Genomic DNA, 55,451 nt, shown 5'->3' on the forward strand with positions numbered 1-55,451 from the left:
CCCATACCGAACACGACCGTTAAGCCCTCCAGCGCCGATGGTACTTAGACCGCAGGGTCTTGGGAGAGTAGGACGTCGCCAAGCACAGAAGACCTGTCACAATTTACTGTGACAGGTTTTTTCTGTATGTATGGCGACTTCTACCTCTCCTTGTTGGGAGAGTGTCTGAACCTTCCGATCGAAGCAACTCGACGAAGGTGGCCGTCCTTAGAGGTTCAGACGCCGACCTCGAAGCGTTCGCCAAGAAGCTTATCCGTCCGGTGCGGAAAGGCCATCGCCAAGCACGAGGAACCTACCGCATGCATGCGGTAGGTTTTTTGTTGTTTATGCGAAGAAGAAGGCGACTTCATCCCTCGTGGTTCGGCAAGACAAGGTTCGATAACGATCCATCCTAAGGTACGAGCGACCTCGGAGAGGGGCATTTTTTCATACGGGCAAAAGGCCAGGCTCATGTATAAACGGCTTCCCGCCGCACCAAGCTATTATAAAAAGGTTTGTCCGATGCACTTGACCTTTTGAACATTTTGCATATAATATAAATCAAAGTCAAAGAAAGTCAAAGTCAGTTATCAGAATATTTCGCATATGTCGATAACGGCTAACGACCTTTTTGATTTGAAGGCTCAATTTTGGTTTACCGGTTTATAGCAGGGAGGTTGGTTGTTTGCGTAACATATCCGATCTCATCGAACAGTATTTGAAGCACATGCTCCAGGACAGTCCGGAAGGCGCGGTCGAAATTCAGCGCAACGATTTGGCTGACAAATTTTCTTGCGTGCCGTCGCAGATCAATTACGTCATCAGTACCCGATTCACTTTGGAGAAGGGGTACATGGTCGAAAGCAAGCGCGGCGGCGGCGGATACATCCGCATCCAGCGGATCGATCTTCCGGCATTGAAATCGATTCAATCCCATATCGAGCAGACGATTGGCGAACGCGTCGATCAAGGCGCGGCGGAAGGATTGATCTACCAGCTTGAGGAAGCGGAGCTCATCACGAGGCGGGAGGCGGGCTTGCTGCGTGCGGCCGTGCATCGGGAGACGATCGCGCTGAAGCTGCCGCTAAGGGACGAGATCAGAGCGAGGCTGCTTCGCTCGATGCTCATTTCATTGCTGGTGAAATAACGGCGAGGTCCGTTGCGACCGGAAGGAGGGATCCAGGCTTGTATTGCCAAGAATGCGGTAAGAAGCCGGCCACGCTTCATTTTACGAAAATCGTTAACGGTGAGAAGACCGAATTCCATATTTGCGAAAGCTGCGCCCGCGAGAAGGGTGAAGGCATTCCCGGAGCTCCCAATAGCTTCTCCATCCATAGCTTATTGTCCGGGCTTCTGGATTTCGAGCAGCTCGGCAATGCCGGAATCGGCGGAGGCATGAAGCAGCAGCCGGCCCAGCGATGCGAGGAATGCGGCCTCACCTACGCCCAGTTCAGCAAGATCGGGCGCTTCGGCTGCAGTAATTGCTATCAGGCCTTTGCCGATAAGCTCGATCCTCTGCTCAAGCGGGTACACAGCGGCACCGTTCATACCGGCAAAATTCCAAAGCGCTCCGGCGGCCAAATCAAGTGCAAGCGGGAAATCGAGCAGCTTAGACGGGATTTGCAGGCGAAGATCGAGAACGAAGAATTCGAGAACGCGGCTCAGCTTCGGGATCGGATTCGCGAGCTGGAGCGCAAAATAGCGGATTTGTAGATGGGGAAGGAAGGAGTGACCAGGTGTTTTGACGAATCATCGATTTACGCAGCATGCGCTTAGCGAATGGATGAAGGATGAAGGTCCGGAATCCGAAATCGTCATCAGCAGCCGTATTCGCATCGCCCGCAACTTGCGCCATCAGCCGTTCCCGATGCTGTCCACGAACCAGCAGGCGAAGGAAGTAATGGAGCAGCTGACGGAGGTTAGCCGGTCAGGCAAGCTGACGCCGATCATCGGCGAGTTCGAGACGATCCCGTTGTCCGAGCTTACGGAGCTCGATAAGCGGGTGCTCGTCGAAAAGCATCTGATCAGCCCGAGCCTCGCGAACGAGTCGCGCAGCGGAGCGGTTATCCTGAGCGAGAACGAATCGGTCAGCATTATGATTAACGAAGAAGACCATTTGCGCATCCAATGTTTGTACCCGGGTTTTCAAATCCAGGAGGCTTGGGCGTTGGCCAGCGGCATTGACGATATTTTCGAAGAAGAAGCCGATTACGCCTTCGACGAGAGGCGCGGTTACTTGACGACTTGTCCGACGAATGTCGGAACGGGCATCCGGGCGTCGGTCATGATGCATTTGCCGGCTCTCGTGCTCACAAGTCAAATCAACCGCATTTTGTCGGCGGTTACGCAAGTCGGATTGGCGGTTAGAGGCTTGTACGGGGAAGGCAGCGAAGCGCTCGGCAACCTGTTCCAGGTGTCGAACCAAGTGACGCTGGGCCAATCCGAGAATGAAATCATCGATAACCTGTACGGCGTTGCCCGGCAAATTATCGAGCATGAGAAGGCGGCTCGCAAGCGCTTGATGCAAGATTCGCGGCTGCGGATCGAGGATCGCATCAGACGGTCGTTCGGGATTTTGTCCTATGCGTCCGTCATGGATTCCAAAGAAGCGGCGCAGCGGCTGTCCGACGTGCGGCTTGGCGCGGATCTCGGTCTTTTGCCGGTGGCGGGCACGCAGGTTCTTAACGAACTGCTCGTCATGACGCAGCCCGGCTTCCTGCAGCAAACCTTCCAGGAGAAGTTGAGCGCGGAGCAGCGGGACGTGCGCAGAGCAGAGCTCATTCGCAAAAAATTAAGCGGTGAATCCGATCATGGGGGTGCATGAATATGATGTTTGGACGTTTTACAGAACGGGCGCAGAAGGTGCTCGCATTGGCGCAGGAGGAAGCGGTTCGGCTCGGACATAACAATATCGGCACGGAGCATATTTTGCTTGGCTTGATACGCGAAGGGGAAGGCATCGCGGCGAAAGCGCTAATCGGACTCGGGCTGGGTCTCGAGAAAATCCAGGACGAGGTCGAGGCGCTGATCGGACGCGGCCAAGAGCAGCCGAACAATATCGCCTATACGCCTCGCGCCAAAAAAGTCATCGAGCTGTCCATGGATGAAGCAAGGAAGCTCGGCCATACGTACGTCGGCACGGAGCATATCCTGCTCGGGCTGATTCGTGAAGGGGAAGGCGTGGCGGCGCGCGTGCTGAACAACCTCGGCATCAGCCTGAACAAGGCACGCCAGCAAGTGCTGCAGCTGCTCGGAAGCAGCGAGGCGGTATCGAGCAACCACGGCTCGCAAGCGAACGTGAGCACGCCGACGCTTGACGGTCTGGCGAGGGACCTTACCGCGTTCGCGAAAGAAGGCAACCTCGATCCGGTTATCGGCCGCAGCAAGGAAATCGAGCGCGTCATCCAGGTGCTGAGCCGCCGGACGAAGAACAATCCGGTCCTTATCGGGGAACCGGGCGTCGGCAAGACGGCGATCGCCGAAGGTTTGGCGCAGAAGATCATCGCCAACGAAATTCCGGAGACGCTGCGCGACAAGCGCGTCATGACGCTCGATATGGGTTCCGTCGTCGCGGGAACGAAGTACCGCGGCGAATTCGAGGACCGGCTGAAGAAGATCATGGATGAAATCCGTCAAGCGGGCAACATCATTCTGTTCATCGACGAGCTGCATACGCTGATCGGCGCGGGCGGCGCGGAAGGCGCGATCGACGCTTCGAATATTTTGAAGCCGGCGCTGGCGCGCGGCGAGCTGCAGTGCATTGGCGCCACGACGCTCGACGAATACCGGAAATATATCGAGAAGGACGCGGCCCTCGAGCGCCGGTTCCAGCCGATTACGGTGGATCAGCCTTCGACGGACGAGGCGATTCAAATTTTGTACGGCCTGCGCGACCGTTACGAAGCGCATCACCGAGTGAAAATTACGGACGACGCGATCGTGCAAGCGGTGAAGCTGTCGGACCGTTATATACCGGACCGGTTCCTGCCGGACAAAGCGATCGACCTGATCGACGAGGCCGGATCGAAGGTACGGCTCAATTCCTATACGATCCCGCCGAACTTGAAGCAGCTGGAAAGCCGCCTGGAGGACATCCGCAAGGAGAAGGACGCGGCGGTTCAGAGCCAGGAATTCGAGAAGGCGGCGGCGCTTCGCGATACCGAGCAGAAGATTCGCGAAGAGCTGGACGTTACGAAAAACCAATGGAAAGAAAAGCAGGGCCGCACCGATTCCGAGGTTACGCCTGAAGATATCGCGCAGGTCGTGGCAAGCTGGACCGGAATTCCGGTCAGCAAGCTGGCCGAAGAAGAAACCGAGCGCCTGCTGAAGATGGAGTCGATTCTCCACGACCGCGTCATCGGCCAGGACGACGCCGTGAAGTCGGTCGCCCGCGCCATCCGCCGCGCCCGCGCCGGCCTTAAGGATCCGAAACGTCCGATCGGCTCGTTCATCTTCCTCGGACCGACCGGCGTCGGGAAGACGGAGCTCGCCAGAGCGCTGGCCGAATCGATGTTCGGCGACGAGAACGCGGTGATCCGCATCGATATGTCGGAGTACATGGAGAAGCATTCGACCTCGCGTCTGGTCGGAGCGCCTCCGGGCTACGTCGGATATGAAGAAGGCGGACAGCTGACGGAGAAGGTTCGCCGCAAGCCATATTCGGTCGTGCTGCTCGACGAAATCGAGAAGGCGCATCCGGAAGTGTTCAACATCCTGCTGCAAGTGCTCGAGGATGGCCGCTTGACCGACTCGAAAGGCCGGGTCGTCGACTTCCGCAACACGCTGATCATCATGACGTCCAACGTCGGCGCCGATCAAATCAAGCGCAATTCTTCGCTCGGCTTTACGGCGACGCAGGATGCGGGACGCGATTTCGCCGTCATGAAGGACAAAGTAATGGCGGAGCTTAAGAAGAGCTTCCGTCCGGAGTTCCTGAACCGGATCGACGAGACGATCGTATTCCACTCGCTCGGCGAGGAGCATATCGCTCAAATCGTCACGCTGATGTCGGAGGAGCTGCGCAAGCGGCTGCGCGAGCAGGAAGTGGACTTCGCGCTCACCGATTCGGCGAAAGCGTTCCTGGCGAAGGAAGGCTTCGATCCGGCATACGGAGCGCGTCCGCTGCGCCGGGCGATCCAGAAGCATATCGAGGACCGCATCTCCGAGGAGCTGCTGATGGGCAATATCCGCAAGGGCGATTCGTTCGTCATCGACGAGAAGGACGGCGCGCTCGTCGTCACGAAGGCGCAAGCCGAGCCCGCTTCCGAAGAGCCGGCGACGAAATAACCGAAATTAGCGAAGAACCCGTTATCCACTTGTGGATAACGGGTTCTTTTTCTGCCCTGTTATCCCGATTGGGGGCAAGTCTACAGTATGTGGATAAAGTGTATAAAATGTTAATAATTCTGTGGATAAATCCGATATTAAACGATGAGGAACGAGTCGAATGTGAATATCGAAACCGTTCTTGCCGCGCAGGAGCAAATTCGTGCACAAGGTGGGTTTATACGATGAAGATTAAATGGTAAACTTTATATATTGTCAATGGTAAGGAGCATATCATGGCCAAAATCAAATCGAAATTCGTCTGCACGGAATGCGGCACCGAATCGGCGAAGTGGCTCGGCAAATGCCCGGGCTGCCATGCATGGAATTCCATGGTGGAAGAAAAGGAGACGGTCGTCAAGACGAAGGGCGTCGGATTATCGTCGATTCATGCGAAAGAAAAGCCGCAATCCATCATACATATAGAGAGCGGGCAGGAGCCGCGCATAGAAACGAAGATGCTGGAGCTGAACCGGGTGCTCGGCGGAGGCGTCGTGCCCGGCTCGCTCATATTGGTCGGCGGGGATCCGGGCATCGGGAAATCGACGCTCCTGCTGCAAACCTCCCACGCCCTCGCGGTCAAAGGGCTGCGGGTGCTTTATATTTCCGGGGAGGAGTCGGTGCGCCAGACGAAGCTTCGGGCAGACCGTCTCGGCGCGCTGACGGAAACTCTTTATGTATTATGCGAGACCAATATGGAGCAAATTAACGAGGCGGTCGAATCGGTGCAGCCGGATTTCCTCGTCATCGACTCGATTCAGACCGTATACGATCCGAACGTGCAATCCGCGCCCGGAAGCGTGTCCCAGGTTCGCGAATGCACGGCGCATTTCATGCGGGTCGCCAAAATCAAAGGCATCGCGACGGTGCTTGTCGGACACGTGACCAAGGAAGGGGCGATCGCGGGGCCGAGATTGCTCGAGCATATGGTGGATTGCGTCCTCTATTTCGAAGGGGAGCGGCATCATACATACCGGCTGCTGAGAGCGGTCAAGAACCGGTTCGGTTCAACGAACGAAATCGGCATTTTCGAAATGGGCGAGGACGGGCTGCGCGAAGTATCCAATCCGTCCGAGCTGTTCCTCTCCGAGCGCCCGCTCGGCGTATCGGGCTCGACGGTCGTCGCGAGCATGGAGGGCACGAGGCCGATTCTGGTCGAGCTGCAGGCGCTCGTCGCGACGACGAACTTCCCGTCGCCGAGAAGGATGGCGGCCGGAATCGACCATCACCGGATGGCGCTCATCATCGCGGTGCTGGAGAAACGCAACGGCATGTTCCTTCAGACGCAGGACGCCTATCTTAACGTCGCAGGCGGGGTCAAGCTGGATGAGCCGGCCGTCGATCTGGCGGCGGCGGTCAGCCTGGCTTCCAGCTTCCGCGACGCGCCGACGAAGCCGTACGACGTCATCTTCGGCGAAGTCGGGCTAACGGGCGAGGTGCGCGCCGTATCGCGGGCGGAGCAGCGGGTGAAGGAAGCGGAGAAGCTCGGCTTCAAGAGGATCATTATGCCGGAGAAAAGCTTGAAGGGCTGGAAGCCGCCTTCGGGCATCGAAATAATCGGCGTCACCACGGTGGCGGAAGCACTCAAGGCAGCGCTTGGATAGGGGGCAGATGATGAAGGAACCAACCCAGATTGAAATCATGAACCAATTATTGCAATTAGTCGCGCCAGGCACCCCTTTTCGGGAAGGGCTCGAGAACGTGCTTCGCGCCAAGACGGGGGCGCTCATCGTGGTCGGCTACAGCCCGGAAGTGATGGAGGTCGTCGATGGCGGCTTCTCCATCAATTGCGACTTCTCGCCGAACTACTTGTATGAACTTGCCAAGATGGACGGGGCTATTATTATGAGCGAGGATATGAGACGGATTTTGTACGCGAATACTCAGCTGATTCCGAACAGCTCGATCCCGTCGATCGAGACCGGCATCCGACACCGTACGGCGGAGCGGGTTGCCAAGCAGACGGGCAAGCTCGTCGTCTCGATCTCCCAGCGCCGGAATATCATTACGCTGTATCAAGGCAATCTTCGCTATTCGCTGAAGGATATGGGCGTCATTCTGACCAAGGCGAACCAAGCGATTCAGACGCTGGAGAAATATAAGGCCGTGCTCAGCCAGTCCTTCACCAACCTGTCCGCGCTCGAATTCGAGGAGCTCGTCACGCTGCAGGAAGTGGCCCACGTCATCCAGCGGGTCGAAATGGTGCTTCGCATCAAGATGGAAATCAAGCGCTACGTCAACGAGCTCGGGACGGAAGGCCGACTGATCAGCATGCAGATGGATGAGCTGGTCGGCGGCGTGGAAGAGGACGCCTGGTATTTGCTCAAGGATTACGCGAAGGAAAACTCGGACGAGAAAATCAGGGAAATTCGCGCCGGATTGAAGAAGCTCAGCTCCGACGAGCTGCTCGACGCCCCTCCGATCGTGCGTCTGATCGGTTATCCGCATACGAACAACATGATCGACGAATCGGTATCGCCGCGCGGCTACCGGCTGCTCAACAAAATCCCGAGGCTGCCGCTGATCATCATGAACAACCTGGTCGAGCGCTTCAGCCGCTTGCCCCATATTCTGATGGCGACAATCGAGGAGCTCGACGAAGTGGACGGAATCGGGGAAGTGCGGGCGCGCGCGATCAAGGAAGGCCTGAAGCGGATTCAAGAACAGATGTTCATTGACAGGCAAATTTAAATCCCATACAATAGACTGAATGTGGCCTTGCGACGTTGCGATACATTCGTTAAAGGTTTTGGGGCATAGTAGAGAAGAGGTGGAAAAGATGATCACAAAGTCGATACCGAGCCTTCTCACGGTGGGGAACCTATTCCTAGGAGTAATCGCCATCATTCTTGTTTTTAACGAAAAACCGGACACGGCGGCGATGATGGTCTTGATCGCGATGCTGCTCGACGGGGTGGACGGACGCGTTGCCCGGGCGCTGAACGCCCAAAGCGAATTCGGCAAAGAGCTCGACTCGTTAGCCGATGTCATTTCGTTTGGCGTGGCTCCGGCTTTTATTATGTATGTGGTCGCTTTTCAAGAACTCAATCCGGCATTCGCGTGGATCGTAACGGCCTTGTTCCCGATTTGCGGCGCGCTCAGGCTTGCCCGCTTTAATGTGATTGCGAGCGCCCCGGGCTATTTTATCGGACTTCCGATCCCGGCCGCCGGCGGCGTGCTGGCGACGCTTGCTTTATTCAAAGACGACATTTACGTATCGGTGCTGCTGGCCAGCACGCTGCTGCTGTCCATTCTAATGGTTAGCACCATTAAATATCCGAATTTCAAGAAGGTCGGCATACCGAAGAGCGCGGTGTGGGTCGTACCGCTCGTCATTATCGCGGCGATCGTTCTCGGACTCGTGTTCAAGAACGAGCTGTCCAAAATTTTGTTCGTGCCGCTGCTGCTTTACGCGCTGTACGGCCTAAAAAAAAACGTTGACCGACGCCTTAAGAAGCGCAGCCGCAAGCGCGGCAAAGCGTCGGATCAGCCGGAAGATCCGGTGCAATCCGAAACGACGGCCTAAAACAAAAACCGCCGATTCATCTCCCCCGAGGAGGAATGGATCGAGCGGTTTTTTTCATCGTGAAACGAGCTTATGACACTAAAGGACGGCACAGAACCGAGCTGTGTAAGATGCAGCTAGCGGTTCGTGCGTTGCGTCAGCCGTTTACACTTGTGTGTCGCTGCTGCGGCGGCTTGACAGTCCGGCGATCCGCATCAAGTCAGGTTAAATAATCCAAGCGTCGTGCATTTGTCGTATTCGTTCGCTACAACTTCATCCAGTTGAATATTAAGCTGATTACATAATGCAGTCATGTAAAACAGGTTGCGGCCAAGCTCGGATTTGAGCGCGTCCCGGCAATGCTCGCATACGGTGCCCGTTAGATGGCTCTGCAACGTCGCCTTCGCTTCCTCGAGATTCAGCCCGTCCGAGTATTGCTGCTTCTTGGCATTAAGTTCAATGCAGCCGCAATCCGTAACGGCCTTCGTGACCGTGCGGTTAACGGAAGCGCCTGATTGTCCGAACTTCGACATGACATCCAGCAGGCTCCGGTGTCTAAGCAGCAATTCCGATACTTGCTGCTGAAATTGATTCAATGTTGGAGCACTCATCGGTTCCACCTCTTTCACCAACCTCTTGTGTAGTAACCTCAATTCCCATTATAAGGCTCCGAAGGAACGTTTTCAAAATGTGAATTATTAAAAAAAATAAATGTTTGCAAGAAAACGGCCCCCCACGATTAACAAGACAATTATTAGAACATAATTGTAGTGGAGGTGAACCATAATGGTTAGACGAATAATTCAATTGATAGGGATGTTGTTCGGCGGTATGGCCGGGGGTGAAGTGTACGGGTGGATGAACGGAGCGGCCGTATGGTCCGGCTCTTCCTTCGGAATGCTTCAGCGGTCCGGCACTTATTACATGAACGTAGCCATCGGCGCGGCTTTCGGCGTTATCGCTGCGACGATGCTCGCAGGCAAAATCATTCGATACATGCAAAGCGGCGCGGAGCAGACGGCGGGGATGCCGATGCCGCAGCTGCTCGCCGGAGCGGGAGGACTGCTCTCGGGCCTTCTGCTCGCGGTGCTGCTCTATCCGGCCGTCGCCGGGCTGGACGGGATCGGCCGTCTGCTTCCCGCGGCGTTGATGCTGGTTTTCGGTTACGTGGGCATGAGGATCGGGCTGCATAAGCAGGAAGAGATCGCGGCGGGGTTCGCGGCGCTGCTGGAAAAGCGCAGAAGCTTGCCGGCGGCGGAGGAAAAGAGCGGTTACGAGGAGCATAAAATTTTGGATACGAGCGTCATTATCGACGGCCGGATCGCGGATATTTGCAAAACCGGGTTTATCGAAGGCACGCTCGTCATTCCCGAATTCGTGCTCGAGGAGCTGCAGCATATCGCGGATTCTTCGGATTTGCTCAAGCGCAACAGAGGGCGCCGCGGGCTCGATATTTTGAACAAAATCCAAAAGGAGCTCGACGTCAAGGTTCTCATCTACGAAGGCGATTTCGAGGAGATCGGCGAAGTGGACAGCAAGCTGGTGAAGCTGGCGAAGGCGCTTCGCGGCAAGGTCGTCACCAACGACTTCAACCTGAATAAAGTGTGCGAGCTGCAAGGCGTATCGGTGCTGAATATTAATGATTTGGCCAATGCGGTGAAGCCGGTCGTTCTGCCGGGTGAAGAAATTATTGTTCAAGTGATAAAGGACGGCAAGGAGCATGGCCAAGGCGTCGCTTATTTGGACGACGGCACGATGATCGTCGTGGAAGGCGGCCGGGAATACATCGGCACGACGATGGAGGTGCTCGTGACGAGCGTCCTGCAGACGTCGGCGGGCCGGATGATCTTTGCCAAGCCGAAGCTGTTGGAAAAAGCGCTGTAACAAGGTATGATGGTACTATTACGGTGCGAGGCAGGTTGAACGAATGGGAGCAGGTTGGGGAGTCGTGGTCGTCGCGGCCGGACGCGGGACGCGGATGGGCACGAAGGAAAGCAAGCAATATTTGCGGCTGGCGGACAAGCCGATACTCGTTCATACGCTTGAGCTGTTCCAGTCGCTCGGCGAGGTGGAGGAAGCGGCGCTCGTCGTCGGAAGCGCCGACGTCGAGCGGTGCCGGCAATGGGTTCGCGAGTATAAACTGACGAAGGTGACGGCGGTCGTGGAAGGCGGCAAGGAGCGTCAGCATTCGGTCCATCGCGGGCTGGCCGCCCTTACGACGGAGTGGGCGATGGTCCATGACGGCGTCCGTCCGCTCGTGACGGCGGAAGCGGTCCGCGCCTGCTGCGCGGCAGCCGAGAAGAACGGAGCGGCGGTGCTTGCCGTGCCGGTGAAGGATACGATCAAGCAAGTGAACGAAGCGGGGATCATCGTGTCCACGCCGGACCGCCGAAGCTTGTGGGCGATACAGACGCCGCAGGCTTTTCGGCGCGTCTTGCTGCTTAAGGCGCTTGCGCGCGCGGAGTCGGAAGGCTTCGTCGGAACGGACGACGCGATGGCCGTCGAGCGCATGGGCGTACAGGTAGCCGTCGCGGAAGGCGACTATACGAATATAAAAATAACGACGCCGGAAGATTTGCCGTGGGCGGAATTTTTGCTCTCACGGCGCCGGTCAGAGGGGAAGAGGGATGACGTATGATTCGGGTTGGACAAGGCTTTGACGTGCATCAGCTGGTGGAAGGGCGTCCTTGCATTATCGGAGGGGTGACGATTCCTTACGAGAAGGGGCTGCTCGGGCATTCCGACGCGGACGTGCTGCTGCATGCCGTATCGGACGCGATTCTCGGCGCGCTCGCGCTGGGCGATATCGGGAAGCACTTTCCGGACACGGATGCCGAGTATAAGGACGCCGACAGCTTGAAGCTGCTTGAGCATGTTTGGTCCCTTGCGCGCGAGCGCGGCTACAAGCTCGGCAATATCGATTCGACGATCATCGCGCAGCGGCCCAAGATGCTGCCTTACATTCCCCAAATGACGGAAATTATCGCGAAGGCGCTTGGCGCGGACGTTGCCCAGGTGAACGTGAAGGCGACGACGACGGAGACGCTCGGCTTCGCGGGGCGCGGCGAAGGAATTGCGGCGCAATCGGTTGTTTGCTTAATTAAGGATGTGCTATGATCGGGATTATATAATTAAGCGCCCGTATTCGAAGCGGGATTTGATTGGCACAACTTCAAGGAGGGATATCAATGACGGCAGAAGTTCGCGTGCGTTATGCGCCGTCTCCGACGGGCCATTTACATATCGGCAATGCCAGAACGGCCTTATTCAATTATTTGTTCGCGAGAAGCCGCGGCGGAAAGTTCATCATCCGGATCGAGGATACGGACGTGAAGCGCAACGTGGCCGGCGGGGAAGAAAGCCAGCTGAAGTACTTGAAGTGGCTCGGCATCGATTGGGACGAGAGCGTCGACATTGGAGGCGGCTACGGTCCTTACCGCCAGACGGAGCGTCTCGATATTTACAAAAACTATTGGCAGGACCTGCTGGACCGCGGTCTCGCCTATCGCTGCTACTGCACGGAAGAGGAACTCGAGCGGGAGCGCGAGGAGCAGCTGGGGCGCGGCGAGACGCCTCGCTACTCCGGCCGTCACCGCGATCTGACCGAGGAGCAGCGCCGGTCGTTCGAAGCGGAAGGCCGCGTGCCGAGCATCCGCTTCCGCGTGCCGGAGAAGCGCAGCTACGCGTTCGACGATATGGTGAAAGGGGCGATCAGCTTCGATACGGCCGAGATGGGCGATTTCGTCATCGTGAAGAAGGACGGCATTCCGACGTATAACTTCGCCGTCGCGCTTGACGACCATTTGATGAAGATCAGCCACGTCCTGCGCGGCGAGGACCATATCTCCAACACGCCGCGCCAGCTTATGATCTACGAGGCGTTCGGCTGGGAGCCGCCGAGGTTCGGCCACATGACGCTCATCGTGAACGAGCAGCGCAAGAAGCTGAGCAAGCGCGACGAGTCCATCATTCAATTCATCTCGCAATACGACGAGCTAGGTTATTTGCCGGAAGCGATGTTCAACTTTATCGCCCTGCTCGGCTGGTCGCCCGAAGGGGAGCAGGAGATGTTCCTGCGCGACGAGCTGATCGGGGCGTTCAATCCGGACCGCCTCAGCAAGAGCCCGGCCGTATTCGATACGCAGAAGCTGAGCTGGATGAACAACGAGTACTTGAAAAAAGCCGATCTGAACCGACTGGTCGATCTGTGCATCCCGCATTTGCAGCAGGCGGGCCGGCTGCCGGAGGATCTCGTCGCGGAAGTTCGCACCTGGGCGACGGATCTCGTCGCGCTTCATCAGGATAAGCTGCGCTACGCGGCGGAGATCGTTCCGCTGACGGAACTGTTCTTCCGCGAGACGGTGGCCGACGAGGACGATGCCGCGGCCGTTCTGGCCGAAGAGCAGGTGCCGGCCGTGCTGGGGGCGTTCCTTGGCTTGGTGGAAGCGGGCGAAACGGAATTCGACGTAGACGGGATCAAGGACATGATCAAGAGCGTGCAGAAGTCGACCGGCTTCAAAGGGAAGCAGCTGTTCATGCCGATCCGCGCCGCGCTGACCGGGCAAACGCACGGACCGGACTTGAACCAGTCGATCGCGCTGCTCGGCAAGGAGAAGGTCATCGGCCGCTTGCGCGTTCGCTTAAACGGATAAGCCGCGAGGCGAAGGCATCCGAAGGAGGCGGAGGGTCGGGCGGCGCGAGAAACGCCCTTGTCACCTTTTTGCTTATTCGGTATACTATGACTAATATTAATTAGTGTGGAACGGCCGTGATCAGGAGAAGTACGTTTGCCAGCGGATTCGCAGAGAGGACAACCGTCATTCGAATCGGCGCTGCTTGGAAGACGCAGCGGGGAGAGGGATGGGGCTGGGAGTTGTCTAGTCCGCCGAACGGAAATATGCACCTGGGAGCCTTGCTCCGAGCCGCTTGACAGCGGGGTAGGCGGCAACGTAGCGTCTGCGTTAAAGACATCTAAGACGAACGACTTTCAGGCCGAGCCGCCGGAAGGCATGTTCAAGCAGAGTGGAACCGCGTGATAATACGCCTCTGCAGCATTCGATGCTGCGGGGGCTTTTTTTTATACATCAGAAATTATAGCGCAAGTAAAAAGGAGTCTTGACTATGTTTCGCCATTTTCGATCGGACATTCAAGCGGTATTCGAGAACGATCCGGCTGCCCGCAGCCGCTTCGAGGTCGTCTTCACGTATTCGGGCCTGCACGCCATATGGGCTCACCGCATTGCTCATCCGCTATACCGCAGGGGATGGTTCACGCTCGCCCGTATCATCTCGCAGGTCAGCCGCTTCATGACGGGCATCGAGATTCATCCCGGCGCCCGGATCGGCGACAGGCTGTTCATCGACCACGGAATGGGCGTCGTTATAGGGGAGACATGCGAAATCGGGGACGACGTCGTCATCTATCAAGGGGTGACGCTTGGGGGAACGGGCAAGGAGAAGGGCAAGCGCCATCCGACGATCGGCAACAACGTCGTCATCGGTTCGGGCGCGAAGGTGCTCGGCTCCTTCAGCGTGGGCGACTATTCGAACATCGGCTCGAACGCGGTCGTGCTGCGCGAGGTGCCGGCGAATTGCACGGTCGTCGGCAACCCGGGACGCGTCGTGAAGCGGGACGGCCAGCGCGTGGGGGACCGGCTCGACCATACGCAGCTGCCCGATCCGGTGATCGAAATGTTCCGCGCGATGCAGAAGGAAATCGACGATTTGAAGGCCGAGCTGGAGCTGCATAAGGCTCGGGAACCTGTAGCAGAAGGAGAATTGAGAAAATGACCGTAACGATATACAATACGTTAACGCGCAAGAAAGAGACGTTCGAGCCGCTGGAAGCGGGCAAGGTGAAAATGTACGTATGCGGGCCGACCGTCTACGATTATATCCATATCGGCAACGCGCGTCCCGCAATTTTTTTCGACGTCGTCCGCCGCTATTTGGAGGATATCGGGAACGAGGTGCAATACGTCGTCAACTTCACCGACGTGGACGACAAGCTGATCAACAAGGCGGAGCAGCTCGGCACGACGGTGCCGGAGGTGGCGGAGAGGTTCATCGCCGCGTTCTATGAGGATATCGAGGCGCTCGGCATCCGCAAGGCGACGATCAATCCGCGCGTGACGGACCACATTCCGCAGATCGTCGCGTTTATTCAAAGCTTGATCGACAAAGGCTATGCCTATGCGAGCGAGGGGGATGTCTATTTCCGCACCTCGGCTTTTGCCGAATACGGCAAGCTGTCCCATCAGAACCTCGATGAGCTGCAGTTCGGCATCCGGGTCGAGACGAGCGAGCGGAAGGAGAACCCGCAGGATTTCGTGCTATGGAAGGGCGCCAAGCCCGGCGAGATCAAGTGGGAGAGCCCGTTCGGCGAAGGACGTCCGGGCTGGCATATCGAATGCTCGGCGATGGCCCGCGATTATCTCGGCGACACGATCGATATCCACGGCGGCGGCCACGACCTGCAGTTCCCGCACCACGAGTGCGAGGTGGCGCAGTCCGAGGCGCTTACGGGCAAGCCGCTGGCGAACTACTGGATGCATAACGGCTATATTCACATCAATAACGAGAAAATGTCGAAATCGCTCGGCAACGGCATTACGGTGCACGAGCTGGTGAAGAAGGTTAAGCCGGCCGCCATCCGCTATTTCATGCTTTCCGCCCACTACCGCAGCCCCATTAATTTCAGCGACGAGACGATCGCGCAGGCGGAGAACAGCGTGGAGCGGATCGCCAATTGCGCGGCCAACCTGAAGCATCGTCTCTCGGCGGAGACGGGATCGCGGACTTCGGAGGCCCAGGTCGACGCCGGGCTTGCCGCGCGGCTGGATGCGATTCTCGACCAGTTCCATACAAAGATGAGCGACGATTTCAATACGCCGGACGCCATTACCGCCCTGTTCGACCTCGTAACGGAGGCGAACCAGTACATGAACCGTCCGGACGCGTCCGCGGCAGGACTTCGCGCGCTGTTGGCCTTGCTTGAGCGGATGGACGCCGTGCTCGGCTTGCTGCCTGTTCCGCAGGCGGATGCCGGTCTGCTCGACGCGGACATCGAACAGCTCATCGTCGAAAGAACGGAAGCGCGCAAATCGAAAAACTGGGCAAGAGCCGATGAAATCCGCGACTTGTTAACGGAAAAAAACATCGTCCTGGAGGATACGCCGCAAGGTATCCGTTGGCGGCGCAAATGAACGGGCGGGAAGAAGGAAGCGCGCTGCTGTTTCATTTGCCGGCCAAGCCGCCGCAGCTGATGAATCCCGTCGTCCTCGCTTATATCGGAGACGCGGTATACGAGCTGCTGGTCAGACAGTACCTGATCTCGCTCCCGAACCAGAAATCGAATCATCTGCACCGCGAGGCGACCAGATACGTGTCCGCCAAAGGGCAGCGCGCGGTGCTGGAGCGCTGGCAGCCCCATTTGACGGAGGAGGAGGCGGACGTCGTCCGGCGGGGACGCAACGCCAAGTCGGGCAATCCCCCAAAGAACGCGGATCCGGCCGACTACCGGCTCGCGACGGCGCTCGAAAGCCTGGTCGGATATTTATATTACGAAGGACGAACCGGCCGATTGCACGAACTGCTTAGGATTGGGCTTGGCGAGGAAGGATCTTCCTGATCCCTTCCCGCCGCCATATAGGAGGATAACCGATGACCGAACTAACGAACCAGGAGGAAATCATCGCCGGCAAGCATCCCGTGCTCGAGGCGCTGCGTTCCGGTCGTGAACTGAATAAAATATGGATCGCCGAAGGATCGCAAAAAAGCTTGACCCAGCCGATCGTGGCGGAAGCGAAGAAGAACGGCATCGTCGTTCAATTCGTCGATAAGCGCAAGCTTGACGGCCTGGCTCCCGGGATCGCGCATCAAGGCGTCGTCGCGCAGGCGGCCGCTTTTGCCTACGCCGAGCCGGAGGATCTGCTCGCGCGCGCGGCCGAACGCGGGGAGGCGCCGTTTATTCTGCTGCTGGACGAAATCGAGGATCCGCATAATTTGGGCTCGATTCTGCGTACGGCGGAATGCACGGGCGCCCACGGCGTCATTATTCCGAAGCGCCGTTCGGCCGGTCTGACCGCCACGGTGCTGAAGACGTCGGCAGGCGCGGCTGAGCATGTACCGGTCGCGCGCGTGACGAATCTCGCGCAGACGATCGATAAGCTGAAAGAAGCGGGCGTATGGGTCGCCGGTACCGACGTGAGCGCGGCGCAGGACGTCTACAAGACGAAATTCGACATGCCGCTGGCGATCGTGATCGGCAACGAGAGCAAAGGGATGGGAAGGCTGATCAAGGAGAAATGCGATTTTCTCGTAAAGCTGCCGATGCTCGGGCAATTGAATTCGCTTAACGCGTCCGTTGCGGCAGGCGTGCTGATGTACGAGGTCGTCCGGCAGCGCCGGAGCGAATAAGGCATGAACCGGCGCGACGATATTTTGTTAGTCGACGGATACAACATGATCGGCGCGTGGCCGGTACTCGAGAAGCTGAAGGAGCATGACCTGGAAGAAGCGAGGGACAAGCTGCTGGACATGCTGGCGGACTACCAGGGCTTTACGGGCATGCAGGTATACGTCATTTTCGACGCGCATCAGGTGCCCGGTCTCGGAAAGACGTACCGGCAGCACAAGCTGACGATCGTCTATACGAAGGAGAAGGAAACGGCCGACGAGTGCATCGAGCGCCTATGCTCGGAGCTGTTCGCGAGGCGAAGGAACATCTACGTGGCGACCTCCGATTTGGTCGAGCAGCATGTCGCGTTCGGCAAGGGCGCGCTTCGCGTCTCCGCGCGGGAGCTTCTGATCGACATCGGGCAGAACCGCAAAAACATCGAGCAATCGCTGCGCGAAGAGAAGCCCGGACGGCGCAATTCGCTCGACGGCATCCTCAGCCTCGAGGTGCGCAGCCAGCTCGAGCGCCTTAGGCGCGGCGAGAAATAACGGGGGAAGGCTATCCCACAATGTTACAAATTCACCATTAAATCGATGGCTTTGGGCGGCCCCGTCGGTTGACGGTGTAAGGTTGCATCATGTATACTGGCTCTATGTTTCTTGAACGTTGAGATTCTATAATCTAGCGGTGTACGCCTTGCAGGCCGGAGGGATAGTTCGTGAGCATCGACCTCAAAGAATGGAGTACGCTCGAGTATGACAGCAGTACGGACGAGGAAATCGTGGAAGCGGTCCGCAACGGCGACAGCATTGCGCTGGAATATTTGATCAATAAGTATAAGAATTTCGTGAGGGCGAAGGCTCGCTCCTACTTTCTTATCGGCGCGGATCGTGAAGACATCGTCCAAGAGGGAATGATCGGCTTATACAAAGCGATACGCGATTTCAAGGGGGACAAGCTTGCCAGCTTCAAGGCCTTTGCGGAATTGTGCATCACGAGGCAGATCATAACCGCCATCAAAACAGCTACGCGCCAAAAACATATTCCGCTCAATTCCTACGTATCGCTCGATAAGCCCATTTATGATGAAGATTCGGACCGCACGCTTCTGGACGTCATTTGCGGCACGAGGGTTTCCGACCCGGAAGAGCTGATCATCAATCAAGAAGAATTCGTCGGCCTGGAAGACAAGATGTCCGAAATCCTTAGCGATCTGGAACGCAAAGTACTTATGCTGTATTTGGACGGAAGATCCTATCAGGAGATCGCCGTCGACCTGGACAGGCATGTGAAGTCGATCGATAACGCGCTGCAGCGCGTGAAGCGCAAGCTCGAACGCTATTTGGAAGTCCGGGACATCGGCGGATAACAAAGGGCTATACATTCATCATAAAGAAGGGCTGTCTTCCATTTGGCGGTTTCGGAAATGGAATCGACGTCCTTTTTTGTTTTAAAAGAGCTCGACTAGACTATACTGATAGAACGAGCCCGGTGTCGGTTTTGCTGCCAATGATTCGCAGGCGTTACAGCCTATCTTTTACATTGACATCAAAATTGCGCTATGATAAAGTGTTTAGGTAGGCCTGAAATCGAGGTTTTTTTCGTTTTGGGCTTTTGAAGCGACGATGCCCCGCATCATAGCGCTTCATGATTCGTATTTTGCAGCAGTTCGGGAGGTGTAATTCAATGCGGGTAATTATCACGTTGGCATGCACAAACTGCAAACAGAGGAACTATGCGAGCACCAAGAACAAACGCAATCACCCCGACCGCATCGAGTTGAAGAAGTTTTGCAAGTTCTGTAACGAGCAGACTCCTCATCGCGAGACGAGATAGTCAATTGGAGGTGTGACCGTGGCATTTTTGGCTAAACTGAAGCAAGGCTTCGGTACGACGTTTGGTTTTTTTGCCGACAGCTGGGCGGAACTGAAGAAGGTCCGCTGGCCGAATCGTAAAGAGTTGACAAGCTACTCGATCGTCGTTTTGCTTACGATCACGTTTGTGACGATTTACTTCTGGCTTCTTGACATCGGGATCTCGTCTCTGGTTGAACTCATTGTTTAAGAAGGGACCAATGGTGGATTTGTGATGGAAAAAAGATGGTACGTCGTGCATACTTACTCCGGCTATGAGAACAAGGTAAAAGCCAATTTGGAGCGCCGGGTTGAATCGATGGGCATGGAAGATAAAATTTTCCGCGTCCTTGTTCCGATGGAAGATGAAGTGGTAGAGAAGGACGGCAAGAAGAAGACCGTCCAGCGCAAGGTCTACCCCGGCTACGTTCTGGTGGAAATGGTTCAAACCGACGATTCGTGGTACGTTGTTCGCAATACGCCCGGCGTAACGGGATTCGTAGGGTCAACCGGGTCTGGTTCGAAGCCGACTCCTCTAATGCCTGATGAAGTGGATCAGATTTTGAAACACATGGGCATGGAAGAGCCTAAGCCGAAGATCGAATTCGAGCTCAAGGAAACCGTCCGCGTCAAAGTAGGTCCATTTGCTGATTTCGTAGGTTCGGTAGAAGAAATTCTGCTCGACAAGGCGAAGCTGAAAGTTCATGTGAACATGTTTGGCAGGGAGACCCCGCTTGAGCTGGACTACACTCAAGTGGAGAAGATATAGCATCCGGTTTCCAAAATCAACGGATCATTCCGGTGAATGCTTCAAGAAGCGTAACGGCCGAGCCTTGCAAGACGGCGTGTGCGGTTTACGCGCGGATTACCAAGTAAGGAGGTGTCATGCATGGCAAAAAAGGTTATCAAGATGGTTAAATTGCAGGTTCCTGCGGGCAAAGCCAACCCGGCGCCGCCAATCGGTCCGGCACTCGGTCAAGCAGGCGTTAACATCATGGCGTTCTGTAAAGAGTTCAACGCTCGTACCGCGGATCAAGCAGGCTTGATTATTCCAGTCGTCATTACGGTATTCGAAGACCGTTCTTTCACTTTCGAGACCAAGACGCCGCCGGCGGCAGTGTTGCTCCGCGTAGCGGCAGGTATCGAGAAGGGTTCGGGCGAACCGAACAAGAAGAAGGTCGCTACGGTTAAACGCGACAAAGTTCGCGAAATCGCCGAGCAAAAAATGCCGGATCTTAACGCAGCGTCCGTGGAAGCGGCAATGCGCATGGTTGAAGGCACGGCTCGCAGCATGGGCGTAACGATCGTCGACTAATGCCGCTCGTCCTTCGGGGACGGCGCGCGGAACCTGCCGGAAGGCAGTTCGCTTTGCAAAGCATCGGCTTTGCGGGTGGGAGGATCATCCCTTAGGAGGATTTCCGCTATAACCACATGAGGAGGAACTAACAATGGCTAAACACGGCAAGAAGTATTTGGAAGCCGCCAAGCTGATCGACGGCGAAGCGACATACGAGCCTTTGGAAGCGATCGAGCTTGTGAAGAAGGCGGCTACCGCGAAATTCGACGAGTCCGTCGAAGCTGCGGTGCGTTTGGGCGTAGACCCTCGTAAGCAAGACCAAGCCGTTCGCGGAGTAGTCGTATTGCCGCACGGTACGGGTAAGACAAAACGCGTTCTCGTTTTCGCGAAAGGCGAAAAAGTGAAAGAAGCGGAAGCTGCAGGCGCTGACTATGTCGGCGATGCGGACATGATCAACAAAATCCAACAAGGATGGTTCGAATTCGACGTCTGCGTAGCGACGCCGGACATGATGGCCGAAGTTGGTAAGCTTGGACGGATTCTCGGCGGTAAGGGCTTGATGCCTAACCCGAAAGCCGGCACGGTAACGTTCGACGTTGCGAAAGCCGTTCAAGAAATCAAAGCCGGTAAAATCGAATACCGCCTTGACAAAGCAGGTCAAATCCACGCGCCAATCGGAAAAGTATCGTTCGACGCCGAGAAGCTGAACGAGAACCTCAAAGCATTGGTAGACGCGCTCAACCGGGCAAAACCGGCCGCGGCTAAAGGGGTTTACCTGAAAAACATTTCCGTTTCTTCGACGATGGGCCCTGGCGCTCGCGTCTCCACGGCGGTATACCGCTAAGAAACCGGAACCGACATTCGAATAAGCATACCGTAGACAGTAGGTGCCAGCAGGCTTAATTTCCTACCGAGGTGTTATGATAAAACGTTTGAAAGCAACATTCGATCCTATTGGGTTGATGCGCGATAACGACATCATGGCCTTCGCTTCGTCTGCGAAGGCCTTTCTCATGCATCGAGGCGTGGAAAGCCCGTCGTATTAACGGAATGTATACTATTACGGGAGGTGTACAGTTTGGCTAACGCAAATATCATCCAAGAGAAACAACAAGCGGTACAAGAAATCGCAGCTAAAATCGCAGCGAGCTCCAGCACGGTTGTTGCCGACTACCGCGGATTGAACGTTGCGCAAGTAACTGAACTTCGGAAACAACTTCGTGAAGCGGGTGTTGACTTCCAAGTTTTGAAAAACTCGCTCGTTCGTCGCGCAAACGAAGGAACGGACTATGTCGCGCTTAACGACATTTTGACCGGTCCAACGGCTATTGCATTCGGCAAGGACGACGCTGTCGCTCCGGCGAAAATCCTGAACGATTTCGCTAAGAAAAACGACGCCCTGAAATTGAAAGGCGGTATCGTTGAAGGCAAAGTCGTAAGCATGGAAGAAGTTAAAGCCCTTGCGGAGCTTCCTTCCCGCGAAGGTTTGCTCTCGATGCTCCTATCCGTATTGCAAGCTCCAATGCGCAACTTCGCACTTGCGGTTAAAGCAGTCGGCGAGCAGAAAGAAGCTTAATCGCGAGCTCGCTCGCGTTCATGTCATGACGGACCGGCATCGGCCGGCCGCATAAGCAATGCCAAAAAAATAAACCCAAACATTCGGAGGTATAACCATGTCTAAAGAGCAAATCTTAGAAGCCATTAAAGTTATGACCGTTCTTGAACTGAACGATCTCGTTAAAGCAATCGAAGAAGAATTCGGCGTAACGGCTGCAGCTCCAGTAGCAGTAGTTGGCGGCGGCGGCGCTGCAGAAGCGGCTGCTCAAACGGAATTCGACGTTATCCTTACAAGCGCTGGCGCTTCCAAAATCAACGTAATCAAAGTCGTTCGCGAAATCACGGGTCTTGGCCTGAAAGAAGCGAAAGACCTGGTTGACAGCGCGCCTAAAGCGATCAAAGAAAAAGTCGCTCAAGACGAAGCTGACGCCGTCAAAGCTAAGCTTGAAGAAGCCGGCGCTGCTGTTGAAGTTAAGTAATATCGCTTGAAATAAGAAAGCCGTTCATTTGCGCATAGCGTGGATACGGCTGGCGAGCCCCTTGAATCCGTCAGGTTTCAAGGGGTTCGTTGCATGTTCGAGACTAACTTTATTGGCGGGAGAGTGATCTTTTGTCGAATCATTATTACGCCCAGAGCCCGGACGCGAAGAGTAACCGCCATGTCCATGAGGTGACGCTCAGAGGTTTTTCCTTTCGGCTGACGACGGATGCCGGCGTGTTCTCCAAGTCGGGCGTCGATTACGGAAGCCGGGTATTAATAGACTCGCTCGAGCTTGAGCCAGGCGCGAAGGTGCTCGACGTCGGCTGCGGCTACGGTCCGATCGGCTTGACGGCGGCGAAGCTGGCGAGCTCCGGACATGTGACGATGATCGATATCAACGAGCGTGCGGTCGAGCTGTCGCGCGAGAACGCGAAGCTGAACGGAATCGGGAACGTAACCGTTTTGCAAAGCGATTTGTTCGAGGCGGTTCGTTCGCAAAGGTTCGATGCGATCCTGACGAATCCGCCGATCCGCGCCGGGAAAGCCGTCGTACACCGGATTTTCGAGGAAGGGTACGAACTGCTGGAGCAAGGCGGCAGCATTTGGGTCGTCATTCAGAAGAAGCAGGGAGCGCCGTCGGCGGAAGCGAAGCTGGAATCGCTGTTCGGCGAAGTAGAAGAGGTTACGAAGGATAAAGGCTACCGTATTTTTAGAGCTATAAAAGAGTAGTTGAAAGAATAATGGTCTAAGCGAAAACTTGTGTGAAAATGCGGTAAAATTTATTGACTTGACTTTTCAGATGTGGTAGTATTATAAAATGTCAGCATTAAATTGGGCTCAATCTCTTTAGTCAACTAAAATGTCAAGTGCGATTTTAGTGCGCGGAATGCATAAAATAATCGCATTTGACGTATAATGTTTACGTTTTGGGCAAAATTACTTGATATGAGACTATCGCGTCCGCGCTGCGATCGGTTAACTGCCGGAACCTGCTCTTTTTTCGAAGCTATTCGATAAGGGCTTTTCTTTATTTGACAAGATAGGCGGCTGGTTCCGACTATGGTGACGCAGTAAGTATCGATGCTGTGATACAGACATGAGGGGTGAGGTTAAGTTGGCAGGACAACTTGTTCAGTATGGTCGGCGCGCGCGCAGAAGCTACGCCAGGATCAACGAGGTGCTGGAAGTCCCGAACCTGATTGAAATCCAACAAAAATCGTATGAGAAATTTTTGGACAGCGACTTGATCGAGCTGTTCCAGGACATTTCTCCGATTTCGGACTTTACGGGCAATCTATCGCTTGAGTTTATCGACTATAGCTTGGGCGAACCGAAATATTCGGTCGATGAATCGAAAGAGCGCGACGTGACGTACGCAGCTCCTTTACGCGTGAAGGTCAGGCTTTTCAATAAGGAGACCGGCGAAGTAAAGGAACAAGAAGTTTTCATGGGCGACTTCCCGCTAATGACCGAGACGGGCACGTTTATTATTAACGGAGCCGAACGTGTCATCGTCAGCCAATTGGTTCGATCCCCGAGTGTGTACTTCAGCACGAAGGTTGATAAGAACGGGAAGAAAAACTACACGGCGACGGTTATTCCTAACCGCGGCGCTTGGCTGGAGCTCGAGACCGATGCCAAGGACATCATCTACGTTCGTATCGACCGGACCCGGAAAATACCGGTAACGGTGCTTTTGCGTGCGCTTGGATTCGGAACTGACGCGGAAATTTTAGATTTGCTCGGCCATGACGAGTATATTCGCAACACGTTAGACAAGGATAACACGGATTCCACCGAGAAAGCGCTGATCGAAATTTACGAGCGCCTTCGTCCGGGCGAGCCGCCGACCCTCGATAACGCGAAGAGCTTGCTGGTCGCGCGATTCTTCGATCCGAAACGATATGATCTGGCCAACGTAGGCCGTTACAAAATAAACAAAAAGCTTCACATCAAGAACCGCCTGTTCAATCAGCGGCTTGCTGAGAATCTGATCGATCCGGCGACGGGCGAGATTATCGCCGAAACCGGTCAAATGATCGACCGCCGCCTTCTCGATGAGATTTTGGATAAGCTCGAGAAGGACGTAGGGTTCAAGACTTACCATGTCGCGAACGGCGTTCTTGATGCCGATAGTATTCCACTGCAAGCGATCAGCGTATTCTCGCCTTACGACGAGAGCAAGGTCATTAAAGTCATCGCGAACGGGAGCATCGATAAATCCGTCAAGCATATTACGCCGGCGGACATCATCGCTTCCATCAATTACTTTATTAACCTGCTGCACGGCGTAGGCAGCACGGACGATATCGACCATCTCGGCAACCGCCGCCTTCGTTCGGTTGGCGAGCTGCTGCAGAACCAGTTCCGCATCGGTCTGTCCCGCATGGAACGCGTCGTTCGCGAGCGGATGTCCATTCAGGATGCGAATGCGATAACGCCTCAAGCATTAATTAACATTCGACCGGTTATCGCGTCGATTAAAGAGTTTTTCGGTTCCTCGCAGCTTTCCCAGTTCATGGACCAAACGAATCCGCTTGCCGAGCTGACGCATAAACGTCGTCTGTCGGCGCTCGGCCCGGGCGGTTTGACGCGGGAACGCGCGGGCTTCGAGGTTCGCGACGTCCATCACTCCCACTATGGGCGGATGTGTCCGATCGAGACGCCGGAAGGTCCGAACATCGGACTCATCAACTCCTTGTCCTCGTTCGCCCGCATCAACGAGTACGGCTTCATTGAAGCGCCTTACCGTTGGGTCGATCCGAAGACGGGCGTCGTGACGGATCAAATCTCGTATATGACCGCCGACGAGGAAGACAACTACGTCATCGCGCAGGCGAACGCGAAGCTGAATCAGGACAATTCGTTTGCGGAAGCGAACACGATCGTTCGTTACAATAAGCAAGCGGACAACATTCTGACGATGCCGAGCGAGCGCGTCGATTATATGGACGTATCGCCGAAGCAGGTCGTATCAGTCGCTACGGCGCTCATTCCGTTCCTTGAGAACGACGACTCCAACCGCGCGCTTATGGGATCGAACATGCAGCGGCAAGCTGTGCCTCTGCTCATTCCGAAGGCTCCATTCGTCGGAACGGGTATGGAGCATAAGGCGGCGAAGGACTCGGGCGTATGCGTCGTTTCCAAGTATGACGGCGTCATCGAACGCGCGTCCGCGAACGAAATTTGGCTGCGTCGCGTCGAGACGATCGACGGCAAGCCGGTTACGGGCGATTTGGTGAAGCATAAGCTTCATAAGTTTATGCGCTCCAACCAAGGCACTTGCATCAATCAGCGTCCGCTTGTCCGCAAGGGCGACGTCATTAAGAAAGGCGACATTCTCGCCGACGGCCCTTCGACGGAGATGGGCGAATTGGCTCTGGGACGCAATGTCGTCGTTGCCTTCATGACGTGGGAAGGCTACAACTACGAGGATGCGATCTTGCTTAGCGAGAAGTTAGTGAAGGAAGATGTGTACACATCGATTCACATTGAAGAATATGAGTCCGAAGCTCGCGATACGAAGCTCGGACCGGAAGAAATTACGCGCGATATCCCGAACGTCGGCGAGGAAGCGCTCCGCAACCTCGACGAGCGCGGCATTATCCGCGTTGGCGCGGAGATAAGCGCGGGCGACATTCTGGTCGGCAAGGTTACGCCGAAGGGCGTAACGGAGCTTACGGCGGAAGAAAGATTGCTTCATGCGATCTTCGGCGAGAAGGCTCGCGAGGTCCGCGATACGTCGCTTCGCGTGCCGCACGGTACGGACGGCATCGTCGTGGACGTGAAGGTGTTCACCCGCGAGAACGGCGACGAATTGCCGCCGGGCGTCAATCAGCTCGTTCGTGCCTATATCGCGCAGAAGCGGAAAATTTCCGAAGGCGACAAAATGGCGGGACGTCACGGCAACAAAGGGGTCATCGCCCGCATCATGCCGGAAGAGGATATGCCGTTCCTGCCGGACGGCACGCCGGTCGAAGTCGTTCTTAACCCGCTCGGCGTTCCTTCGCGGATGAATATCGGCCAGGCGCTCGAGGTTCACCTCGGCATGGCGTGCAAGCATCTCGGCATTCATGCCGCTACGCCGGTATTCGACGGCGCGCGCGAGAATGACGTTTTCGATACGATGGAAGAAGCCGGCATGCAGCGCAACGGCAAAACGATCCTGTACGACGGTCGCACGGGTGAGACGTTCGAACGTGAAGTGACCGTAGGCGTCATGTACATGATCAAGCTGGCGCACATGGTCGACGACAAGATCCATGCCCGTTCCACGGGTCCATACTCGCTCGTTACGCAGCAGCCGCTCGGCGGTAAAGCCCAGTTCGGCGGACAGCGCTTCGGCGAGATGGAGGTGTGGGCGCTCGAGGCTTACGGCGCCGCGTACACGCTGCAGGAGATTTTGACCGTGAAATCCGACGACGTGGTCGGACGCGTCAAGACGTACGAATCGATCGTCAAGGGCGAGAACGTGCCGGAGCCGGGCGTTCCGGAATCGTTCAAAGTTTTGATCAAAGAGCTTCAGAGCTTGGGCATGGACGTCAAGATCCTGACCGAGAACGAGGAAGAGATCGAAATGAAGGAAATGGACGACGACGACGAGGCGACGGGCGACAAGCTCAACCTCAACTTGGAAGGCGCGGAAGTAGGCGCCGAATAAACAGGCATGACGGATTCCGTCTTCGGTCACGCGCCTTGGACGGAATCCGGCTATTAAGAGACACAGTCATACATGACGGAGGAGGGTTGCTCCTTGTTGGACGTGAACAACTTCGAGTATATGAAAATCGGTCTGGCTTCGCCGGATAAAATTCGCTCGTGGTCCCGCGGAGAAGTGAAAAAACCGGAAACGATCAACTATAGGACCTTAAAGCCGGAGAAGGAAGGACTCTTCTGCGAGAAAATTTTCGGACCTACGAAAGACTGGGAATGCCATTGCGGCAAGTACAAGCGCGTTCGTTACAAAGGGGTCGTCTGCGACCGCTGCGGCGTCGAAGTAACCCGCGCGAAAGTGCGCCGCGAGCGCATGGGCCATATCGAGCTCGCCGCTCCCGTATCGCATATTTGGTATTTCAAAGGGATTCCGAGCCGCATGGGTCTCGCGCTTGACATGTCCCCTCGTTCGCTCGAGGAGATCATTTATTTTGCATCCTATGTCGTAACGGATCCAGGCGACACGCCGCTCGAGAAAAAACAGCTGTTGTCCGAGAAGGAATACCGCAGCTACCGCGAAAAATACGGCTACGGCTTCCAAGCCGGCATGGGCGCCGAAGCGGTCAAGAAGCTGCTTCAGGACATCGACGTGGAGAAGGAACTCGATACGCTGAAAGAAGAGCTTCGCACGGCGCAAGGCCAACGCCGCAATCGCGCGATCAAGCGCCTGGAAGTGATCGAAGCGTTCCGCAATTCCGGCAACGAGCCGGAGTGGATGATTCTCGACGTGCTTCCGGTTATTCCGCCGGAGCTTCGTCCGATGGTGCAGCTCGACGGCGGCCGTTTCGCGACGTCCGACCTTAACGACCTGTACCGCCGCGTCATAAATCGGAACAACCGTCTGAAGCGTCTGCTGGATCTCGGCGCGCCCGACATTATCGTGCAGAACGAGAAGCGCATGCTGCAGGAAGCGGTAGACGCCCTGATCGACAACGGCCGCCGCGGCCGTCCGGTAACGGGACCGGGCAACCGTCCGCTCAAATCGCTCAGCCACATGCTGAAGGGCAAGCAAGGCCGCTTCCGTCAAAACCTGCTCGGCAAGCGGGTTGACTACTCCGGCCGTTCCGTTATCGTAGTAGGCCCGAACCTGAAGATGTTCCAGTGCGGCCTTCCGAAGGAAATGGCGCTCGAGCTGTTCAAGCCGTTCGTTATGAAGGAGCTTGTGAACAAAGGCCTCGCGCATAACATCAAGAGCGCGAAGCGCAAGGTCGAGCGCGTAAGTCCGGAAGTTTGGGACGTACTCGAGGAAGTCATCAAGGAGCATCCGGTGCTGCTTAACCGTGCCCCCACGCTTCACCGTCTCGGCATCCAAGCGTTCGAGCCGATTCTGGTCGAAGGACGCGCCATCAAACTTCATCCGCTCGTCTGTACGGCTTACAACGCCGACTTCGACGGCGACCAGATGGCCGTTCACGTACCGCTATCTGCGGAAGCGCAGGCGGAAGCCCGCCTGCTCATGCTTGCGTCGGGCAACATCTTGAACCCGAAGGACGGCAAGCCGGTCGTTACGCCGTCGCAGGACATGGTGCTCGGAAGCTTCTACCTGACGATGGACAACAAAGAGTCGAAGGGCAGCGGTTCCGTGTTCGGCACCGTGAACGAAGCGATTTCGGCCTACCAGCGCGGAATCGTATCTCTGCACGCCAGAATCTTTATTCCGGCGCGCGTATTGAACAAAGCAAGCTTCACCGAGCAGCAGCAGAAATCGCTTCTGGTCACGACGGTCGGCAAGGTTATCTTCAACGAGATTTTCCCTACCGACTTCCCGTTCATTAACGAAGCGACCAAAGCGAATTTGCTGCACGGCACGCCTGACAAATATTTCGTGTACGAGAAAGGCTCCGACCTTCCGAAGTTCATGGAAGAGCTCGCAACGCCTGGCGCGGTAGGCAAGGACTACCTCGCTTTGATTATCGCCGAATGCTTCCGTCAATACCATACGACGCATACGGCCGTCATTCTCGACAAGATCAAGCAGCTTGGCTTCACCTATTCCACGAAGGCCGGCATTACGATCGGCGTAGCCGACGTTATCATTCCGAAGGAAAAAGCGGAAATCATGAAGCAGTCCGACGAGAAGGTCGCGACCGTCATGAACCAATACCGCCGCGGTCTGATTACGAACGAAGAGCGCTATGACCGCATCATCGGCATCTGGAGCAAATGTAAAGACGAAATCACCGACATTCTCATGAAGTCGATGGATCGTTACAACAATATCATGCTTATGGTCGACTCCAAAGCGCGGGGTAACAAATCGCAGATTACGCAGCTTGGCGGCATGCGCGGCCTGATGGCGAACCCGTCCGGACGGATCATCGAGTTGCCGATCAAGTCGAACTTCCGCGAAGGCCTAACGGTCCTCGAGTACTTTATCTCGACGCACGGCGCGCGGAAAGGTCTGGCCGATACGGCGCTTCGTACCGCCGATTCGGGTTACTTGACCCGCCGTCTCGTCGACGTCGCGCAGGACGTTATCGTCCGCGAAGACGACTGCGGTACCGACAAAGGCTTCACCGTCAGCAAGATTCAGGACGGCAAAGAGGTTATCGAGGATCTGTACGATCGGATCGAAGGGCGCTATGCGTTTGAGACCGTACGCCATCCGCAGTCGGGCGAGATCATCGTGAACCGAAACGACTTGATCGACGCGAACAAGGCGGACGCGATCATCGAGGCGGGCGTCGAGAAGCTTCAGATCCGTTCCGTGCTCAGCTGCCGTGCGCGTCACGGCGTCTGCAAAATTTGCTACGGCCGCAACCTGGCGACCGGCAAGCATGTCGAAATCGGCGAAGCGGTAGGCATTATCGCGGCGCAATCGATCGGCGAGCCGGGAACGCAGCTGACGATGCGTACGTTCCATACGGGCGGCGTAGCGGGTGACGACATCACGCAAGGTTTGCCGCGTATCCAGGAGCTGTTCGAGGCGCGCAATCCGAAAGGCCAAGCGATCATTTCCGAGCTTGACGGCGTCGTCAAGGAAATTCGCGAAGCGAAGGATCGCCGCGAGATCGAAGTGCAAGGCGAAGCGGAATCGAAAGTATATGCCGTCACGTACGGCTCGCGCATCCGCGTAACCGAAGGCCAGCATATCGAAGCCGGAGACGAGCTGACGGACGGCTCGATCGACCCTAAGGATATGCTGCGCATCAAGGGCATCCGCGGCGTTCAAAACTATATCCTGCAGGAAGTTCAGCGCGTTTACCGGAACCAAGGGGTAGAAATCAACGACAAGCACGTTGAGGTCATGATCAAGCAGATGCTCCGGAAGATCCGCATCGTAGACGCAGGCGGCACTTCGCTTCTGCCGGGCGCATTCGTCGACATTCACGAGTACGAAGCGCAAAACCGCGAAGCGATCTTCGCCGGCGAAGAGCCGGCCGTCGCCAAGCCCGTATTGCTCGGTATTACGAAGGCGTCGCTCGAGACGGATTCCTTCCTGTCGGCGGCTTCGTTCCAAGAGACGACGCGCGTATTGACCGATGCCGCGATTAAGGGCAAGGTCGACCAGCTGCTCGGTCTTAAGGAGAACGTCATTATCGGCAAGCTGATTCCGGCCGGAACCGGCATGACGCGTTACCGGAATATCCGCTTTGCGGGCATCGAAGACGAGGCTGCCGAGCTTGAGAATCTCGAGGCGGAATCGGAAGCCGTAGCGATCGAATAGTTTCCGCAGGATATCCTGCGCAAGAGATACAAGAATGCGACGAAAGAGCGAACCGTTCATTCGCAGCCATAAAGGATGCGGCCTGGCGGCCGCTCTTTCGCCTGTTATTCGTTCATTGGCATTAACCAAATGTTTGCAATCGAATATGCTTAAAGTTTCTTGACATCGGCCTAACCAAGGTGTTAATATATCGAAGTGTGCCTAGTTGTGTGATCGCTTTAAGAGGTGATATCATGCAATTCAAAGTCGGCGCGAAGCAGACGACGAAGATGCTCGAGCAGAATAGAGCAACCCTAGTCTATGTCGCGCGAGATGCAGATCCGCAGATGAAAGAGAAGATCGTTCATTTGTGCGAGCAGGGAGGCGTCCCCTACCAATGGGTCGATACGATGGAGCTCCTCGGGGAAACCTGCGGAATCGATGTCGGTGCCGCCATGGCAGCGCTCGTACCTGAAGAAGAATAAGGGAATGACCGTTTTTGCTAGTTGATTGTTTTAAGAAGATTGACTGGCGGAAACTTTTGTTTGTTCTTTTATGAACCGCCTGGGTCTGTGGGCTTAACTTTTGGTAAAATGTCTACCTTAATAAAGACATTGAAATAAAGGAAGGGGGTGGCAACATGCCAACAATTAACCAGCTGGTTCGCAAAGGCCGCCAAGCGAAAGTAGTGAAATCGAAATCGCCGGCATTGCAAAGAGGTTTCAACGCTCTGAAACGTGAGGCTACGGACATTAGCGCTCCTCAAAAACGCGGTGTGTGCACTCGTGTAGGTACGATGACTCCTAAGAAGCCGAACTCCGCGCTTCGCAAATACGCTCGCGTACGCTTGACGAACCGCGTTGAGGTAACGGCGTACATTCCGGGTATCGGTCACAACCTGCAAGAGCACAGCGTCGTATTGATCCGCGGCGGACGGGTAAAAGACCTTCCGGGTGTACGTTACCATATCGTTCGCGGCGCGCTTGACACTGCAGGCGTGAACAACCGTAACCAGGCTCGTTCCAAATACGGAACAAAGCGTCCTAAAGTTAAAAAATAAGCCGAATAACCCCATAGGGTTATCGCTATGCCAGTAATGGCTAATAATAGAAGAAAGGGGGACTTTCTCATGCCACGCAAAGGTCCTGTAACGAAACGCGATGTGCTTCCGGATCCGGTTTACAATAGCAAACTGGTAACGCGCCTTATCAACCGTATCATGATCGACGGTAAAAGAGGTGTTGCACAAACGCTGTTATACGATGCTTTCAAACTGATTCAAGAGCGCTCGGGTAAAGATCCGATGGAGGTTTTTGAAGCAGCTTTGAAAAACATTATGCCGGTTCTCGAGGTTAAAGCACGCCGTGTCGGCGGCGCTAACTACCAAGTGCCGATCGAAGTTAAACCGGAGCGCCGTACGGCTCTCGGTCTTCGTTGGCTCGTGAACTACTCGCGCAACCGCGGCGAGAAGACGATGGAAGAGCGTCTTGCTGCCGAAATCCTGGATGCTTCCAATAACACTGGCGCATCGGTTAAGAAACGCGAAGATACGCACAAGATGGCTGAAGCGAACAAAGCGTTCGCTCATTACCGCTGGTAGGATCTTCACAATCGAAGGGAGACATATTCATGTCAAGAGAGTTCTCCTTGCAAAATACGCGTAACATCGGGATTATGGCGCATATTGACGCTGGTAAAACAACGACTACTGAACGGATCTTGTTCTATACGGGCCGTACCCACAAAATCGGCGAGGTGCACGAAGGCGCTGCGACGATGGACTGGATGGAACAGGAACAAGAGCGCGGCATCACGATTACGTCTGCCGCGACGACCGCTCAATGGAAGGGCAACCGCATCAATATTATCGACACCCCGGGCCACGTTGACTTCACGGTAGAAGTTGAACGTTCCCTGCGCGTATTGGATGGGGCAGTTGGCGTTTTCAGTGCTAAAGAAGGCGTTGAGCCGCAATCCGAGACGGTATGGCGTCAGGCCGACCGTTACGGCGTACCTCGTATCGCTTACATCAACAAAATGGACATTATTGGCGCGGACTTCCTAAATGTCGTAAAAGACATGCGCGAGCGTCTCCAAGCCAATGCGGTTGCGATTCAAATTCCAATCGGCGCCGAGGCTGATTTCCAAGGCGTAATCGACATCGTTGAGCGTGTAGCGTACGTGTACAAAGACGATCTCGGAAGAGATCCCGAGAAAGTCGAAATTCCTGCGGAATACGCAGATCAAGTGGAAGAGCTCCGCATGGAGCTGGTCGAGAAAGTGGCAGAGCTTGATGAAGAGCTGACGATGAAGTATCTGGAAGGTGAAGAACTCACTGTTCCGGAGATCAAAGCGGCACTCCGCAAAGGCGTTTGCGAAGTTAAAATCTTCCCTGTAATCGCCGGTTCCTCGTACCGCAACAAAGGCGTTCAAATGATGCTTGACGCGGTAGTCGACTACCTTCCTTCCCCGCTTGACGTACCGGCTATCAAAGGTACGCTTGAAGACGGAGAAGAAGGCGTACGTCCATCTTCCGACTCGGAGCCGTTTGCGGCTTTGGCGTTCAAAATCATGACTGACCCTTATGTCGGTAAACTGACGTTCTTCCGCGTATACTCCGGTATCCTTAAGTCCGGCTCGTATGTCCTTAACGCAACGAAGGGCAAGCGCGAGCGTATCGGACGGATTCTTCAGATGCACGCGAACAGCCGTCAAGAGATTTCGGAAGTTTATTCCGGCGATATTGCTGCTGCGGTTGGTCTTAAAGATACAATCACAGGCGACACGCTTTGCGACGAGAAGCATGTTATCGTGCTCGAGTCCATGAACTTCCCTGATCCGGTTATCTCGGTCGCGATCGAACCAAAAACGAAAGCGGACCAAGACAAGCTCGGCATCGCGATCTCCAAGCTTGCTGAGGAAGATCCTACCTTCCGTGCACACACGGACGAAGAAACGAATCAAACGATCATTTCCGGTATGGGTGAGCTTCACCTGGAAATTCTCGTTGACCGTATGCTTCGCGAGTTCAAAGTCGAGACGAATGTCGGTAAACCGCAAGTTGCTTACCGCGAAACGTTCCGTCAAGCGGCGAAGGTCGAAGGTAAGTTCGTTCGTCAGTCCGGCGGTAAAGGTCAGTTCGGTCATTGTTGGGTTGAGTTCGAACCGCAAGAGGCAGGTCAAGGCTTCACATTCGAAAGCAAAATTGTCGGTGGCGCAATTCCGCGCGAGTTCATAGCTCCTATCCAAGCGGGTATTGAAGAGTCGATGAAGAACGGCGTACTCGCCGGCTTCCCGCTCGTCGACATCAAGGCAACCGTTGTTGACGGATCGTACCATGACGTTGACTCCTCGGAGATGGCGTTTAAGATTGCCGGTTCCCTGGCGCTTAAAGCAGCCAAAGACAAGTGTAAGCCTGTCTTGCTCGAGCCGATCATGAAAGTCGAAGTTACCGTTCCCGAAGAGTACATGGGCGACGTTATGGGCATGCTGAACTCCCGTCGGGGTCGTATCGAAGGTATGGATACTCGCGCCGGTGCGCAAATTATCCGTGCTAAGGTACCTCTCTCCGAGATGTTCGGTTACTCCACGACTCTCCGTTCCGGTACGCAAGGACGCGGCGTATTCTCGATGGAGCTTTCTCATTACGAAGAAGTTCCTAAATCGATCGCCGACGAGATCATCGCTAAGCACAAAGGCGAATAATCGCCGCTGCGCTAGAAAAAAAAGTTTTTTGGCCGTCATCAGGTTTGCTTGCACACTAGGTGCCGGCCTACACATAAAAAATTAATGGTATACGAGGAGGATTAAGTTCAATGGCTAAGGCTAAATTTGAACGTACTAAACCGCACGTTAACATTGGTACTATCGGTCACGTCGACCACGGTAAAACAACTTTGACTGCTGCGATCACGACTGTACTTTCCAAAAAATACGGCGGTGCTGCAGTAGCATTCGACCAAATCGATAAAGCTCCGGAAGAGCGCGAGCGCGGTATCACGATCTCGACAGCTCACGTTGAGTATGAGACGCCTAACCGTCACTACGCTCACGTTGACTGCCCGGGTCACGCCGACTACGTTAAAAACATGATCACCGGCGCTGCTCAAATGGACGGAGCGATCTTGGTCGTATCCGCTTCCGACGGCCCAATGCCGCAAACGCGCGAGCACATCCTGCTCTCCCGTCAGGTAGGCGTTCCTTACATCGTCGTATTCCTGAACAAATGCGACATGGTTGAAGACGAAGAGCTTCTTGAGCTTGTTGAAATGGAAGTTCGCGATCTTCTTTCCGAGTACGAGTTCCCAGGCGACGACACGCCAATCATCCGCGGCGCAGCGCGCGAAGCGCTTGCTAACCCAGATGGTCCTTGGGCTGACAAAATCGTTGAGCTGTTCGAGCAAATCGACACGTACATCCCAACTCCTGAGCGCGACACGGCTAAGCCTTTCCTTATGCCTGTCGAGGACGTATTCACGATCACTGGCCGCGGTACGGTTGCAACTGGTCGCGTAGAGCGCGGTGTTATCAAAGTTGGCGATGAAGTTGAAATCATCGGCCTTCAAGAAGAAACTCGCAAATCGGTCGTTACGGGCGTTGAAATGTTCCGTAAATTGCTTGACTCCGCTCAAGCAGGCGACAACGTTGGCGCATTGCTTCGCGGCGTAGACCGTAAAGACATCGAGCGCGGCCAAGTTTTGGCTAAACCGGGTTCGGTTAAGCCGCACACGAACTTCACGGCTCAAATCTACGTTCTGACGAAAGAAGAGGGTGGCCGTCACAAGCCTTTCTTCACGGGCTACCGTCCACAGTTCTACTTCCGTACTACTGACGTTACGGGTATCATCAACCTGCCGGAAGGTACTGAAATGGTTATGCCTGGTGACAACATCACGGTTACGGTTGAGCTGATTGCTCCAATCGCGGTTGAAGAAGGAACTCGCTTCTCCATCCGTGAAGGCGGCCGTACGGTAGGCGCTGGCGCCGTAGCAACGATCCAAAAATAATGCCGTGCGGCAATAGCCGCATGCATGAGGAAACCCCCACTTCGGTGGGGGTTTCTTTGTTTTCGCGCGGGCCGGGAACTTACTTATATTAACATATAAGTTTACATTGACGAGCCTACCAACCAACATTTAAGATAAATCTTATACATTATAAAAGTCGTTTTATCGCTACAGAAGCAAAATAATCGCGATTACTCTTAAACTTTAGTGACTAAAAGCGATAAAGCTTTGATGCGCATGCGATGGAGTGTGAAAAAGAAATCAAATCGAATTTGGAGGGTTAACCGGATGAAAAAAAGATTTTGGCTTGGACTGGCACTGGCATCCTTGATGACCGTTACGGCGGCATGCGGGGGTAACGGAGGCAAAGCGGCAACGGGCAACGAGGAGCAGGGCGCGAGCAACGCGCCTGTAGAAGAGGAAAAAACGTACACGATCGCGATTTCCCAAATCGTTGAGCATCCATCGCTGGACGCGACGCGCGAGGGCTTCCTTGCGGCGCTGAAGGACGCGGGCTTCGAAGAAGGCAAAAACCTGACGGTTGACTACAACAATGCGCAAGGTGAAGCGGCGAACGTGCAAACGATCGCACAGAACATTGCATCCTCCGACGCAGACCTGGCATTCGGAATTGCTACGCCTACGACGCAAAGCTTGGTAGACGAAGTGAAAGACAAGCCGGTTCTATTCGCGGCCGTTACCGATCCGGTAGACGCTGGCATTGTACCTCAGCTTGAAGCGCCGGGCGGTAACGTAACGGGAGCGGCGGATACGAACCCGGATGCGGTCGTGCAAACGATGGATTTCATTGCGAAAGAGTTCCCTGACGTGAAGAAGATTGGTCTCGTTATTAATGAAGGAGAAGCGAATACGGTTGTCATGAGCGGCATTGCCGAAGAAGCGCTGGCCAAACATAACATCGAGTTGGTCAAGGCGCCAGTCGCGAACAGCTCCGACATTCAAACGGCTGCCCAATCGCTCGTAGGCCGCGTTGATGCGATCTACATTACGCTCGACAACATGGTCGTCGGCGGCGTGGACAGCATTATCGAAGTTGCGAACGAGAATGACATTCCTTTCTTCTCGGCGGATCGCGATAGCGTAGAGAAAGGCGCCTTCGCTACGGTAGGCTTCAAGTATTACGATCATGGCTACGAGGCGGGTCAAATGGCCGTCGAAATTTTGAACGGCAAAAACCCTGGCGAAATGGATGTAACGGTTCCGCAGAAGCTCGACTTCATTTTCAACCTGAAAGCCGCTGTTGAACAGGGCATTACGGTCACCGACGCGATGAAGGCATACGTGAAGGATCCGGAAAACAACATTATTGAATAACGGCTTGCTCACAACCGCATATTTAGCTGACAGCTTTGGGGTGATCGGGTAACCTGGTCCACCCCATTGCTATTCATGAAGGAGGATTTGTTTGATGCTTGCATCGATGCAAGGAGCCGTCGAATCCGGATTGCTGTATGCGCTCATGGCGCTCGGTGTCTATATTACGTTCCGGATTTTGGATTTTCCGGACTTGACGGTGGACGGAAGCTTTACGACGGGAGCGGCGATCGCGACGGTCATGACGATTAATGGCACGCAGCCATGGCTTGCAGTCATTTGCGCATTTCTGGGCGGCGCGGCTGCAGGGTTATGTACGGGACTGCTTCACACGAAGGGGAAAGTGAACGGTCTGCTATCGGGTATTATTATGATGATTGCTCTCTATTCCATCAATTTGCGGATCATGGGGAAACCGAACTTGTCCTTGCGAAATCAAATGAACGCGTTCGATCAAATCCCGGTCATTGCGATCGCGATCGTTTTGGCTATTGCCGTAAAAATATTGCTGGATTTATTTTTCAAGACCGATATTGGCTTAAGCTTGCGTGCTACGGGCGATAATAGCCGCATGATCCGCAGCTTCGGGGCCAATACGGACGTTACGAAGATTGTAGGAGTCGCATTGTCCAATGCTCTTGTCGCTTGCTCCGGCGCGCTAATTGCGCATCATCAGAAATTCGCCGATAACAGCATGGGGATAGGGATGATCGTTATTGGCCTCGCTTCGGTTATTATCGGAGAAGCGATTTTCGGGGCGAAGTCGATATTCAGGGCGACGCTTGCCGTTATTCTCGGCGCGATTATTTATCGCGTCATCTATGCGCTTGCGCTGCGAGTACCGGGCATGGAAGCGCAGGACATGAAGCTGATTACGGCCATCATTATTACGTGCGCGCTTGTCGTGCCGACTGTGCGGCGGGCGATTAATCTGAAGACGACGGCAAGGAAACGAACGGCGGAAGTGCTTGCTGGCGTTCGCCAAACAGGCGGAGGTGAACGATAATGCTTAAGATCGACGGCGTGTCCAAATTGTTTAACCCGGGAACGGTGGACGAGAAGATCGCGCTCATGAACGCGAACCTTCATCTGAAGCCGGGTGATTTCGTTACCGTTATCGGAAGCAACGGTGCCGGCAAGTCGACGCTTATGAATATTATTTCTGGGGTTATGAAATCCGATGCCGGCAAGATTTTCATCGAAGGCCAGGATGTAAGCGAGCTGACCGAATACAAGCGCAGCAAGTGGATCGGACGCGTGTTTCAGGATCCGATGGCCGGAACTGCGCCGCGCATGACGATACAGGAGAACATGGCGATGGCGTATACAAGGGGCAAGGGGCGCGGTTTTTCCTTTGGCGTGACGCGTGCCAAGCGGGAGCTATTTAAGAATGAACTGCACCGACTGGGAATCGGACTCGAGAACCGGCTGAACGCAAAGGTTGGTTTGCTGTCCGGCGGGGAGAGGCAGGCGCTCAGCCTGTTGATGGCTACGTTCACGAGGCCGCAAATCCTTCTGCTTGACGAGCATACGGCAGCGCTTGATCCAGCGCGTGCTGAACTCATCACGACGATTACGGAAAGCATCGTCCGCGAGATGAAGTTGACGACGCTCATGGTCACGCACAACATGGAGCAGGCGATCCGGCTAGGCAACCGTCTCATTATGATGGACAAGGGCCGAATTATTTTGGATATTCCCGAGTCGCGCAAAAAGGATCTGACCGTCGAGCAGCTGCTAGGCGAGTTCGAACGGATCAGCGGCAGTAAGCTGGCGGACGACCGCATCGTGCTGGGGTAATGTTTGCCAACGGAGCCCCACTTCGAGGAAGGCGGGCGCTTGCGCCTGCTTTGAAGCCCTTGTAACCGCGCAGCGGCTAATAGGATCGGTGCGCGGGTTGATTTTCAAACCTTAGTATCAATTTCTGAAACTTAATGTCTGTCAAACAGCGTACGTAGCCGTTTAGTTTCAAAGTTCGAAATTAAACCGCATCATATAGCCAAAGAAAACTTATCATTGGTTTATTAATTTCAAAACTTGAAATTATCGATCGGAAGAGTATCCGCTCGCAGCGATTAATTTCAATTATTGAAACTAGATAGCCGGCTCAAACTGAATGAAGTGACTAATGTGCGAAATTTAACCAACTGTTCGGTTTTTTAACCCCATAAACGTTCAACGTGATCAAGCCGGTTGCCGTCGAAGGCGAGTTTATAAATGTCCGGCTTCGACGTTTGATGCCAGAAGTCGAAGCCGTACCGGTCATCATAATGATTCATGATGATCGTCATGATATTGCCGTGCGTGCCGATAACGATATTGTGTCCCCGGTAATTCTCGAGGAGCTTCTCGATCACCGGCACTGCCCTGTTTCGGGCTTGCCGCGTCGTTTCGCCGCCTTCCAGCGCGTAATCCTTGTCGTCGAAGGAAATCCGGATTGCTGCCAGCAACTCTTCCCACGGCGCTTTGTAATCCAAGCCTTTGATCGGACGTTCGACGAGCTCTTCGTATTCTTCGATATCCAAAGATTTCGCCTCCGCCAGGAATTGAATCGTCTGCTTCGCCCTGGCGTAAGGACTAGAAGCCGTGTAATGAACGTCTACGCCCTTCAATCTTTCGGCTACCTGCCTAGCAGCGGCGAACCCTTCTTCCGATAGCCCGCGTATTCTCTCCTGGCCATGCTCAAACGGCGACTCCGCATGCCTGACCAGGTAAATATTCGTCTTCATTCTGCCTAACCTCACTTTCGTCTCTGCTCGAACGCCATACAATTCGACAAACGTAGCATCATTTCCTTTAATTAGTAGATCGTCGTATTGGATGTATTTGGCGTCGATTTTTTTCACCGATTTTAAACGTACGAAAGAAAGGACATAATGGGCGTTATAGCGGTACGGAACAATGAGCGGGAAGCTGCAGCGTATTTCCTCATTATAAATGCTGCGGTGGAGCGAGTAACCGCAGATATTATTTTTTCTCCTTGCGCGTTTTGTTGGAAGGATGGAAGTTGAGAGTAGAGTGAAGCAGAGCTTTGATCGAGTCTGAGAGTTTACGTGCTGCTTTTGAAACCGTGATTTATGCGGAGCGCAGCGATAGAACGTTCAACGGGAATCTTGCAAAAAGAATGCGCAATATTCTTGTTGCATTTGCCTACTTATTTCGGTATAATATTGACTGTTGGTCTGACGTTGCGATGATGTGAGAGGTTGCCGACACACCCGGCCCCTTTGCCATGGGGCATGTGCCAGGGTTTTTCTCACGGAGTATGTCCGATAATAAATTGGGCGATAGAAGGAGGGACTTATATGGCAAAGCAAAAGATTCGTATCCGCTTGAAAGCATACGATCACAGAATTCTTGACCAATCCGCAGAGAAAATCGTTGAAACTGCAAAACGTTCCGGTGCAGGCGTATCCGGGCCGATTCCGTTGCCGACGGAAAAGCAAATCATCACCATTCTCCGCGCGGTGCACAAGTACAAGGATTCCCGGGAGCAATTCGAAATGCGCACGCACAAGCGCTTGATCGACATTGTGAACCCAACGCCGCAAACGGTTGATGCTTTGATGCGCCTCGATCTGCCATCCGGTGTAGATATCGAAATCAAACTGTAAGATCAGCATACGTGATTATAGAAAGGGAATGAGGTGTCAACATGAAAGGTATCTTAGGGAAAAAACTTGGTATGACTCAAGTGTTCACCGCAGACGGTAACGTCGTTCCGGTAACGGTTATCGAAGCAGGTCCTTGCGTAGTACTTCAGAAGAAAGACCAAGAGAACGATGGCTACGAAGCCGTTCAACTCGGTTTCTCCGATAAGAAAGAGAAAAGATCGATCAAGCCAGAGATCGGCCACGCAAAAAAAGCTGGGGCGACTCCTAAGCGCTACGTTCGTGAAATTCGCGGCATTAATATGGCTGATTATGAAGTTGGCCAACAAGTGAAGGCTGATCTATTCGCAGCCGGCGAATTCGTTGACGTAACGGGTATTTCGAAAGGTAAAGGCTTTGCCGGCGTTATCAAGCGTTGGGGACAAAGCACGGGCCCTATGTCCCACGGTTCCCGCTACCATCGCGGACCGGGTTCGATGGGTTCCATCCAGGCGAACCGCGTACCGAAAGGCAAGCACTTGCCAGGACATATGGGTACCGAAACGGTAACCATCCAGAAGCTTGAGGTTATCCGCGTAGACGCAGAACGCAACGTAATCCTCGTAAAAGGATCGATCCCTGGTCCGAAGAACGGATTCGTTAAAGTAAAACAAACCGTTAAGAACTAATGGCTCTCACAGAAAGGAGGAACAAGAAATGCCTAAAGTAACAGTATTCAACGTGAGCGGCACTCAAGTTGGCGAAGTGGAATTGGCGGAGTCGGTATTCGGCGTGACGCCTAACACTCACGTTATGCACAGTGCAGTCGTTCTTCAGCAAGCTGCTGAACGTCAAGGCACGCACAAAACAAAAGGGCGCTCCGAAGTGCGCGGCGGCGGTCGCAAGCCTTGGAAACAAAAAGGCACCGGCCGTGCTCGTCAGGGCAGCATCCGCTCTCCGCAATGGGTTGGCGGCGGTACCGTATTCGGACCGACTCCACGCACGTACGGCTTCAAGCTTCCTAAGAAAGTTCGCCGTCTTGCGATTAAATCCGCATTGTCTTCGAAAGTGATCGCCAGCGAAATCATCGTTCTTGATCAACTGACTTTCGCGGCTCCTAAGACGAAAGAATTCGCAACGATTCTGAATAACCTCAAAGTTGACCGCAAGGCGCTCGTCGTAACGGCCAACTATGAGGATAACGTAGCATTATCCGCTCGTAACATCCCAGGTGTTAAATTCGTCGCGGCTGACGGCATTAATGTTCTGGATGTATTGGTGCATGACAAACTGATCATCACCAAAGAAGCGGTAGAGAAAGTACAGGAGGTGCTTGCGTAATGAAAAATCCACGCGATATTATCAAGCGCCCGGTTATTACGGAACGTACGAGCGATTTCATGGCTAACAAACGTTACGTGTTTGAAGTCGACATTCGTTCGAACAAAACCGAAATCAAGAACGCAATCGAGCAAATTTTCAAAGTAAAAGTAACCGGCGTTAACACGATGCGCGTAGCGGGTAAACCGAAGCGTTACGGTAAATACAACGGCTACAGACCGGATTGGAAAAAAGCGATCGTTCAATTGAGCGACGACAGCAAAGAACTCGAGTTCTTTGAAACGTCTGTATAGAAAAGGAGGGAATCGAAGTGCCAATCAAAAAGTACAAACCGACATCTCCAGCACGTCGTGCGATGTCCGTATCGACTTTTGAAGAGATCACGACAAGCACGCCGGAGAAATCGTTGCTTGCTCCGCTTTTCAAAAAAGCTGGACGCAACAACCAAGGTAAAATCACGGTTCGTCACCAAGGCGGCGGACACAAACGCAAATACCGCATCATCGACTTCAAACGTACGAAGGACGGTATCGTTGGCAACGTGGCTTCGATCGAATACGATCCGAACCGTACGTCCAACATCGCTTTGATCCACTACGTTGACGGTGAGAAAGCTTACATCATCGCTCCGAAGGGCCTTAAAGTCGGAGATCAAGTCGTATCCGGACCGGATGCCGACATCAAAATCGGTAACGCGCTGCCGCTGGCGAACATTCCAGTCGGTACGGTTATCCACAACATCGAATTGAAGCCTGGCAAAGGCGGCCAATTGGTGCGCGCTGCAGGTACGGAAGCTCAGCTTCTTGGTAAAGAAGAAACTTACGTTTCGATTCGTCTCAGCTCCGGCGAAGTTCGCCGCATCCTGAATACTTGCCGCGCAACGGTAGGTTCCGTCGGCAACGAGGATCACGAGCTCGTGAAAATCGGTAAAGCCGGCCGTTCCCGTTGGCTTGGCAAGCGCCCTGAAGTTCGCGGCGTCGTCATGAACCCGAACGATCACCCGCACGGCGGTGGCGAAGGCCGCGCTCCGATCGGACGCAAGTCGCCTATGTCCCCATGGGGCAAACCGACGCTCGGTTACAAAACGCGCAAGAAGAAAAAAGCATCGAGCCAATATATTATTCGTCGTCGCACGAAGTAATAACCGCTTGATTCATACCGCGTGATTATCGCAATCACGCTCTCGCGAAGGGAGGAACTCGAATGGGTCGCAGTTTGAAGAAAGGTCCGTTTATCGACGGTTACCTGCTTAAAAAAGTCGAGGATTTGAACGAAACCAACAAGAAAGTCGTTATCAAAACCTGGTCCCGCCGCTCGACCATTTTCCCGCAATTCATCGGACATACGTTTGCCGTATATGACGGACGCAAGCACGTGCCGGTATATGTAACGGAAGATATGGTCGGACACAAGCTCGGTGAATTCGCACCGACTCGTACGTACAAAGGCCACGCAGGCGATGACAAAAAAACGGGCAGACGTTAATTTGCCCTTTCATTTCTTTAAATGATCGAGAGGAGGTTCCCACATGCCAGAAGCTAAAGCGCACGCTAAATTCGTTCGCATTGCGCCTCGTAAAGCCCAGCTCGTCGCCGATTTGATTCGCGGCAAGCAAGTTGGCGACGCAATCGCGATTTTGCGCCACACGCCTAAGTCGGCATCCCCAATTTTGGAGAAGCTGCTTAACTCTGCAATTGCTAACGCTGAGCACAACTATCAGCTGGACGTGAACAAATTGTTCATCTCGCAAGCCTTCGTCAACCAAGGACCGACGATGAAACGTTTCCGCCCTCGCGCGATGGGTCGTGCAAGCCGGATTAATAAAAGAACCAGCCACATCACCTTGGTGGTATCTGAAAAATAAGGAGGGATAACGTGTGGGTCAAAAGGTAAATCCAGTCGGTCTTCGTATCGGCGTCATCCGTGATTGGGAATCCAAATGGTACGCTGGCAAAGACTTCGGCGATCTTCTTCTGGAAGACGTAAAGATTCGTGAATACCTGAAAAACAAGCTGAAAGACGCAGCAGTTTCCCATATCGAGATCGAGCGCGCGGCTAACCGCGTCAACGTAACGATCCAAACCGCGAAGCCGGGCATGGTTATCGGCAAAGGCGGTTCCGAGGTGGAAAACCTTCGTACGGAGCTTGGCAAAATCACTAAAGGCAAAAAAGTACACATCAACATTTCGGAAATCAAACAAGCAGACCTGGACGCTATTCTCGTAGCCGAAAGCATTGCGCAACAGCTTGAGCGCCGCGTATCTTTCCGCCGCGCGCTGAAACAAGCGATTCAACGCTCGATGCGTGCCGGTGCCAAAGGGATCAAAACCGCGGTTAGCGGACGTCTCGGCGGCGCGGAAATCGCGCGTTCGGAAGGTTACAGCGAAGGAACGGTTCCGCTTCACACACTGCGCGCAGACATCGACTACGGCACAGCTGAAGCACATACGACTTACGGCCGCATCGGCGTAAAAGTATGGATCTATCGCGGTGAAGTCCTTCCGACTAAGAAGAAAGCAGCTCCAGTGGAAGGAGGCAACTAATCATGTTGGTACCTAAACGTGTCAAACACCGCAAGCAGCAGCGCGGTCATATGAAAGGTCGCGCCAAAGGCGGCACTACCGTTTCCTTCGGCGAATACGGCCTCCAAGCTCTAGAGCCATCTTGGATCACGAACCGCCAGATCGAAGCGGCTCGTATCGCGATGACTCGTTACATCAAACGGGGCGGTAAAGTTTGGATCAAAATTTTCCCGGCTAAGCCAATCACCCAGAAGCCTCTTGAAGTCCGGATGGGTAGCGGTAAAGGTAACGTCGAGAAGTGGGTAGCGGTTGTTAAACCAGGTAAAGTCATGTTTGAGCTGGCGGGTGTTTCCGAAGAAATCGCTCGCGAAGCAATGCGCCTTGCAGCTCACAAACTGCCGGTTAAAACTAAGTTTGTGAAACGCGAAGAAGTGGGTGGTGAAGCAAATGAAAGCTAGTGAATTTCGCAACCTAACCTCTGCTGAGATCGAACAACAAATTTCCGGTTTTAAAGAAGAGCTTTTCAACCTTCGTTTCCAATTGGCTACCGGCCAACTGGATAACCCGACTCGGATCCGTGACGTGCGTAAGGAAATAGCTCGTGCTAAAACCGTTTTGCGTGAAAGAGAACTCGGGATCAGCAGCTAATAAATCACCTTGCAGCACCGTATCGATACGGCTGAAGGAAGGAGGAAAAACATGAGCGAACGCAATGCCCGCAAAGTTCAAATCGGCAAAGTCGTAAGCGACAAAATGGACAAAACAATCGTGGTTGCGGTTGAGACTTACAAAAAACACGACTTGTACCATAAACGCATTAAATATACGAAGAAATTTAAAGCGCACGACGAAAACAACCAAGCGAAAATTGGCGACACCGTGAAAATCATGGAAACTCGTCCGCTTTCCAAAGACAAGCGCTTCAGACTCGTAGAAGTTGTTGAAGTGGCGGTTGTATTATAATGAGCGTTTGTAGCGCCTAAGCATTTTCCGAAAGGAGGACGTTAAAATGATTCAACCATTTTCGCGCTTGGCGGTTGCCGACAACTCCGGTGCTAAAGAATTGATGTGTATCCGCGTGCTTGGCGGTACGGGACGCCGCGTTGGCCATATCGGCGACTTGATCGTTTGTTCCGTCAAACAAGCAACACCAGGCGGCGTTGTCAAAAAGGGTGACGTTGTTAAAGCGGTTATCGTTCGTACGAAGCGTTCGGTTCGCCGCAAAGACGGTTCCTACATCGCATTCGACGAGAATGCCGCGGTAATCGTTAAGGAAGACAAGAGCCCGCGCGGTACTCGTATTTTCGGACCTGTTGCCCGCGAGCTTCGCGATAAAGATTTCATGAAAATCGTATCGCTTGCGCCGGAAGTTATCTAATAAAGAAACTCTATATAAGCTTGAAAGCACAAGCGTGCAGGAGGTGTAACTCATGCCAAGGCTCAAAAAAATTCTTGAATCGCACAACAATAAATTGCACGTGAAGAAAGACGACACGGTCATCGTCATTACCGGCAAAGACAAAGGTAAAAAAGGCCGCGTTATCGCTGCGTACCCTCGTGAAAACCGCGTTCTTGTCGAAGGCGTCAACATGGTGAAGAAGCATTCCCGCCCTTCCCAAGCGAACCCGCAAGGCGGCATCATCGAGCAAGAAGCTCCGATTCACGTGTCGAACGTTATGCACATCGATCCGAAGAGCGGTAAAGTAACGCGTATCGGATACAAAGTGCTGGACAACGGCAAGAAAGTTCGGATCGCAAAACGTTCCGGAGAAGTAATCGACTAATCGTTACGGTAGGAAAGGAGGTCCATGAACAATGGCAGCAAGATTGAAAGGTCGTTTTCTAAACGAAATTACTCCTGCTCTGATGCAGAAGTTTAACTATACGTCCGTTATGCAAGTGCCGAAGATCGAGAAGGTCGTTATCAACATGGGGGTAGGCGAAGCGGTTTCCAATTCGAAAATCCTTGATGTAGCTGTTGAAGAACTTCGCATCATTTCCGGTCAAAAGCCAGTCGTAACTCGTGCGAAGAAGTCCATCGCGGGCTTCAAGCTTCGTGAGAACATGCCGATCGGGGTTAAAGTTACACTGCGCGGCGAGCGTATGTACCACTTCCTTGACAAGCTGTTCAACATTTCTCTTCCGCGCGTACGTGACTTCCGCGGCGTTTCGACCAAAGCATTCGACGGTCGCGGCAACTACACGCTTGGCTTGAAAGAGCAATTGATTTTCCCGGAGATCGAGTACGATAAAGTCGACAAAGTGCGCGGTATGGATATCGTCATCGTCACGACGGCAAAAACGGACGAAGAATCTCGTGAGCTGCTGACCCAAATGGGCATGCCGTTCGCGAAGTAATCCACTTTTAGGAGGTGTAATACCCAGTGGCAAAAACTTCGATGAAAGTGAAGCAACAACGCGAACCGAAATTCAAAGTGCGTGCATACACACGCTGTGAGCGTTGCGGCCGTCCGCATTCTGTTTTGCAAAAGTTTAAAATTTGCCGGATTTGTTTCCGCGAGTTAGCATACAAGGGCCAGATTCCTGGCGTTAAAAAAGCAAGCTGGTAATCAGCCTAGTTCGGGAAGGAGGTTAACACAAATGGTTATGTCTGATCCGATTGCAGATATGCTGACGCGCATTCGCAATGCGAATGTCGTTCGTCACGAAACCGTGGAAATGCCCGCTTCGAAAATCAAGAAGCAAATCGCTGAAATTTTGAAGCGCGAGGGTTTCATCCGCGATGCTGAATATATCGAGGACAACAAACAAGGGATCATCCGTATTTTCTTGAAATACGGCCCTAACCAAGAGCGCGTCATCACAGGCTTGAAGCGGATCTCCAAGCCAGGTCTTCGCGTTTACACGCAAGCAACGGAAGTTCCTCGCGTACTGGGCGGCCTGGGAATCGCGATTATTTCCACGTCCAAAGGCGTTATGACCGATAAAGAAGCCCGTCAGGTTAAATCCGGCGGCGAAGTCGTTTGCTACGTTTGGTAAGAAACAAGTCACAGAGTCAGGAGGTGTAACAATGTCCCGTATTGGTCGCAAAGTCATCCAAGTGCCTAACGGCGTAAGCATTAACTTGGACAACACAGTCATTACCGTAAAAGGACCGAAAGGTACGCTTTCCCGCGAAATTCACAAAGACATGAAGGTGAACGTAGCGGAGAACGAAATCTTGGTCGAACGTCCTTCCGATAATAAATTGCATCGTTCCTTGCACGGAACGACGCGCAGCATCATCGCGAACATGGTGAGCGGCGTAACCGAAGGTTTCTCGAAAAACCTTGAGCTGGTTGGCGTAGGTTACCGTGCTAACAAACAGGGTGACAAAATCGTTCTCAACGTCGGTTACTCCCACCCGGTTGAAATCACTCCGGAGAGCGGCATCGAGTTCGACGTTCCGGCGAACACGAAGATCACCGTTCGCGGCATCGACAAAGAACGCGTTGGCGCCGTTGCCGCTCAAATCCGTTCCGTACGCGAACCCGAGCCTTACAAAGGCAAAGGCATCAAGTACGAAGGCGAGCGCATCATCCGCAAAGAAGGTAAAGCCGGCAAGAAAAAATAAGCAAACGGTCCGTTTGCTTAAGATAGCTTCCTAAGGCAGTGAGAAAGGAGTGAACCTGGCATGATTACGAAAGGCGATAAAAACAAGGCCCGTCTGAAAAGACATCTTCGTGTTCGTAAAAAAATTAACGGTACCGCAGCGCGTCCGCGTCTGTCCGTATTCCGTTCCTCCAAGCACATGTACGCGCAATTGATCGATGACGTAGCAGGCGTAACGCTGGCATCGGCATCCACTCAGGACAAAGAACTGGTTGAAGCAATCGGCAACGGCGGCAACGTCGAGGCGGCTGCTAAAGTCGGCGAATTGATCGCGAAGCGCGCTCAAGCGAAAGGAGTAACCGAAGTCGTATTCGACCGCGGCGGTTACTTGTATCACGGCAGAATTCAGGCGCTTGCTACAGCAGCACGCGAAGCTGGTCTTGAATTCTAATCGACTTTACTTATAAGGAGGTTAAATGACTTGCGTGTAGATCCTAATACGTTAGAACTGACTGAAAAAGTTGTTCATATCAACCGCGTTGCGAAAGTTGTAAAAGGCGGACGCCGTTTCAGCTTTAGCGCGCTTGTAGTAGTCGGCGACGGCAAAGGCTACGTTGGCGCAGGGATCGGTAAAGCGGGCGAAGTACCTGACGCGATTCGCAAAGGTATTGAAGATGCCAAGAAAAACCTGATCCACGTTCCTCTCGTAGGCACGACTATCCCACACCTTGTACTCGGACATTTCGGCGCAGGAGAAGTTCTTCTGAAGCCGGCATCCGAAGGTACCGGCGTTATCGCCGGCGGCCCGGTTCGCGCGGTTCTCGAACTTGCCGGCGTTGGCGACATTTTGACGAAATCCCTAGGTTCTTCGAACTCCATGAACATGGTTAACGCAACGCTTGAAGGTCTCTCCCGCCTGAAACGCGCGGAAGACGTTGCGAAGCTGCGTGGAAAAACAGTCGAAGAGCTGCTACGTTAAGGAGGGAACTAAGATGGCAAAATTGCAAATCACCCTCGTTCGCAGTTTGATCGGCCGCAATGAAAAACAACGTGCAACGGTTGCAGCCTTCGGTCTTAAGAAGATTCGCCAGTCCGTTGTTTTGAACGATAGCCCGGCTATCCGCGGTATGGTTAACTCAGTTAGCCACCTGATTAAAGTTGAGGAAGTTTAAGAATAGATTTTGATTTGCAGAAATAAATAAGGAGGTGCACGAACGATGAAATTGCATGAGCTAGCTCCAGCTCCGGGGTCGACCCAAGCGCCGAAGCGCAAAGGCCGCGGTATCGGTTCCGGTAACGGCAAGACGGCCGGTAAAGGTCATAAAGGTCAAAACGCTCGTTCCGGCGGCGGCGTTCGTCCCGGCTTCGAGGGCGGACAAAACCCTCTGTATCGTCGAGTGCCGAAACGCGGCTTTAACAACCGTTTCCGTACAGAATACGCTATTGTCAATATTGAAGAGCTAAACAGCTTTGCAGCAGGTGCTGAAGTCACTCCAGAAGTCCTGATCGAGAAGGGGATCGTTAAGAACCCGCTTGCAGGAATCAAGATTTTGGGCAACGGCGAAATTAACGTTTCGCTTACTGTAAAAGCAAGCAAGTTCTCTCAATCTGCGGTAGAGAAAATCCAGGCTGCCGGCGGTAAAACCGAGGTGATCTAATTGTTCAAGACCGTATCCAATATTTGGAAAGTGGCGGATCTTCGTACAAGGATCCTGTTTACCCTTTTCATCTTGTTGATTTACCGCATCGGGTCCTTCATTCCGGTACCCGATGTAAACAAAGATGTGTTTAAGCAGGTTGATGCAGCCGGTGCGGATCTGTTCGGCTTGCTTAACACGTTTTCCGGCGGTGCTTTGTTCCAATTCTCCATCTTCGCAATCGGGATTACGCCTTATATCACGGCATCGATCATCGTGCAGCTCCTGTCGATGGACGTTATTCCGAGATTCGCGGAGTGGGCGAAGGAAGGCGAGAACGGCAAGCGCAAGCTCGCGCAAATCACCCGTTACGGCACGATCGTACTCGGCTTGATTCAGGGCTTCGCGACAGCGATCGGCTTTAACCGCCAATACGGTTATGAAATGATTGTTGGGGCGACCTTCGTCGATTACTTGCTGATCGCGATCATCCTGACGGCCGGTACGGCATTCTTGATGTGGCTAGGCGAGCAAATCACGGAAAGAGGAATCGGCAACGGGATTTCGATTCTCATTTTCGCGGCGATCGCGGCCGGCATCCCTGGACACATCCGGACGATCTACGAAGATCAGTTCGTGGACGTGCAAGACCAACTGTTCTTGAACATCGTCAAGATGGTTCTGATCGTAGTCGCGATCATCGCGATTATCGTCGGCGTTATCTTCGTGCAGCAAGGTATTCGTAAAATTCCGGTTCAATACGCGAAACGCGTAGTCGGACGGAAAATGTACGGCGGACAATCGACGCACATTCCGATGAAAGTGAACGGCGCAGGCGTTATTCCGGTCATCTTCGCGGTATCGCTGATCATGTTCCCGATTACGATTGCTCAATTCTGGTCTACGCAGCCTTGGGCAGAGTGGATTATTAACAACATGAACTATGACAGACCGCTTGGTATGGTATTGTACGTGCTGTTAATTATCGGCTTTACCTTCTTCTATACCTTCGTGCAAATTAATCCGGTTCAAATGGCGGATCAGATGAAGAAGAACGGCGGATACATCCCTGGCATTCGTCCGGGCAAGCCGACCTCGTCGTACTTGACGCGCGTTATGTCGCGCATCACGCTGACGGGTGCGATCTTCCTGGCGCTGATCTCCGTTCTTCCAGTGTTCTTCGGAGCGCTGGCCGGATTACCGCGCTCAGTGCAGCTAGGCGGCACCTCGCTCTTGATCGTTATCGGGGTTGCCCTTGATACGATGAAGCAAATCGAGAGCCAGTTGATCAAACGCCATTACAAAGGGTTTATCAATAAATAACAATAGGTTCTGACCGGGCTTTACGCGTACGTCGTTCAAGTGGTGGCGCGCTAGGCCCGCCCGAGCCTATTGTGCTTAAAGCGAGGAACTCGGCAATGAACATTTTATTTATGGGTCCTCCGGGAGCCGGCAAAGGTACGCAGGCCGAACGGATCGTAGCAGAGTTAGGAATTCCGCACATTTCCACTGGCGACGCGTTCCGCCTCGCCATGAAACAAGGAACCGCGCTCGGTCTTAAGGCGAAGGAGTATGTCGATCAAGGCTTGCTTGTTCCCGATGAGATTACGAACGGAATCGTCAAAGAGCGTCTGGAACTGGACGACTGCAAAAAGGGCTTTTTGCTCGACGGTTTCCCTCGTACGCTGCAGCAAGCCGAAGCGCTTGACGGCATGCTGACGGAGCTTGGCCGCAGCATCGATCACGTCGTGAACTTGAAGGTCGACCGCGGATTGCTGCTCGCCCGCTTGACGGGCCGGCGCATCTGCAAATCTTGCGGAGCGACGTACCACGTTCTCTTCAATCCGCCTAAGGTTGAAGGTATCTGCGACAAGGACGGCGGAGAGCTGTATCAGCGTTCCGACGATACGGAAGAGAAGGTCGGCACGCGTTTGGATGAGTACACGTCCAAAACGGCCCCTCTTCTTGATTATTACAGTGCAAAAGGTCTCCTGCGTGAAGTCGACGGCGAGAAGGACATTGATGTGGTAACAGCAGACATCGTATCCCAATTGCGAGGTTCATTGTAATGATTATTTGCAAATCCGATTCGGAGCTGCGATATATGAGGGAAGCAGGACGCATCGTTGCGGAGACGCACCGGCTAATGGCGAAGGCTGTGAAACCAGGCATCACGACCCGTGAGCTTGACCAAATCGCCGACGATTACATTAGAAGTCAAGGTGCGGTTCCTTCCTTCAAAGGTTACAATGGTTTTCCTTCCAGCATATGCGCTTCTGTCAATGACGAGCTCGTGCACGGCTTCCCCGGGTCACGCAAGTTGAACGAAGGCGATATTATCAGCATCGATATCGGCGCGCAGTACGAAGGCTATCACGGCGACTCCGCTTGGACCTACGCGGCCGGAGCGGTAACCCCTGAAGTACAACGGCTGCTGGACGTAACGGAGGCTTCGCTCTACGCGGGTCTTCGGCTCATCAAGCCCGACGTCAGGCTGTACACGATATCGCACGCCATTCAGAAGGTGATCGAAGACGCAGGATTCTCCGTCGTACGGGAATACGTAGGGCACGGAATCGGCGCGGATCTTCACGAAGAGCCGCAAATACCGAACTACGGCATACCGGACCGCGGACCGCGTCTCAAAGCCGGAATGGTGCTTGCAATCGAGCCGATGGTCAACATCGGCGAACGATATGTCCGAACGCTCGAAGATAATTGGACGGTCGTAACGGAAGACGGTTCATGGTGCGCTCACTTCGAGCACACGGTGGCCGTGACGGAGGACGGCTTTGAAATATTGACCATTTTGCCGGAGCAGACGGAAGCTTGATGATGGATGCTCGTCCCCAAATTGGTCAGTTCGTCAAAGTGCTTCGCGGCAAGGACGAGGAGAGCTATGCCGTAATCGTCGCCATCGTGGACGAGAAATTCGTTCTGATTGCGGACGGTGGCAAGCGCCGGTTCGACCAGCCGAAGAAAAAGAACGTTCTGCATCTCGAGTTACAGCCTGCCATTAGTCAAGAGGTATCAAGCAGCTTGCTTGAAACAGGCAGAGTGACCAACGCCAAGTTGCGTTATGTTATACAGAAGTTTGCGTATGCGAAAGGAGAATGACGGTGGCGAAGGAAGACGTCATTGAGGTCGAAGGCACGGTAATCGAGCCGCTGCCCAATGCCATGTTCAAGGTGGAGCTGGAGAACGGTCATCAAATTCTCGCACACGTTTCCGGTAAGCTCAGAATGCACTTCATCCGCATCCTGACCGGAGACAAAGTGGTTATACAGTTATCGCCTTATGATCTATCCAGAGGGCGCATCACCTATCGGAAGTAGTCCTTCGGGGCTTGCTTGCGAAAGATTCGGGAGGTAATCACAATGAAGGTTAGACCTTCGGTTAAGCCGATCTGCGAAAAATGCAAAGTCATTCGTCGCAAAGGCAACGTAATGGTGATTTGTGAAAATCCGAAACACAAACAAAAACAAGGATAAAAGGAGGGAAATATAGCCTATGGCACGTATAGCTGGTGTAGACTTGCCGCGTGACAAACGCGTCGAAATCGCCCTGACGTACATTTTCGGCATCGGCAAAACGACGTCGCAAAAGCTTCTGAAAGCTGCCGACGTTAACTTTGATACTCGCGTTCGCGACCTGACGGAGGACGAACTTGGCCGTCTTCGCGAAGCGATCGACAAGACGGTAAAAGTAGAAGGCGACCTTCGCCGCGAAATTTCGCTTAACATCAAGCGCCTGACCGAGATCGGCTGCTACCGCGGTCTTCGTCATCGTCGCGGCCTGCCTGTCCGCGGTCAACGCACGAAAACGAATGCCCGTACGCGCAAAGGTCCTCGTCGGACTGTAGCGAACAAGAAGAAATAAGAAGGGAGGATAATGGACAATGGCTAAACCAAAAAAAGTCGTTCGTACGAAACGTCGCGACCGGAAAAACATCGACACTGGCGTTGCGCATATCCGCTCGACGTTCAACAATACGATCGTTACGATCACGGATCCGCACGGCAATGCAATCTCCTGGGCTAGCTCCGGCAACCTCGGCTTCAAAGGTTCCCGCAAGAGCACGCCGTTCGCAGCTCAAATGGCTGCCGAATCCGCCGCGAAAGCCGCGATGGAGCATGGCATGAGAACGGTAGAAGTGATGGTTAAAGGTCCAGGCGCAGGCCGCGAAGCCGCGATTCGTTCGCTGCAAGCTGCCGGGTTGGAAGTTAACCTCATTAAAGACGTTACGCCGGTTCCTCACAACGGATGCCGTCCTCCGAAACGTCGTCGCGTATAGTTAGATTCTTGGTGGTATCAAATAACAGCAACTTGTGAATAATGGTTGTGAAGGTTTGGCATACTACAGGATTTGACTTAAAATAACGGTAGGCACGGAGCGACGTTTGAAGGAGGGTACTATTAGTGATTGAGATCGAAAAGCCGAAAATCGAAACCGTAGAACTGAATGACGAAGGAACTTACGGACGTTTCGTCGTCGAGCCGCTGGAACGTGGATACGGCACGACGCTTGGAAATTCGCTTCGCCGAATTTTGTTGTCGTCTTTGCCGGGTGCAGCAGTAACCTCGGTTCAAATCGACGGAGTACTTCATGAATTCTCTACGGTTCCCGGAGTGATTGAGGACGTGACCGAAATCATTCTGAACCTGAAGGGCCTGTCGCTTAAAATCCACTCCGATGAAGAAAAGGTGTTGGAAATCGACGCGGAAGGCGAAGGGAATATTACAGCGGGCGACATTCGAGCAGACAGCGATGTCGAGATTTTAAGCCCTGATCTTCACATCGCAACCTTGGCCTCCGGCGCGCGGCTCCATATGCGGGTTTTTGCTAATCGGGGACGCGGTTACGTGCAAGCGGACCGCAACAAGAAGGACGAACAACCGATTGGGGTAATACCCGTTGATTCGATCTACACGCCAATTACTCGCGTTAACTACAGCGTAGAAAATACCCGCGTCGGTCAAGTTACGAACTACGACAAGCTTACGCTTGAGGTTTGGACGGACGGCAGCATTCGACCGGAAGAGGCGGTAAGCCTCGGCGCTAAAATTTTGACCGAGCATTTGGACTTGTTCGTTGGATTAACCGATGAAGCCAAAGACGCGGAAATAATGGTTGAGAAGGAAGAAGATAAGAAAGAAAAAGTTCTGGAGATGACTATCGAGGAGCTCGATCTTTCCGTACGTTCCTACAACTGCTTGAAGCGCGCGGGCATTAACACCGTACAAGAGCTGATCACGAAATCCGAAGAGGATATGATGAAGGTCCGCAATCTGGGCCGTAAATCGCTCGAGGAAGTTCAAGAAAAGCTTGAAGAGCTCGGTTTGGGCCTACGCATGGAAGAGTAGGATCAGCTAGAATAGACAAACGAGCAAGGGAGGGGAAAACAAGATGGCATATCAAAAATTGGGACGTGACGCAAGCGCGCGGAAAGCATTGTTCCGCGACCTCGTTACCGACTTGTTCCTTTATGAGCGTATCCAAACGACGGAGGCTAAAGCGAAAGAAGTCCGTTCGATCGCCGAGAAGCTGATCACGAAAGCGAAGCAAGGCGATCTGCATGCTCGTCGTCAAGTAGCGGCTTACGTTCGCCGCGAATCCGTCGACGGAGGTCAGGACGCGATTCAGAAGCTGTTCTCCGAACTGGCTACCCGTTACTCGGAGCGTGCTGGCGGATACACGCGCATTCTGAAGCTGG

General features: G+C 53.9%; 69 protein-coding genes, 1 rRNA gene and 1 other annotated feature (1 of these 71 running past the window's edge). Of the genes, 67 read left to right on the forward strand and 3 right to left on the reverse strand.

Annotated features, from left to right (window positions below; translation table 11 throughout):
• Positions 1–84: ribosomal RNA gene (gene rrf, locus IDH41_RS32310) — 5S ribosomal RNA — on the forward strand; the annotation flags it as partial.
• A gap of 131 nt (positions 85–215) precedes the next feature.
• Here rrf and IDH41_RS26745 read toward each other — a convergent pair.
• On the reverse strand, positions 216–452 hold the full coding sequence (locus IDH41_RS26745) for a hypothetical protein (RefSeq protein WP_190866666.1): 237 nt from the start codon (positions 450–452) through the stop codon (positions 216–218).
• 212 nt (positions 453–664) lie between these two features.
• On the opposite strand from IDH41_RS26745, the gene IDH41_RS26750 reads away from it, so the two are divergent.
• The 7 genes from IDH41_RS26750 (at position 665) to pssA (ending at position 8,830) form a co-directional block, all read left to right on the forward strand.
• Positions 665–1,126 carry a CtsR family transcriptional regulator gene (locus IDH41_RS26750; protein WP_190866668.1) on the forward strand — a complete coding sequence of 154 codons (462 nt, stop codon included), beginning with the start codon at positions 665–667 and terminating at the stop codon, positions 1,124–1,126.
• Between the two features lie 38 nt (positions 1,127–1,164).
• Positions 1,165–1,692 (forward strand): UvrB/UvrC motif-containing protein, encoded by a 528-nt coding sequence (locus tag IDH41_RS26755; protein ID WP_190866670.1) that lies wholly within the window; start codon positions 1,165–1,167, stop codon positions 1,690–1,692.
• Between the two features lie 70 nt (positions 1,693–1,762).
• Positions 1,763–2,803, forward strand: coding sequence for a protein arginine kinase (locus IDH41_RS26760; RefSeq protein WP_397328664.1), 1,041 nt, complete (start codon positions 1,763–1,765; stop codon positions 2,801–2,803).
• A gap of 2 nt (positions 2,804–2,805) precedes the next feature.
• Positions 2,806–5,265: an ATP-dependent protease ATP-binding subunit ClpC gene (gene clpC / locus IDH41_RS26765; RefSeq protein ID WP_190866674.1), complete on the forward strand. Its 2,460-nt coding sequence runs from the start codon at positions 2,806–2,808 to the stop codon at positions 5,263–5,265.
• Positions 5,266–5,540: 275 nt separating this feature from the next.
• Positions 5,541–6,908: a DNA repair protein RadA gene (gene radA / locus IDH41_RS26770; protein WP_190866676.1), complete on the forward strand. Its 1,368-nt coding sequence runs from the start codon at positions 5,541–5,543 to the stop codon at positions 6,906–6,908.
• Positions 6,909–6,918: 10 nt separating this feature from the next.
• Entirely contained in the window at positions 6,919–7,995 is a 1,077-nt protein-coding gene (gene disA / locus IDH41_RS26775; protein ID WP_190866677.1) for a DNA integrity scanning diadenylate cyclase DisA, read from the forward strand.
• Positions 7,996–8,083: 88 nt separating this feature from the next.
• The gene (pssA, locus tag IDH41_RS26780; protein ID WP_190866679.1) at positions 8,084–8,830 is read left to right on the forward strand and encodes a CDP-diacylglycerol--serine O-phosphatidyltransferase; all 747 of its coding nucleotides are present in this window, start codon (positions 8,084–8,086) and stop codon (positions 8,828–8,830) included.
• Positions 8,831–9,024: 194 nt separating this feature from the next.
• Here pssA and IDH41_RS26785 read toward each other — a convergent pair whose 3' ends face one another.
• Positions 9,025–9,420: a nucleoside triphosphate pyrophosphohydrolase family protein gene (locus tag IDH41_RS26785; RefSeq protein ID WP_190866681.1), complete on the reverse strand. Its 396-nt coding sequence runs from the start codon at positions 9,418–9,420 to the stop codon at positions 9,025–9,027.
• Positions 9,421–9,595: 175 nt separating this feature from the next.
• On the opposite strand from IDH41_RS26785, the gene IDH41_RS26790 reads away from it, so the two are divergent.
• The 28 genes from IDH41_RS26790 to IDH41_RS26925 all read left to right on the forward strand — a co-directional run bounded on the left by IDH41_RS26790 (position 9,596) and on the right by IDH41_RS26925 (position 38,895).
• Positions 9,596–10,693 (forward strand): PIN/TRAM domain-containing protein, encoded by a 1,098-nt coding sequence (locus tag IDH41_RS26790; RefSeq protein ID WP_190866683.1) that lies wholly within the window; start codon positions 9,596–9,598, stop codon positions 10,691–10,693.
• 43 nt (positions 10,694–10,736) lie between these two features.
• Positions 10,737–11,447 (forward strand): 2-C-methyl-D-erythritol 4-phosphate cytidylyltransferase, encoded by a 711-nt coding sequence (gene ispD, locus IDH41_RS26795; RefSeq protein WP_190866685.1) that lies wholly within the window; start codon positions 10,737–10,739, stop codon positions 11,445–11,447.
• Positions 11,444–11,926, forward strand: coding sequence for a 2-C-methyl-D-erythritol 2,4-cyclodiphosphate synthase (ispF, locus tag IDH41_RS26800; protein ID WP_190866686.1), 483 nt, complete (start codon positions 11,444–11,446; stop codon positions 11,924–11,926). Before ispD ends, ispF begins: the two co-directional genes overlap by 4 nt.
• Before the next feature lie 71 nt (positions 11,927–11,997).
• Positions 11,998–13,461: a glutamate--tRNA ligase gene (gene gltX / locus IDH41_RS26805; protein WP_190866688.1), complete on the forward strand. Its 1,464-nt coding sequence runs from the start codon at positions 11,998–12,000 to the stop codon at positions 13,459–13,461.
• A 469-nt stretch (positions 13,462–13,930) separates the two neighbouring features.
• A complete protein-coding gene (gene cysE, locus IDH41_RS26810; RefSeq protein ID WP_190866690.1) occupies positions 13,931–14,599 on the forward strand; it encodes a serine O-acetyltransferase in 669 nt (222 codons plus the stop codon).
• The gene (gene cysS / locus IDH41_RS26815; protein WP_190866692.1) at positions 14,596–16,014 is read left to right on the forward strand and encodes a cysteine--tRNA ligase; all 1,419 of its coding nucleotides are present in this window, start codon (positions 14,596–14,598) and stop codon (positions 16,012–16,014) included. Before cysE ends, cysS begins: the two co-directional genes overlap by 4 nt.
• Entirely contained in the window at positions 16,011–16,439 is a 429-nt protein-coding gene (locus tag IDH41_RS26820; RefSeq protein ID WP_190866694.1) for a Mini-ribonuclease 3, read from the forward strand. The genes cysS and IDH41_RS26820 overlap by 4 nt, the downstream gene beginning before the upstream one ends.
• A 32-nt stretch (positions 16,440–16,471) precedes the next feature.
• Entirely contained in the window at positions 16,472–17,227 is a 756-nt protein-coding gene (rlmB, locus tag IDH41_RS26825; protein WP_190866695.1) for a 23S rRNA (guanosine(2251)-2'-O)-methyltransferase RlmB, read from the forward strand.
• A 3-nt stretch (positions 17,228–17,230) separates the two neighbouring features.
• On the forward strand, positions 17,231–17,755 hold the full coding sequence (locus tag IDH41_RS26830; RefSeq protein WP_190866697.1) for an NYN domain-containing protein: 525 nt from the start codon (positions 17,231–17,233) through the stop codon (positions 17,753–17,755).
• Positions 17,756–17,925: 170 nt separating this feature from the next.
• Entirely contained in the window at positions 17,926–18,576 is a 651-nt protein-coding gene (gene sigH, locus IDH41_RS26835; protein ID WP_190866699.1) for an RNA polymerase sporulation sigma factor SigH, read from the forward strand.
• Between the two features lie 317 nt (positions 18,577–18,893).
• Entirely contained in the window at positions 18,894–19,043 is a 150-nt protein-coding gene (gene rpmG / locus IDH41_RS26840; protein WP_028609674.1) for a 50S ribosomal protein L33, read from the forward strand.
• An 18-nt stretch (positions 19,044–19,061) separates the two neighbouring features.
• Positions 19,062–19,271: a preprotein translocase subunit SecE gene (gene secE / locus IDH41_RS26845; RefSeq protein WP_190866701.1), complete on the forward strand. Its 210-nt coding sequence runs from the start codon at positions 19,062–19,064 to the stop codon at positions 19,269–19,271.
• Between the two features lie 24 nt (positions 19,272–19,295).
• Positions 19,296–19,829 carry a transcription termination/antitermination protein NusG gene (gene nusG / locus IDH41_RS26850; protein WP_190866703.1) on the forward strand — a complete coding sequence of 178 codons (534 nt, stop codon included), beginning with the start codon at positions 19,296–19,298 and terminating at the stop codon, positions 19,827–19,829.
• Between the two features lie 120 nt (positions 19,830–19,949).
• Positions 19,950–20,375 carry a 50S ribosomal protein L11 gene (gene rplK, locus IDH41_RS26855; protein WP_028609671.1) on the forward strand — a complete coding sequence of 142 codons (426 nt, stop codon included), beginning with the start codon at positions 19,950–19,952 and terminating at the stop codon, positions 20,373–20,375.
• A gap of 133 nt (positions 20,376–20,508) precedes the next feature.
• Complete coding sequence (gene rplA / locus IDH41_RS26860; RefSeq protein WP_190866705.1) at positions 20,509–21,201, forward strand: 50S ribosomal protein L1; 693 nt, start codon at positions 20,509–20,511, stop codon at positions 21,199–21,201.
• Positions 21,202–21,213: 12 nt separating this feature from the next.
• Positions 21,214–21,379 (forward strand) — a sequence feature (ribosomal protein L10 leader region).
• A 56-nt stretch (positions 21,380–21,435) separates the two neighbouring features.
• Positions 21,436–21,933 carry a 50S ribosomal protein L10 gene (rplJ, locus tag IDH41_RS26865; RefSeq protein ID WP_190866707.1) on the forward strand — a complete coding sequence of 166 codons (498 nt, stop codon included), beginning with the start codon at positions 21,436–21,438 and terminating at the stop codon, positions 21,931–21,933.
• Between the two features lie 97 nt (positions 21,934–22,030).
• Positions 22,031–22,393: a 50S ribosomal protein L7/L12 gene (gene rplL, locus IDH41_RS26870; RefSeq protein ID WP_190866709.1), complete on the forward strand. Its 363-nt coding sequence runs from the start codon at positions 22,031–22,033 to the stop codon at positions 22,391–22,393.
• 131 nt (positions 22,394–22,524) lie between these two features.
• Positions 22,525–23,124, forward strand: coding sequence for a class I SAM-dependent methyltransferase (locus IDH41_RS26875; protein ID WP_190866711.1), 600 nt, complete (start codon positions 22,525–22,527; stop codon positions 23,122–23,124).
• A gap of 367 nt (positions 23,125–23,491) precedes the next feature.
• Complete coding sequence (gene rpoB / locus IDH41_RS26880) at positions 23,492–27,055, forward strand: DNA-directed RNA polymerase subunit beta (protein WP_190866713.1); 3,564 nt, start codon at positions 23,492–23,494, stop codon at positions 27,053–27,055.
• 93 nt (positions 27,056–27,148) lie between these two features.
• Positions 27,149–30,775 carry a DNA-directed RNA polymerase subunit beta' gene (rpoC, locus tag IDH41_RS26885; protein WP_190866715.1) on the forward strand — a complete coding sequence of 1,209 codons (3,627 nt, stop codon included), beginning with the start codon at positions 27,149–27,151 and terminating at the stop codon, positions 30,773–30,775.
• Between the two features lie 233 nt (positions 30,776–31,008).
• Positions 31,009–31,239 (forward strand): L7Ae/L30e/S12e/Gadd45 family ribosomal protein, encoded by a 231-nt coding sequence (locus IDH41_RS26890; RefSeq protein WP_190866717.1) that lies wholly within the window; start codon positions 31,009–31,011, stop codon positions 31,237–31,239.
• A 155-nt stretch (positions 31,240–31,394) separates the two neighbouring features.
• A complete protein-coding gene (rpsL, locus tag IDH41_RS26895; RefSeq protein ID WP_119602809.1) occupies positions 31,395–31,814 on the forward strand; it encodes a 30S ribosomal protein S12 in 420 nt (139 codons plus the stop codon).
• Positions 31,815–31,883: 69 nt separating this feature from the next.
• Positions 31,884–32,354, forward strand: a complete 471-nt coding sequence (rpsG, locus tag IDH41_RS26900) for a 30S ribosomal protein S7 (RefSeq protein WP_137186572.1) — start codon at positions 31,884–31,886, stop codon at positions 32,352–32,354.
• Positions 32,355–32,383: 29 nt separating this feature from the next.
• Positions 32,384–34,459, forward strand: coding sequence for an elongation factor G (fusA, locus tag IDH41_RS26905; protein WP_190866719.1), 2,076 nt, complete (start codon positions 32,384–32,386; stop codon positions 34,457–34,459).
• A gap of 110 nt (positions 34,460–34,569) precedes the next feature.
• Positions 34,570–35,760: an elongation factor Tu gene (gene tuf, locus IDH41_RS26910; RefSeq protein ID WP_190866721.1), complete on the forward strand. Its 1,191-nt coding sequence runs from the start codon at positions 34,570–34,572 to the stop codon at positions 35,758–35,760.
• A gap of 288 nt (positions 35,761–36,048) precedes the next feature.
• A complete protein-coding gene (locus tag IDH41_RS26915; protein WP_190866723.1) occupies positions 36,049–37,095 on the forward strand; it encodes an ABC transporter substrate-binding protein in 1,047 nt (348 codons plus the stop codon).
• 94 nt (positions 37,096–37,189) lie between these two features.
• Complete coding sequence (locus IDH41_RS26920) at positions 37,190–38,101, forward strand: ABC transporter permease (RefSeq protein ID WP_190866725.1); 912 nt, start codon at positions 37,190–37,192, stop codon at positions 38,099–38,101.
• Entirely contained in the window at positions 38,101–38,895 is a 795-nt protein-coding gene (locus IDH41_RS26925) for an ABC transporter ATP-binding protein (RefSeq protein WP_190866727.1), read from the forward strand. The genes IDH41_RS26920 and IDH41_RS26925 overlap by 1 nt, the downstream gene beginning before the upstream one ends.
• A gap of 359 nt (positions 38,896–39,254) precedes the next feature.
• Here IDH41_RS26925 and IDH41_RS26930 read toward each other — a convergent pair whose 3' ends face one another.
• Positions 39,255–39,824 carry a histidine phosphatase family protein gene (locus IDH41_RS26930; protein ID WP_190866729.1) on the reverse strand — a complete coding sequence of 190 codons (570 nt, stop codon included), beginning with the start codon at positions 39,822–39,824 and terminating at the stop codon, positions 39,255–39,257.
• 576 nt (positions 39,825–40,400) lie between these two features.
• Between IDH41_RS26930 and rpsJ the strand changes: the two genes are divergently transcribed.
• The 31 genes from rpsJ to rplQ form a co-directional block, all read left to right on the forward strand.
• On the forward strand, positions 40,401–40,709 hold the full coding sequence (gene rpsJ, locus IDH41_RS26935) for a 30S ribosomal protein S10 (protein WP_005544556.1): 309 nt from the start codon (positions 40,401–40,403) through the stop codon (positions 40,707–40,709).
• Positions 40,710–40,750: 41 nt separating this feature from the next.
• On the forward strand, positions 40,751–41,374 hold the full coding sequence (gene rplC / locus IDH41_RS26940) for a 50S ribosomal protein L3 (RefSeq protein WP_190866731.1): 624 nt from the start codon (positions 40,751–40,753) through the stop codon (positions 41,372–41,374).
• Between the two features lie 28 nt (positions 41,375–41,402).
• Positions 41,403–42,026 carry a 50S ribosomal protein L4 gene (rplD, locus tag IDH41_RS26945; RefSeq protein ID WP_190866733.1) on the forward strand — a complete coding sequence of 208 codons (624 nt, stop codon included), beginning with the start codon at positions 41,403–41,405 and terminating at the stop codon, positions 42,024–42,026.
• Positions 42,026–42,319 carry a 50S ribosomal protein L23 gene (gene rplW, locus IDH41_RS26950; protein WP_190866735.1) on the forward strand — a complete coding sequence of 98 codons (294 nt, stop codon included), beginning with the start codon at positions 42,026–42,028 and terminating at the stop codon, positions 42,317–42,319. The genes rplD and rplW overlap by 1 nt, the downstream gene beginning before the upstream one ends.
• A gap of 17 nt (positions 42,320–42,336) precedes the next feature.
• Entirely contained in the window at positions 42,337–43,167 is an 831-nt protein-coding gene (gene rplB, locus IDH41_RS26955; RefSeq protein ID WP_190866737.1) for a 50S ribosomal protein L2, read from the forward strand.
• Between the two features lie 62 nt (positions 43,168–43,229).
• Positions 43,230–43,511, forward strand: coding sequence for a 30S ribosomal protein S19 (gene rpsS / locus IDH41_RS26960; protein ID WP_190866739.1), 282 nt, complete (start codon positions 43,230–43,232; stop codon positions 43,509–43,511).
• 43 nt (positions 43,512–43,554) lie between these two features.
• Positions 43,555–43,890: a 50S ribosomal protein L22 gene (rplV, locus tag IDH41_RS26965; protein WP_190866741.1), complete on the forward strand. Its 336-nt coding sequence runs from the start codon at positions 43,555–43,557 to the stop codon at positions 43,888–43,890.
• Positions 43,891–43,903: 13 nt separating this feature from the next.
• Positions 43,904–44,569, forward strand: a complete 666-nt coding sequence (gene rpsC / locus IDH41_RS26970) for a 30S ribosomal protein S3 (protein WP_190866743.1) — start codon at positions 43,904–43,906, stop codon at positions 44,567–44,569.
• Positions 44,570–44,571: 2 nt separating this feature from the next.
• Positions 44,572–45,006, forward strand: coding sequence for a 50S ribosomal protein L16 (gene rplP / locus IDH41_RS26975; RefSeq protein WP_190866744.1), 435 nt, complete (start codon positions 44,572–44,574; stop codon positions 45,004–45,006).
• Positions 44,996–45,196, forward strand: a complete 201-nt coding sequence (gene rpmC / locus IDH41_RS26980) for a 50S ribosomal protein L29 (protein WP_190866746.1) — start codon at positions 44,996–44,998, stop codon at positions 45,194–45,196. The genes rplP and rpmC overlap by 11 nt, the downstream gene beginning before the upstream one ends.
• Before the next feature lie 51 nt (positions 45,197–45,247).
• On the forward strand, positions 45,248–45,511 hold the full coding sequence (gene rpsQ, locus IDH41_RS26985) for a 30S ribosomal protein S17 (RefSeq protein ID WP_190866748.1): 264 nt from the start codon (positions 45,248–45,250) through the stop codon (positions 45,509–45,511).
• Between the two features lie 46 nt (positions 45,512–45,557).
• On the forward strand, positions 45,558–45,926 hold the full coding sequence (gene rplN, locus IDH41_RS26990) for a 50S ribosomal protein L14 (RefSeq protein ID WP_053373907.1): 369 nt from the start codon (positions 45,558–45,560) through the stop codon (positions 45,924–45,926).
• Between the two features lie 52 nt (positions 45,927–45,978).
• Positions 45,979–46,332, forward strand: a complete 354-nt coding sequence (gene rplX / locus IDH41_RS26995; RefSeq protein ID WP_223830099.1) for a 50S ribosomal protein L24 — start codon at positions 45,979–45,981, stop codon at positions 46,330–46,332.
• A 31-nt stretch (positions 46,333–46,363) separates the two neighbouring features.
• Positions 46,364–46,906, forward strand: a complete 543-nt coding sequence (rplE, locus tag IDH41_RS27000) for a 50S ribosomal protein L5 (RefSeq protein ID WP_028609642.1) — start codon at positions 46,364–46,366, stop codon at positions 46,904–46,906.
• Positions 46,907–46,932: 26 nt separating this feature from the next.
• On the forward strand, positions 46,933–47,118 hold the full coding sequence (locus tag IDH41_RS27005; protein ID WP_036589425.1) for a type Z 30S ribosomal protein S14: 186 nt from the start codon (positions 46,933–46,935) through the stop codon (positions 47,116–47,118).
• Positions 47,119–47,149: 31 nt separating this feature from the next.
• Positions 47,150–47,548, forward strand: coding sequence for a 30S ribosomal protein S8 (rpsH, locus tag IDH41_RS27010; RefSeq protein WP_190866750.1), 399 nt, complete (start codon positions 47,150–47,152; stop codon positions 47,546–47,548).
• Between the two features lie 31 nt (positions 47,549–47,579).
• Complete coding sequence (gene rplF / locus IDH41_RS27015) at positions 47,580–48,122, forward strand: 50S ribosomal protein L6 (protein ID WP_190866752.1); 543 nt, start codon at positions 47,580–47,582, stop codon at positions 48,120–48,122.
• Between the two features lie 60 nt (positions 48,123–48,182).
• A complete protein-coding gene (gene rplR / locus IDH41_RS27020; protein WP_190866754.1) occupies positions 48,183–48,551 on the forward strand; it encodes a 50S ribosomal protein L18 in 369 nt (122 codons plus the stop codon).
• Between the two features lie 30 nt (positions 48,552–48,581).
• Complete coding sequence (gene rpsE / locus IDH41_RS27025; RefSeq protein WP_028609638.1) at positions 48,582–49,079, forward strand: 30S ribosomal protein S5; 498 nt, start codon at positions 48,582–48,584, stop codon at positions 49,077–49,079.
• Between the two features lie 13 nt (positions 49,080–49,092).
• Complete coding sequence (rpmD, locus tag IDH41_RS27030; protein ID WP_190866756.1) at positions 49,093–49,272, forward strand: 50S ribosomal protein L30; 180 nt, start codon at positions 49,093–49,095, stop codon at positions 49,270–49,272.
• Between the two features lie 45 nt (positions 49,273–49,317).
• The gene (gene rplO, locus IDH41_RS27035; protein ID WP_190866758.1) at positions 49,318–49,758 is read left to right on the forward strand and encodes a 50S ribosomal protein L15; all 441 of its coding nucleotides are present in this window, start codon (positions 49,318–49,320) and stop codon (positions 49,756–49,758) included.
• Positions 49,759–51,060, forward strand: a complete 1,302-nt coding sequence (secY, locus tag IDH41_RS27040; protein WP_190866760.1) for a preprotein translocase subunit SecY — start codon at positions 49,759–49,761, stop codon at positions 51,058–51,060.
• Between the two features lie 95 nt (positions 51,061–51,155).
• Positions 51,156–51,806 (forward strand): adenylate kinase, encoded by a 651-nt coding sequence (locus IDH41_RS27045; protein WP_190866762.1) that lies wholly within the window; start codon positions 51,156–51,158, stop codon positions 51,804–51,806.
• Positions 51,806–52,570, forward strand: a complete 765-nt coding sequence (gene map / locus IDH41_RS27050) for a type I methionyl aminopeptidase (RefSeq protein WP_190866764.1) — start codon at positions 51,806–51,808, stop codon at positions 52,568–52,570. Before IDH41_RS27045 ends, map begins: the two co-directional genes overlap by 1 nt.
• A 2-nt stretch (positions 52,571–52,572) precedes the next feature.
• Positions 52,573–52,854: a KOW domain-containing RNA-binding protein gene (locus tag IDH41_RS27055; RefSeq protein WP_190866795.1), complete on the forward strand. Its 282-nt coding sequence runs from the start codon at positions 52,573–52,575 to the stop codon at positions 52,852–52,854.
• Between the two features lie 2 nt (positions 52,855–52,856).
• Entirely contained in the window at positions 52,857–53,072 is a 216-nt protein-coding gene (gene infA / locus IDH41_RS27060) for a translation initiation factor IF-1 (RefSeq protein WP_015847200.1), read from the forward strand.
• Positions 53,073–53,114: 42 nt separating this feature from the next.
• A complete protein-coding gene (gene rpmJ, locus IDH41_RS27065; protein WP_003333770.1) occupies positions 53,115–53,228 on the forward strand; it encodes a 50S ribosomal protein L36 in 114 nt (37 codons plus the stop codon).
• Positions 53,229–53,247: 19 nt separating this feature from the next.
• A complete protein-coding gene (gene rpsM, locus IDH41_RS27070; protein WP_190866770.1) occupies positions 53,248–53,616 on the forward strand; it encodes a 30S ribosomal protein S13 in 369 nt (122 codons plus the stop codon).
• A 19-nt stretch (positions 53,617–53,635) separates the two neighbouring features.
• Positions 53,636–54,031 (forward strand): 30S ribosomal protein S11, encoded by a 396-nt coding sequence (gene rpsK, locus IDH41_RS27075; RefSeq protein ID WP_028609630.1) that lies wholly within the window; start codon positions 53,636–53,638, stop codon positions 54,029–54,031.
• Between the two features lie 125 nt (positions 54,032–54,156).
• A complete protein-coding gene (locus IDH41_RS27080) occupies positions 54,157–55,101 on the forward strand; it encodes a DNA-directed RNA polymerase subunit alpha (protein ID WP_028609629.1) in 945 nt (314 codons plus the stop codon).
• A 43-nt stretch (positions 55,102–55,144) separates the two neighbouring features.
• Positions 55,145–55,451, forward strand: the 5' portion of a protein-coding gene (gene rplQ / locus IDH41_RS27085) for a 50S ribosomal protein L17 (RefSeq protein WP_190866773.1). 59 nt of this gene lie beyond the right edge of the window; the window shows 307 of its 366 coding nt (coding positions 1–307); the start codon lies at positions 55,145–55,147; its stop codon lies off the right edge, out of view.

This window comes from Paenibacillus arenilitoris (assembly GCF_014705655.1).
Taxonomy (GTDB): domain Bacteria; phylum Bacillota; class Bacilli; order Paenibacillales; family Paenibacillaceae; genus Pristimantibacillus; species Pristimantibacillus arenilitoris.

Bases quoted from the DNA above. Each gene is read 5' to 3' on its own strand.
- IDH41_RS26745 (WP_190866666.1), bottom strand. From the start codon at position 452: ATGAGCCTGGCCTTTTGCCCGTATGAAAAAATGCCCCTCTCCGAGGTC.
- IDH41_RS26760 (WP_397328664.1), top strand. From the start codon at position 1,763: ATGAAGGATGAAGGTCCGGAATCCGAAATCGTCATCAGCAGCCGTATT.
- clpC (WP_190866674.1), top strand. From the start codon at position 2,806: ATGATGTTTGGACGTTTTACAGAACGGGCGCAGAAGGTGCTCGCATTG.
- radA (WP_190866676.1), top strand. From the start codon at position 5,541: ATGGCCAAAATCAAATCGAAATTCGTCTGCACGGAATGCGGCACCGAA.
- disA (WP_190866677.1), top strand. From the start codon at position 6,919: ATGAAGGAACCAACCCAGATTGAAATCATGAACCAATTATTGCAATTA.
- pssA (WP_190866679.1), top strand. From the start codon at position 8,084: ATGATCACAAAGTCGATACCGAGCCTTCTCACGGTGGGGAACCTATTC.
- IDH41_RS26785 (WP_190866681.1), bottom strand. From the start codon at position 9,420: ATGAGTGCTCCAACATTGAATCAATTTCAGCAGCAAGTATCGGAATTG.
- IDH41_RS26790 (WP_190866683.1), top strand. From the start codon at position 9,596: ATGGTTAGACGAATAATTCAATTGATAGGGATGTTGTTCGGCGGTATG.
- ispD (WP_190866685.1), top strand. From the start codon at position 10,737: ATGGGAGCAGGTTGGGGAGTCGTGGTCGTCGCGGCCGGACGCGGGACG.
- ispF (WP_190866686.1), top strand. From the start codon at position 11,444: ATGATTCGGGTTGGACAAGGCTTTGACGTGCATCAGCTGGTGGAAGGG.
- gltX (WP_190866688.1), top strand. From the start codon at position 11,998: ATGACGGCAGAAGTTCGCGTGCGTTATGCGCCGTCTCCGACGGGCCAT.
- cysE (WP_190866690.1), top strand. From the start codon at position 13,931: ATGTTTCGCCATTTTCGATCGGACATTCAAGCGGTATTCGAGAACGAT.
- cysS (WP_190866692.1), top strand. From the start codon at position 14,596: ATGACCGTAACGATATACAATACGTTAACGCGCAAGAAAGAGACGTTC.
- IDH41_RS26820 (WP_190866694.1), top strand. From the start codon at position 16,011: ATGAACGGGCGGGAAGAAGGAAGCGCGCTGCTGTTTCATTTGCCGGCC.
- rlmB (WP_190866695.1), top strand. From the start codon at position 16,472: ATGACCGAACTAACGAACCAGGAGGAAATCATCGCCGGCAAGCATCCC.
- IDH41_RS26830 (WP_190866697.1), top strand. From the start codon at position 17,231: ATGAACCGGCGCGACGATATTTTGTTAGTCGACGGATACAACATGATC.
- rpmG (WP_028609674.1), top strand. From the start codon at position 18,894: ATGCGGGTAATTATCACGTTGGCATGCACAAACTGCAAACAGAGGAAC.
- nusG (WP_190866703.1), top strand. From the start codon at position 19,296: ATGGAAAAAAGATGGTACGTCGTGCATACTTACTCCGGCTATGAGAAC.
- rplK (WP_028609671.1), top strand. From the start codon at position 19,950: ATGGCAAAAAAGGTTATCAAGATGGTTAAATTGCAGGTTCCTGCGGGC.
- rplA (WP_190866705.1), top strand. From the start codon at position 20,509: ATGGCTAAACACGGCAAGAAGTATTTGGAAGCCGCCAAGCTGATCGAC.
- rplL (WP_190866709.1), top strand. From the start codon at position 22,031: ATGTCTAAAGAGCAAATCTTAGAAGCCATTAAAGTTATGACCGTTCTT.
- rpoB (WP_190866713.1), top strand. From the start codon at position 23,492: ATGAGGGGTGAGGTTAAGTTGGCAGGACAACTTGTTCAGTATGGTCGG.
- IDH41_RS26890 (WP_190866717.1), top strand. From the start codon at position 31,009: ATGCAATTCAAAGTCGGCGCGAAGCAGACGACGAAGATGCTCGAGCAG.
- rpsL (WP_119602809.1), top strand. From the start codon at position 31,395: ATGCCAACAATTAACCAGCTGGTTCGCAAAGGCCGCCAAGCGAAAGTA.
- rpsG (WP_137186572.1), top strand. From the start codon at position 31,884: ATGCCACGCAAAGGTCCTGTAACGAAACGCGATGTGCTTCCGGATCCG.
- fusA (WP_190866719.1), top strand. From the start codon at position 32,384: ATGTCAAGAGAGTTCTCCTTGCAAAATACGCGTAACATCGGGATTATG.
- tuf (WP_190866721.1), top strand. From the start codon at position 34,570: ATGGCTAAGGCTAAATTTGAACGTACTAAACCGCACGTTAACATTGGT.
- IDH41_RS26915 (WP_190866723.1), top strand. From the start codon at position 36,049: ATGAAAAAAAGATTTTGGCTTGGACTGGCACTGGCATCCTTGATGACC.
- IDH41_RS26920 (WP_190866725.1), top strand. From the start codon at position 37,190: ATGCTTGCATCGATGCAAGGAGCCGTCGAATCCGGATTGCTGTATGCG.
- IDH41_RS26925 (WP_190866727.1), top strand. From the start codon at position 38,101: ATGCTTAAGATCGACGGCGTGTCCAAATTGTTTAACCCGGGAACGGTG.
- IDH41_RS26930 (WP_190866729.1), bottom strand. From the start codon at position 39,824: ATGAAGACGAATATTTACCTGGTCAGGCATGCGGAGTCGCCGTTTGAG.
- rpsJ (WP_005544556.1), top strand. From the start codon at position 40,401: ATGGCAAAGCAAAAGATTCGTATCCGCTTGAAAGCATACGATCACAGA.
- rplC (WP_190866731.1), top strand. From the start codon at position 40,751: ATGAAAGGTATCTTAGGGAAAAAACTTGGTATGACTCAAGTGTTCACC.
- rplD (WP_190866733.1), top strand. From the start codon at position 41,403: ATGCCTAAAGTAACAGTATTCAACGTGAGCGGCACTCAAGTTGGCGAA.
- rplW (WP_190866735.1), top strand. From the start codon at position 42,026: ATGAAAAATCCACGCGATATTATCAAGCGCCCGGTTATTACGGAACGT.
- rpsS (WP_190866739.1), top strand. From the start codon at position 43,230: ATGGGTCGCAGTTTGAAGAAAGGTCCGTTTATCGACGGTTACCTGCTT.
- rplV (WP_190866741.1), top strand. From the start codon at position 43,555: ATGCCAGAAGCTAAAGCGCACGCTAAATTCGTTCGCATTGCGCCTCGT.
- rplP (WP_190866744.1), top strand. From the start codon at position 44,572: ATGTTGGTACCTAAACGTGTCAAACACCGCAAGCAGCAGCGCGGTCAT.
- rpmC (WP_190866746.1), top strand. From the start codon at position 44,996: ATGAAAGCTAGTGAATTTCGCAACCTAACCTCTGCTGAGATCGAACAA.
- rpsQ (WP_190866748.1), top strand. From the start codon at position 45,248: ATGAGCGAACGCAATGCCCGCAAAGTTCAAATCGGCAAAGTCGTAAGC.
- rplN (WP_053373907.1), top strand. From the start codon at position 45,558: ATGATTCAACCATTTTCGCGCTTGGCGGTTGCCGACAACTCCGGTGCT.
- rplX (WP_223830099.1), top strand. From the start codon at position 45,979: ATGCCAAGGCTCAAAAAAATTCTTGAATCGCACAACAATAAATTGCAC.
- rplE (WP_028609642.1), top strand. From the start codon at position 46,364: ATGGCAGCAAGATTGAAAGGTCGTTTTCTAAACGAAATTACTCCTGCT.
- rpsH (WP_190866750.1), top strand. From the start codon at position 47,150: ATGGTTATGTCTGATCCGATTGCAGATATGCTGACGCGCATTCGCAAT.
- rplF (WP_190866752.1), top strand. From the start codon at position 47,580: ATGTCCCGTATTGGTCGCAAAGTCATCCAAGTGCCTAACGGCGTAAGC.
- rplR (WP_190866754.1), top strand. From the start codon at position 48,183: ATGATTACGAAAGGCGATAAAAACAAGGCCCGTCTGAAAAGACATCTT.
- rpmD (WP_190866756.1), top strand. From the start codon at position 49,093: ATGGCAAAATTGCAAATCACCCTCGTTCGCAGTTTGATCGGCCGCAAT.
- rplO (WP_190866758.1), top strand. From the start codon at position 49,318: ATGAAATTGCATGAGCTAGCTCCAGCTCCGGGGTCGACCCAAGCGCCG.
- IDH41_RS27045 (WP_190866762.1), top strand. From the start codon at position 51,156: ATGAACATTTTATTTATGGGTCCTCCGGGAGCCGGCAAAGGTACGCAG.
- map (WP_190866764.1), top strand. From the start codon at position 51,806: ATGATTATTTGCAAATCCGATTCGGAGCTGCGATATATGAGGGAAGCA.
- IDH41_RS27055 (WP_190866795.1), top strand. From the start codon at position 52,573: ATGGATGCTCGTCCCCAAATTGGTCAGTTCGTCAAAGTGCTTCGCGGC.
- rpmJ (WP_003333770.1), top strand. From the start codon at position 53,115: ATGAAGGTTAGACCTTCGGTTAAGCCGATCTGCGAAAAATGCAAAGTC.
- rpsM (WP_190866770.1), top strand. From the start codon at position 53,248: ATGGCACGTATAGCTGGTGTAGACTTGCCGCGTGACAAACGCGTCGAA.
- rpsK (WP_028609630.1), top strand. From the start codon at position 53,636: ATGGCTAAACCAAAAAAAGTCGTTCGTACGAAACGTCGCGACCGGAAA.